We start from the raw sequence: 56,564 nt of genomic DNA, 5'->3' as shown, positions 1-56,564 counted from the left end.
TCTCCACCGCCAGACGGGCATGCAGGGCCGCGGCGGCCAGCAGGTCCGGATCGGCCTTGTCGGCGGCGCGGGCCAGGGAAAAGGCTTCGTCCCTGCGCTCTTCGGCCAGGGCCTTTTCCGCCTTGGCCAGGGTGATCACCGCGCCCTTGTGGTCGGCGTCAGGCTTCGGCAGGGCCTTGATCTTCGCGGCCTGCTTCAAGGCGCCGGCGGCAGCATCGTAGTCGCCGGTGCGCTCGCTCAACTCGAAGAGGTTGGTCACCACCCAGGGCGTCTTGGGCCGGAGCGCATGGGCTTCGCGGACGTATCCCAGGGCGCGCTGGTCGTCGCCGCTGCGCAGCGCCTGCATCAATAAACCGCGCAGACCGAGAAAGCGGGTCTCCGGCTTTTCCAGCATGGCGTTGAAGTATTTCTCCGCCGCCTGTTCGTCGCCGCCGAGCTGGGCCGCCTGGGCGGAGAGCAACAGGGTCAGTGGCGGGTCCTCCAACAGGCTGTCGGCCTTGCGGGCCCAGCGGGCCGCTTCCTGCGCGTCGCCGGCGGCGACCGCCACCATGCCCTGGCTGAGCGCGCGGAAACCCCGCTTGCGCCGGCCCGACGCAAAGGCCCGGCCAATGCTGCCCGGCGTTCCCAGGATCAAGGTAATGATGCGGTAGACGATGATGACGGAAATCGACAGGACAACCCCGGCCAGCACCAGCAGGCCGACCGGCGGCTCCATCCGGTAGCCCAGCCATTCGATGGAGACGCTGCCCGGATGCTCCGCCAGCCAAAAGGCGGCGAGCGCCGCCAGCGCGGCCAGAACCACAAAGACAATGGCGCGGCGCATGATCTAGCCGCCTACCGTCAGACGGAAGCGTTCCGACACCAGGGCCCCCAGGCGGCTGACCGCCTGGTCCGCGGCGATCCGGGCCTCGGCATGGCTGCGCCAGTCGGCGGCGGCTTCCGCCGCGGCCCCGGTGAGGCCGTCCAACTCGGCCAAGGCACCCGCCAGATCGCCGTCGTTCAGCTTGACCTCGGCCCGCGCCGCCACGGCGGTCGGCTGGTCGCCTTCGACCAGGCCCACCGGGCGCAGGTTGACCGCTTCGGAAAGCCGCCGCAGGACCCCGGCCGACCAGCCCTCGCCCTCCTCGCCCAGTTCGATCGCCGCGATCCGCCGCGCGACATCGGGAAAGGCCGCCTGCAGGTCGGCCAGACCGGGCAGGCCGGCCGGCGCCCGCCGCTCCAGCGGGGCAATGGTTTCCGCCAGGGCCGGGTCGTCAGCCGCCAGGTTCTGCAACATGCGCAGCGGTTCGTCATAGGGCCCGGTGCCGCGGATCGCGTCACGCAGCTGCAACATGGCCAGCAGCATCAGCGTTTCCTCGCTGCCCGGTGCCGCTTCGCGGCTGGCGGTCGCACCGGCCAGTTCGTTCTCCGCCGCATCCAGGCGCGCGCCCAGTTCCGACTGGGCGGTGAGCAGCTCATCCAGGCGCGCGGCCTCGCTGCTGAGCCGGTTGTTCAGGGCCTCCGTCGGCGCGCCGATACTGGCCTGGCCATCCTCGATCGATTGCAGGCGGTCGGTCATGCGGGCGAGGCTGGCGCTCAACGATTCAATGGCGGCGCGGGTTTCCGGGTCCTGGCCGGCGCCCTGGGATACCGCCGCCTCCAGCGTCGCCAGGCGTTCGTTGAGGGTCTGAACCGCGGCGCTGTTGTCAGGCGGCAGCGATGCCTGCAGGTCGGCAAGCCGCCCGTCCAGACCGGCCAGGGCATCCGTTACGGCCTGGTTCTGCTGACCGCTTTGCGGATCGATCAGCGGCAACCAGTAGCCGCGGCTGTAAACCGTCGCGACCGCAATCGCCACCGCCAGAAGAACCCCGAGCACCAGACCGCCGACCAGCGGGGTGGCGCTGCGGCGGGCCGCGGCGGCAGGCTTTGCCTTCGCGGCCTGCGACGACGGATCAGCCGCCGTTTGCTTCTGTGAGGACCGTTTTTCCGAGGCGGCAGCCGCGGCGCGCGAGGCCATGGAACCGCCGGCATCCGACTTGGCTTCCGAAGGCTTCTTGTCAGGCTCAGCGGACGTTTTCCCGGGCTGCGGCGGTTTCGATGCCGAAGCCGGGGCGGAGGACTGCACCTCGGCGTCGATCACCGGCGGCGGCGGGACCGCAGAGTCCGGTTGAGCGGAGGCCCGCAGGACGTCCGGATCGAGCGTCAGGCCTTTCTTGCCGGCGGCGGCGCGAATCTGATCATGCCGGTTGGCCGGGATCGATGCCCGCTCTTTCCAACCCTGCACGGTGGAAACCGCCACGCCCAGGTCTTTGGCCATGGGGCGGATACCGCCAAAGGCCTCGATCACCGCGACGGCCGGGGCGATCTTCGCCTCCGCCGGCTTGTTTCGGTCGCCCCTGTTCTCACCGCCGGCGGCCGTTTTGCCGCCCTGCCCTTCGGATTCTGCCATGATCCCCGCCGGGTCCTTCCCGCTAAACGCCACCCCGGTTTATGCCGCGCCGGCAAACGCCATGCGCCCCTTCGCTGCAGCGCAGTATTCGCCCCATTACTCGCCCCTCCCGGCCAAGGCGTCAAGCCGCGCCAGCAGCGCGTCCTGATCCGGACGCCCGGCCACCAGAACCTGCCGCCATGGCAGGTCGGAAATCTGCTCCGCGACGGCATCGCTCAGACAGAGCGCGACCATCGCCCGGCAGGCCCCGTTCAACCCGGCCTCGCCGATCAGGCTAGCAAAGGTCGCCGCCGTCCGGGGCGAGAAAAGTGTGACGGCATCGATCAACCCTGAATTGATATGACCAAGAAACGCCGACGACAGCCGCCGGGCTGCCTGGGCATCATAGAGTACGGCGCGCAAGACTTCGAATCCCGCGGCCTCCAGATCGCCTTTCAGGTCACCGGCCAGCTTGCTGGCCGCCGGCTGCAGGATCGCCCCCGCCGCCGGTTGCAGACTTTCCCGCAGCAATTGCGCCAGATCTTCCACCGTGCCGGCCGCCGAAGCGACCTGCGTAAAACCGGCAGCCCGTGCCGCGGCGGCGGAAGCATCGCCCACCGCAAAGACCGGCAGATCGCGGCGCTTGTCGAGCCGGGCGAAGGCGCGCAGGCCGCTGGCACTGGTGATGGCCAGCGCCTGAACCTTATCGGCACCCGCCGGCCAGTCGACATCGGCGCGCGGCTGGATGGTCAGCAGCGGTTCCAGAACGACGTCATGACCGCGCGCGGCCAGGGCCGCAATCAGGCCTTCGGCATCCTCGCGCGGCCGCGTGACGGCGATCAGCATCGCTTCCGGCCTTCGGCACCCTGCCTTGGCTTAGTGCCCCAAGATCGCTTAGTGCCCCGTAATGGCATCGAAGAAATCCGATCCCCCCGCGGCGCGCAGCTCGCTACCCACCGCCTCGCCCAAGCCGGTGGGATCGCTGACCGAGCCCTGCAGATCGGCCCTGTAGACCTCTGAGCCATCGGGCATGGCGACCAGGCCGCGCACCCTGAGGCTGCCGCCCCCACCCAGTTCCGCCAGACCGGCGATGGGCGTGCGGCAGGACCCCTCAAGCACCGCGAGCAAAGCGCGTTCGGCCGCCACCCGCAGGCCGCTTTCGGTGCAGGCGATGGCATCCAGGATCTCCCGGCTGCGGTTGTCGTCGGCGCGGGTCTCCAATCCGACGGCGCCCTGGGCGACCGCCGGCAACATCTCCTCGGTCGGGATCGCAGCGGTTATCTTATCGGCCTGACCCAGGCGACGCAGACCGGCAACCGCCAGCAGAGTGGCATCGACCTGTCCCTCGGCCAGTTTGCGCAGGCGCGTATCGACATTGCCGCGGATCGGCTCGACCTTCAGGTCCGGACGGGCGATCAGAACCTGGGCCTGCCGGCGCAGAGAAGATGTGCCGACAACGGCCCCTTCCGGCAGGTCCGCCAGGCTGTTGCCGTGCGGTGAGAAATAGGCGTCGCGCGGGTCCTCGCGCGGCAGCACGTGATCCACCACCAAGCCGTCGGGCAGCCAGGTCGGCACGTCCTTCATGGAATGAACCGCGGCATCGATCCGCCCGTCCAGCAGCGCTTCCTCGATCTCCTTGGTGAAGAGACCCTTGCCGCCGATCTCCGACAGGGCGCGGTCCTGCACCAGATCGCCGGTCGTCTTGATGACCACGATCTCGACCGCATCGGCTTCGGCAAGCGCCGGATGGGCCTTGCCCAGGCGTTCGCAGACCTCGCGCGCCTGTGCCAGGGCCAGGGGGCTGCCCCGGGTGCCGAGGCGGAACTGCGGTTTGTCCGTCATGGCGGCAAGCTTTAGGAGCTTTGGCGTAAGCGCGCAAGCAGCAGCGGTAATTTGATCGTGCCGTGTCCTGACACCACCGTCCTGGTCGCAGCGTCCTGGCATCGCCGCAAGCCATGCTCTAAATTCCCGGCCATGATCGAGAACGCCCTGACAGTCCTGGGAATTGAAACCTCTTGCGACGAAACCGCCGCGGCCGTGGTGACCGGCGACGGCCGGATCCTCGCGAACCTGGTCCTCTCCCAGCTCGACGAACACCGCCCCTACGGCGGGGTGGTGCCCGAGATCGCCGCGCGCAGCCACCTCGACCACATCGACCGCCTGGTGGAAGAGGCGATGGCCGAAGCGGGCCTTGAGTTCGGCGCGCTCGACGGTATCGCAGTGACTGCCGGGCCCGGGCTGATCGGCGGTGTTTTCGTCGGCGTCATGACCGCCAAGGCCATCGCGCTGGCCTGGGACCTGCCGTTCCTGGCGGTCAATCATCTGGAAGGTCATGCGCTGACCGCGCGGCTCGGCACCGATCTGGCGTTTCCCTATCTGCTGCTGCTGGTTTCCGGCGGCCACTGCCAGCTTTTGGCGGTGGAGGGGGTCGGCTGCTACAGCCGCCTGGGCGGAACCATCGACGATGCGGTGGGCGAGGCTTTCGACAAGACCGCCAAGCTGCTGGGCCTGGGTTATCCCGGCGGTCCGGCGGTGGAACGCGCGGCGGCCGACGGCGATCCGGCGGCCTTTGCCCTGCCGCGCCCGATGATAGGCCGGCCCGGCCTGGACTTTTCCTTCTCCGGCCTCAAAACCGCGGTGCGCCACGCCGCGCAGGCCGCCGATCTGCTGGACGACCCGCCAGGCGATGCCGGGAACGATGCCGGCAGGAAGGCCGATCTGGCGGCGGCCTTTCAGGAAGCCGTCGGCGACATCCTGGCGGAGCGTTGCGGCAAGGCCCTGGACCTGTTCCGGGAACGCTACGGCAAGGCCGGCCCGCTGGTCGTGGCCGGCGGCGTTGCCGCCAACCGGCACCTGCGAGAGCGTCTGGACGGCGTGGCCCGGGCCGCCGGCAGCGAACTGATGGCGCCACCGCCCGCGCTCTGTACCGACAACGCCGCCATGATCGCCTGGGCCGGGGTCGAGCGCCTGCGCCTCGGCCTTACCGATCCCCTGGACTTCGCCGCCCGGCCGCGCTGGCCGCTGGAAGAACTGCGCGAAACCCCCGCACCGGCAAAAACAGGCTGAGGGCCGCGCCATGGAGCATGTCGCTATCGCCGGCGCGGGTTCCTGGGGCACGGCGCTTGCCGTTGCCTGCCGCCGCGCCGGGCGCCGGGTCACCCTTTGGGGCCGCGATGCCGGGCAGATGGCGGCGCTGGCCGGCAAGCGGGAGAACCCGCGCTATCTGCCGGGCATCGCCCTCGATCCGGAAATCCTGATCAGCGCCGACCCGGATGCGCTTACCGAAGCCGACGCCTGTCTTTTGGTGGTGCCGGCGCAGGTTCTGCGCGCCACCCTGGGGCAGTTGGCGCCGCGACTGAAACCGAGCCTGCCGCTGGTGCTCTGCGCCAAGGGGATCGAACAGCAGAGCGGCCTTTTGATGACCGAGGTCGCGGCGGCCTGCCTGCCGGACAATCCACTGGCCGTCCTTTCCGGGCCGACCTTCGCCGCCGAGGTGGCCCGCGGCCTGCCGACAGCCGTCACCCTGGCCTCGACCGATGCGAACCTGGCGAGGACTCTGGCCCAGGCCATCGGCGGGCGCAGCTTCCGGCCCTATGTCTCCGACGATCCCCTGGGCGCGGAGATCGGCGGGGCCGTAAAGAACGTGCTGGCCATCGCCTGCGGCATCGTCGCCGGGCGCCGGCTGGGCGACAACGCCGGCGCCGCCCTGATCACCCGGGGGCTCGCCGAGATGACCCGCCTCTGTCTGGCGCGCGGCGGCAAGGCCGAGACCATGATGGGGCTGGCCGGCCTGGGCGACCTGACGCTGAGCTGCACCGCCCGGCAGTCGCGCAACTTCAGTCTCGGCCTGGCGCTCGGCGAAGGGCAGGACCTGGACGCCGCCCTCAAGGCCAGCCGCGGTGTGGTCGAGGGGCGCTTTTCCGCCGCCGCCGTGCTGGCCATGGCCGAGGGCCTTGGGATCGAACTGCCGATCTGCCAGGCGGTCGATCAGGTGGTGAACCAGGGCACCGATCTGGCGGCGACCATCGACCGGCTGCTGGCCCGGCCTTTCAAGGCCGAGGGCTTTTCGGCATAGTGCGGCCCGCCATAAGAACACGCCGTCAATCCCAGGGAGCAGACCCATGACCTTCGTTCTCTACTGCGTCGACAAGGCCGAACACGGCCACGTCCGGGCCGAAAACCGGCCGGCCCACCTCGACTACCTGAACAGCAACCTGGATCGCATCGTCATCGCCGGGCCGATGACCAGCGACGACGGCAAGACCGTCAAGGGCAGCGTCATCGTCGTCAACGACGCCGAGCGCGCCGCCGCCGAGGCCTTCGCCGAGAACGATCCCTATGCCAAGGCCGGGCTGTTCGAAAGCGTGACCATCACGGCTTACAAGAAGGTGCTTCCCTGATGGCTTACTGGCTGATGAAGTCGGAGCCCGGAACCTGGTCCTGGGACGATCAGGTGAAGGCCGGCACCGCCGAATGGGACGGGGTGCGCAACTACCAGGCGGCCAACAACATGAAAGCCATGGCGCTGGGCGATCTGGTTTTTTTCTATCACTCGGTAAACGAGAAACAGATCGTCGGCATCTGCGAGGTCGCGAAGCTCTACTACCCCGACCCCAGCGATCCCTCCGGCCGCTTCGGCATGGTCGACGTGAAGGCGGTGAAGCCTTTCGTGCAGCCGGTCACCCTGGCCGATATCAAGGCCGAGCCGCGCCTGCAGGACCTGGCGCTGGTCCGCCAGTCCCGGCTTTCGGTGCTGCCGGTCCAAAAGGCGGAGTGGGCGTTGATCTGCAAAATGGGCAAGACCAAGCTGAAATAGCGCCCAGACCCGCCGGCGGACCCGGCCGGCCTCTTGGCCGGGCCTTGTTTCGCGGGCGCTTTCCGGAAATAATCCCCGGAAATAACTCTTAAGATCAAAAAGAAGACGGCAGCAGGGCTGACAGGCCGTCCGGATGACCCGATCCAAGCAGGGAGGCCGCCTAAGATATGTCCGAAACCTCTGTATTCCCGGTTCGCGCCGAAGTGGCGGAAAACGCCTGGTGCGACGAAGCCGGCTACTTCAAGCTCTATGAGCAGTCCATCGCCGACCCGGAAGCCTTCTGGGCCGAGCACGGCAAGCGGATTCATTGGTTCAAACCCTTCACCCAGGTGAAGGACGTGAACTACGGCCCCGGCGACGTGAGCATCAAGTGGTTCGCCGACGGCACCACCAATGCCTGCTACAACTGCGTCGACCGCCACCTGCCCGCCAAGAAGGACGAGACGGCGATCATCTGGGAAGGCGACAGTCCCAGCGAGCACCTGCACATCACCTACGGCGAGCTCTACGAGAACGTCTGCCGCCTGGCCAACGCGATGAAGGCGCGCGGCGTCAAGCAGGGCGACCGGGTTACCATCTATATGCCGATGATCCCCGAAGCCGCCTACGCCATGCTGGCCTGCGCGCGCATCGGCGCCATTCACTCCGTGGTCTTCGGCGGCTTCTCGCCCGACGCCCTGGCCGGGCGCATCCAGGACTGCGAGTCCGACTGCGTGATCACCGCCGACGAGGGCCTGCGCGGCGGTCGCAAGGTTCCCCTGAAGGCCAACACCGACAAGGCGCTGGAAAGCTGCCCCGGCGTGAAGACCGTCTTCGTGGTCCGGCGCACCGGCGGCCAGATCGGCTGGGCCGACGGCCGCGACGTCTGGTATCACGAGGCCTGCGCCGCGGTTTCCAGCGACTGCCCGGCCGAGGAGCTGGAAGCGGAAACCCCGCTGTTCATTCTCTACACCTCCGGCTCGACCGGTCAGCCCAAGGGTGTGCTGCACACCACCGGCGGCTACATGGTCTATGCCTCCATGACCCATCAGTACGTCTTCGACTATCACGACGGAGAGGTCTACTGGTGCACCGCCGACGTCGGCTGGGTCACCGGTCACAGCTACATCGTCTACGGCCCGCTGGCCAACGGTGCGACCACCTTGATGTTCGAAGGCGTGCCGAACTACCCGGACTCCTCGCGCTTCTGGCAGGTCTGCGACAAGCACAAGGTCAACATCTTCTACACCGCGCCCACCGCCATCCGCGCCCTGATGCGCGAAGGCGAAGCGCCGGTGAAGGCGACCAAGCGGGACTCCCTGCGTCTGCTGGGCACCGTCGGCGAACCGATCAATCCGGAAGCCTGGCTGTGGTATCACCATGTCGTGGGTGAGGAGCGCTGCCCGATCGTCGACACCTGGTGGCAGACCGAGACCGGCGGCATTCTGATCACGCCGCTGCCCGGTGCCACGCCGCTGAAGCCTGGCTCCGCCACCCGGCCGTTCTTCGGTATCCGTCCGGTCATCGTCGACAGCGAAGGCAAGCACCTGGAAGGCGCCACCGAGGGTAACCTCTGCATCGCCGATTCCTGGCCGGGCCAGATGCGCACGGTCTACGGCGATCACGAACGCTTCATCCAAACCTATTTCTCGACCTATCCCGGCAAGTACTTCACCGGCGACGGCTGCCGCCGCGATGCCGACGGCTACTACTGGATCACCGGGCGGGTCGACGACGTGATCAACGTCTCCGGCCACCGCATGGGCACGGCGGAGGTGGAATCCGCCCTGGTCGCCCACGGCAAGGTCGCCGAATCAGCGGTCGTCGGCTATCCCCACGACATCAAGGGCCAGGGCATCTACGCCTATGTCACCCTGAATGCCGGCGAGGAACCGAACGACGAGCTGCGCAAGGAACTGGTGCAGTGGGTGCGCAAGGAGATCGGCCCCATCGCCTCGCCCGACCTCATCCAGTGGGCCCCCGGCCTGCCGAAAACCCGCTCCGGCAAGATCATGCGCCGCATCCTGCGCAAGATCGCCGAGAACGAGTACGGCAGCCTGGGCGATACCTCGACCCTGGCCGATCCCGGCGTGGTCGACGAGCTGATCGAAAACCGCATGAACCGCAGTTGATTCTTGATCGAACGCGACACCGGCGGCCGGCCCTTTGCGGGGCCGGCCGTTTCTTTTTGTGGCTACGGCGACAACCTTGCTAACCTCCAGCCGTAAGAGGTGGGATGGGCGGCAATGGTTGAAACACGAACAAAAAGGCTCTGGAGAGCGGGCTTCGCTCTGGCCACAGGGTTGCTGCTGGCGGCCTGCGCCACGCCCGACGACGGCAACGAGCGCATCGTTGCGCTGCCCGACGTCTGGGACCCCATCGACCTCGCCGAGGCCGACCTCACCCTGCCGCTCAGCTCCCCCTTCGAGATCGACGAACTGCGCGAACGCGTCGGCGCGCACCAGCTCTTCGAAAACCTCTATACCTTTCACGGGCTGAAGGGCTTCATCGTCACCTCGCGGGTTTTCTTCGGCCAGTTCGCCAGGAACCCGACCCGCGATGTGAAGGACCCCGACGAGTTCCTGCGCTATGCCAAGGGCCTGTCGATGGTGGAACGCCGCCGGCTGCGGGTCGGCTCCGCCAAGCCCTTCAAGCAGCCCGATCTGCACGGCGCCGGCTTCTACACCAAGGCCCTTTCAGAGACCCGACACGAGGATTGTTTCATCTTCCGCATCGGCTATCTGCTGGTCGATTCCAGGAACTTCGAGCGAGAGCCGGATGCCATGGACACCATCGTCACCGGATCGCTCTGCGCCGACAAGCTGGACGAAGCCGCCCTGCTGACACTTCTGGCGCAGATCGAGGTGGTGCGCGACCGCGACGATTTCCGCAAGGCCCTGTCGCGGAGCAAGATCGGCACGATCTAAATTCAACCCAATCGCTGAACTCAACACGCCCGGACTCAAGGCAGGCGCCGGCGCAGGGCCTCACCCAGTCGCGCCGCCTGCCGGTTGATCTCGTCCTCCGGCACCGCGGCATAGCCGAGCAGCAGGCCCTGGCGGGCCGGCTTTCCGAAGAAGTAATCCGCCAGCGGGGTTACGCTGATCCCGGCTTCGCCGGCGACCCGCGCTGCCGCTTTGTCGCCCAGGCGCTTGGCCACCTCGGGCTTCAACCAGGCCATGAGATGCAGGCCGGCGTGATCGGGGGCGACGGTCAGTATATCGCCCAGGTGTTTGTCAGCCGCTGCAACCAGGGCGGCCTGGCGTAGCGCATAAAGACGGCGCATGCGCCGGACGTGGGTGGCGAAGTACCCCTCTTCGATAAAAGCGGCGAGAACCGGCTGAACCAAGGCCGAGGGCAGGGCGCCAAGCGCCGCCTGCCCGGACGTCAGCGGCGCGACCAAAGGCTCCGGCGCCACCAGGTAGCCGAGGCGGATGGAGGGGAAGAGCACCTTGGAAAAGGTACCGACGTAGAGAACCCGGCCGGCTTCGCCGCGGTCTGCGGCCAGGCCCTGCAGCGACGCCAGGGGTCGCCCGGCATAGCGATACTCGCTGTCGTAGTCGTCCTCCAGTATCCAGGCATCGGCCTGGCGTGCCCACTCCAGCAGTTCCAGGCGCCGCGCCAGCGACAAAGTGGTCCCGAGCGGGTAGTGGTGCGACGGGGTGACGACGACAGCGCGCGCTTGGGGCGCCAGGTTGCGGCCCCGCGATACCGACATCCCTTCATCGTCCAATGGCACCGGCACCAACTCGGCACCGGCGGCAACCAGCGGACCGCGCAGACCGACATAGCCGGGCTCCTCGATCCAGACCGGGTCGCCGGGCTCCAGCAACATCTGGGTTACCAGGTTGATGGCCGCTTGCGCGCCGGTGGTGACGATGACCTGCTGCCAGCGGCAATGCAGACCGCGGTAGGTGTTCACATAGTCGGCAATGGCTTCACGCAACGGCTGGTATCCGGCCGGATGGCCGAGACGCAGCAGCGATGCAGCCGGGCGTCGCCAGACCCGGGCATGGAGGCGGCCCCAGATGTCGAAGGGAAACTCCGCGGTATCGGGCATGCCCGGCACAAAGGCGCGGCCGTCGCCGTGACGGCGGTCGTGCCAGTGGGAACCGGCGATGCTGCGCCCGCGCGTGGCGAGGCGCGGCGGTTTGTTCGAACCGGGCGGCAGCGGTGCCTCGACGGAAACCGGCATCGCGCCCAGCAATTCCTCCGGCAGAACCCGACAGACGAAGGTTCCCGAGCCCGCATGACCCTCAAGATAGCCTTCGCTCAACAACTGGTCGAAGGCGGTGACCACGGTGTTGCGCGAGCAGCCGAGCTCGGCGGCCAGAGCGCGGCTGGACGCCAAACGGGCGCCTGGCGCCAGGCGACCGGTCAGAATGACCTGACGCAGTTGGTCGCAGAGCTGCTGTTGCAGCGTCAGGCTGGAATCGCGGTCCAGCGCCAGGGCCAGAAGCGGCGTGCGGCGCCCGCTGCCGGGGCTGTTGGTCGCCAAGAGGACTGCTCCGATACCCGAGAACGAAAAAGTGGCCTTTCAGGATATCAGAAAGCGGCCCTTTCTGGAAAACCACATTCTCTCTAGCCTGCGCCCTCGACAGCGACCCGGTCGCGAATAGCGCCTGCTGGAGCGTTTTCGACTTACGTCGAATCGGCACCAGCCCGCTCCCCCTCCCGGCCACCCAATGAGATTGTCCTGGTGGGTGGCCGGGAGGGGGAGCGGGCCGGTGCCGTCAAACTCTGAAAGAGTCTACGAGAGAGAGCCTGCCATGAGCCAGACAGACACCGATTTCACGCCGACGGCGCGCACCAGGGTCAAGCGATCCCACCAGCGCGGCCACTATGACCGCGAGACGGTCTACGGCATTCTGGACGCCGGGCTGATGTGCCACGTCGGCTATGTGATCGAAGGACAGCCCTATGTCACCCCCACCGCTTACTGGCGCGAGGGGGACAAGGTCTATTGGCACGGTTCCTCGGCCAGCAAGATGCTGCGCCACCTGGAGAACGGACCACGGGTCTGCTTCACCGTCGCGCTGATGGACGGGCTGGTGCTGGCCCGCTCCGGCTTTCACACCTCGGTCAACTACCGCAGCGTGATCGCGATGGGTGTCGCCGAGGTGATCGGCGGCGAGGCCGAGAAACGGGCCAGCCTGGAAGCCATGATGGAACGGATCGTCCCCGGCCGCTGGGCGACCCTGCGCCCGGTCACCAAGCAGGAAATCAAGGCCACCACCGTGGTCTCGCTGAAACTGGAAGAGGTCGTGGCCAAGGTGCGCAGCGGCCCGGCCATTGACGATGCCGAGGATATGGACCTGGACGTCTGGGCCGGTGTCGTGCCGACGGCGACCCTTGTCGGCGTGCCTGAAGACAACCCCGATCTCAAGGCCGGCGTAACCCGGCCGCCGAACCTGGCCAAAATCCGCATCGGGTGACATCGCCCGAGACCACAAGGCAGATGGCAGGCATGCCGTAACCGCGTTTGCCGGCGCTGCGGCGGCGCGCTATCAGCAAGTCATGTCTACACCGTCAGCAACGGCCGGAAAGACCTGGGGCCTTGCCGGCCTCTCGGCCGCCGGCCTTTTCGTGCTGCTTTGGAGCACCGGCTTCATCGGCGCCAAGCTGGGCCTGCCCCACGCCGAACCGCTGACCTTTCTGGCCCTGCGCTTTGCCATCGCCGCCGTGCTGCTGTGCCTGCTGGCCGTGGCGACCAGGGCGCCCTGGCCAAAGGGGTGGCGCAGCTTCGCCCATCTCGCCGTCGCCGGGCTGCTGCTGCACGGCCTCTATCTGGGCGGCGTCTTCGCGGGGATCGATGCCGGCGTCGAGGCGGGCGTCGCCGCCCTCATCGTCGGCATCCAGCCGGTGCTGGTCGCGGCCCTGGCCGGGGCCCTGCTGGGCGAGCGCGTCATCCCAAGGCAATGGCTCGGCCTGATCCTGGCGCTCGGCGGCGTCACGCTGGTGGTCTGGCGCAAACTCGGCGCCGGCCTCGGCACGGCGGAGGGGGTCGGCCTCTGCCTGCTGGCGCTGCTCGGCATCACCGCGGCGACGCTCTATCAAAAACGCTTCTGCGCCGAGATGGACCTGCGCAGCGGATCGGTCGTGCAGTATGTGGCCGCGGCCATCGGCTGCGGCGTCTTCTCGCTGATCTTCGAGGAGCAGGTGATCACCTGGAGCGGCGAGTTCATCTTCGCCATGGCCTGGCTGGTGCTGGTGCTCTCCCTCGGGGCCGTGAGCCTGCTCTACTGGCTGATCAAGCGGGGCGAGGCGGCGCGGGTCTCCAGTCTGTTCTTCCTGGCGCCGCCGGTGACGGCCCTGATCGCCTGGCCGCTGTTCGGGGAAACCTTCGGCCTCCTGGCCCTTACCGGCATGCTGATGACCGTGCTCGGCGTCGCCCTGGTGAACCTGGAAAAACGCTAGATCGGATTCACCGGGCTGGGGTCAAGACCCATAAACTGATGGGAAGCGTCAGATGACCGTTTCAAGCCCAAGCTTCATTCAGCCTTCAGCGGTCAGATCCTGTGCGATCATCAATGCGTTTCCATCCGGATCATAGAACGTAGCCGTGCTGACCATTCCTTCGATAGTCTCTGTCGGACCATCGAATTTAACGCCAGCCTCTTCCAGAGCACTTCGGGCCGATGCGATGTCGGCAACGCCGAAAACGGGGACCGTATTCCCGGGCGAAGGTTCCGATTGTTCACCTAAACCAAGCGTCACGCCGACGGTCTTCGTCTGCAACTCGCTCCATCCTGCGTCGTCGGCGTGATACAGGACCTCGAACCCGAGATTGTCCGCATACCATTTTGCGCTGGTGTGTCTGTCTCGCACCGACAGAGCGAGCGTTATCGTGTCTTCAAGTGTGACAACGGGCATAGGGTTTTCTCATTTCCTTAAAAATATATATACTATACTTTATGGACATCGAGATTCTTGTCAAGGTGACGTCGAGAGCGTGGTCGCTGAAGGTCCTTGCACTGATGCATGAAGGGGTGCCGGGACGGCAGGCCCCTTTGCTTGCTGCCTCGGGCGCCAGTCGAACGACTTTCGTGCATTCACTTTGCCACTTGGAAGATTTGTGTCTTCTGGAACGCAACCCAGGGCACGGCCATCCGCCCCGGCCAGAGTTTCGCCTAACGCCGGCGGGGCAGAGATTGGCACCCATCGCTCATCAGATAGAAACAGCCGTGCGCGATGACACCGGAGCAATCCTGCTAAGGAAAATGTGGACCGTTCCGCTGCTGGCCGTGGCGAACAGGCCAAAAGTCTTTTCGGAGTTAAAACGCGAGCTGAACCCAATAACGGATCGCGCGCTATCCAAGTCACTCCGTGAACTCAACAACCAAAATTGGATTGAACGTTCCGTGAATGTGGAGCTGCATCCCCCACGCCCCTACTATCAAGTCGTCAACGAGGGAGCGCAAATCAGTCACGCGATTGGTCTGCCCGGGTGAAGATCGGCCGAACGCAATTTCCAAACAGCCGAGCGGTTCATCAGAACCTTAGAAGTCTACGCAGATGCCCTTGCGTTCCCAATCCCCGTAGCGGGTCGGCTCGGGGCCGCTGGGGCCGCCCAGCTCCTTGGGTGCTTTTTCGCCGGAAGGCTTTTTCCCGGCAGACTCTTCCTGGGCCGAGACTTTCGCGGCGGATTTGTCCTCGTTCGATTTCCCCTGGAGCGCCTTGGGATCGGCAGACTCCGCCGCTTCCGGCGATGCCGTCAGGGGGTCGACGGCTGCCTTCCGGGGCTTCGGCTGGCGCGCTGTGAACTTTAGAGCCATGCCCCTTATATGGCATCGCGGAGGCCCCGCGCCAAGTCTTGACGCGACCCGGCGGGCCCCCCACCTGAAGTTGGGGAAAATCCCCGAAAACCGCCCAAAGCCGACGGCAAAAGGAGGCCGCAACCCTTGGTATCCCCCTTGATATCCTGGCCATGAACAGCCTGCGCACCGGCATTCTGATGGCCGCCATGACCGGCCTGTTCCTGGCTGTCGGCTTTCTGATCGGCGGGACCGGCGGCATGATCATCGCCTTCGTCATCGCGCTGGGCATGAACGCCTTCGCCTACTGGAATTCCGACAAGATGGTGCTGCGCATGTATCGCGCGCGCCAGGTCGACCGGACCACTGCGCCGGGGCTGGTCGGCATCGTCGAGCAGCTGGCCGACAATGCCGAACTGCCGATGCCGCGCGTCTATCTGATCGACGACGACCAGCCCAACGCCTTTGCCACCGGCCGCAACCCGGAAAACGCCGCGGTCGCCGCCACCACCGGCCTGATCAAACGGCTGAGCGCCGAAGAGCTGGCCGGCGTGATGGCCCATGAGCTGGCCCATGTGAAGAACCGCGACACCCTGACCATGACCATTACCGCGACCATCGCGGGGGCGATTTCCATGCTGGCCAACTTCGGCCTGTTCTTCGGCAACAGCCGCAACAACCCGCTGGGGATCGTCGGCGTGATCCTCATCATGGTCCTGGCGCCGATGGCCGCCGCCCTGGTGCAGATGGCGATCTCGCGGACCCGCGAATACGCCGCCGACCGCATGGGCGCGGAGATCTGCGGCCAGCCGCTGTGGCTCGCCTCGGCCCTGCAGAAGATCGACCGCGCCGCCCGCGATATCGACAATGACGTCGCCGAGAGCAACCCGGCGACGGCCCATATGTTCATCATCAATCCCCTGCATGCCCACCGGATGGACGGCCTCTTCACCACCCATCCGCGCACGGCCAACCGCATTCAGCGGCTGCAACAGATGGCCGAGGAAATGAGCCAGACCGTCACCCGCCCCGGCCGTCCCTGGGGTTGAAGTCTTTTCAGTTTAGACGGCGCCAGCCCGCTCCCCCTCCCGGCCACCCAACGCCAGTATCCTATGGATGGCCGGAAGGGGGAGCGGGCCGGAACCGCTTCGACATCAGTCGAAAACGCCCCAGGCAACACTGCCGCGCTCTGCAAAGGCTTGCAGGCAGGGCCGCGGGGCCTTAGAGCCTAGCGCCATGACCGAAAACCCCGAGAGCAAGAACCCGGGCCCCAAAGGCGCCGACGCCCGCAAGACCGCCCTGGCGATCCTGCAACAGGTGATGGACGAAGGCCACCCGTTGGACGAGGCGCTGGCCGGCAATCCCTATCTCGCGAAGATGGCGACCCGCGACCGCGGCTTTACCCGCCTGCTGATCGCCACGGTGCTGCGCCGCCTCGGCCAGATCGATGCCGCCATCGACCACTGCCTGGACCGCCCGCTGAAGGCCAAGGACACCGCCCTGCGGCAGATCCTGCGGCTCGGCGCGGCGCAGCTGCTGTTTCTCGGTACGCCGCCCCATGCCGCCGTCAACGCCACCCTGGAGGTCGCCCGCGGCCCCCGTCTGGCGGGGCAGCGCGGCCTGATGAACGCGGTGCTGCGCCGCCTGTCGCGCGAAGGCGAGGCCCTGGTCGCGGAACAGGATGCCGCGCGCCTCAACACCCCGGACTGGCTTTGGGAAAGCTGGAGCGCGGCCTATGGCGAGGAGACCGCCCGCGCCATCGCCCTGGCCCAGCTTGCCGATCCGCCCCTGGACCTGACCAACAAAACCGAAGCCGAAACCCGCACCTGGGCCATTGCCCTGGGGGCGGAAATCCTGCCCGGCGGCAGCCTGCGCCTTGCCGGCGGACAGGGCGATATCGCCCGCCTGGCAGGCTATGGCGAGGGCGCCTGGTGGGTGCAGGATGCCGCCGCCGCCGTGCCCGCGCGCCTGCTGGGCGATATCGCCGGCAAGGACGTCATCGACCTCTGCGCCGCACCCGGGGGCAAGACCGCGCAGCTCGCCGCCGCAGGCGCCAGAGTGACGGCGGTGGAACGGGCGCGGGGCCGCATCCAGCGGCTGGACGAGAATCTGCGCCGCCTGGATTTGGCGGCGACCACGGTCTGCGCCGACGCCACCCGCTGGCAGCCCGCCGCAGCCGTCGACGCGGTGCTGCTGGACGCCCCCTGTTCAGCCACGGGCACCCTGCGCCGCCACCCGGACATTGCCTATCTGAAGGGCCCGGATCACATCACGACCCTGATCAAGACCCAGGACCGTCTGCTGGACGCGGCGGTGAAGATGCTGAAGCCCGGCGGCCTGCTGGTCTACGCCGTCTGTTCCCTGCAACCCGAAGAAGGGCCTGAGCGCATTGCCGCACTGCTGGCGCGAAACCAGGACGTGGCGCGGATTCCGGTCACGGCATCGGAGCTGCCGGGCATGGAACAGACGATCACGGCGGCGGGCGACTTCCGCAGCCTGCCCTGCCACCTGCCGGAGACCGGCGGCCTGGACGGCTTCTACGCCTGCCGGCTCAGGCTGCGCTAGACTCTTTTAGATTTAGACGGCAGTCGAAAAAGTTCTAAGAACTCTCGTCGCCCATCACGATCGAGGGCCGGAGCATGATCAACAGCGTGTCGTCTTCGCCTTCGTGGGCGGTCCCGACAAACAGACTCTGCAGCAGGGGCATATCACCCATCACCGGCAGCTTGGAATCGGCGGACGGCGTCGTAGTGGCGGTGATACCGGCCAATATCCGGACGACTTCCTTGGCCGCCTGGCCGCGGATCAGCTGTTCCATCGAGGGGATGGTACCGAGCTGCAGCAGGCTGGCCGGTGAAACCTCGGTCAGCCTGGGCCGCTCAACGACCTCATAGTGCCCCTTGCCGTTGAAGAAGACGATCTTCTGGCCGTCCAGCGCGCTGTCGCCGGTCAGCACCACCGCCATGGTGTCATCGCCGCTGCGGAACACGCTGCCGATGCGGTTTTCCTCGGTGAAATCGTCGGCATCGTAGGTCTTGTCGAACAGACCGCCGAGAACCGGCAGACCGCCCAGGCCGACCCGATCATCACTGGTGAAGTCGACGCCCAGGGCCGTGGTCGAGATGTAAGCCACTTCGCGCAACAGCATGACCACCTGAACCATCCGCATAAAATCGTTGTCGCCAAAAACAAGCGGAACGTGATTCAGCGGTCCGCTTTCGTGGCGCGACTGGCCGTCGCGTTCTTCGGAGTCTTTCTTGTTGTCCGGATTGGCCAGCGCAGCACCGGACAGTCCCGCCAACAACAACAATGCCAAAGCAACAGCTGTAACCAATCGTTGAATCATGACCCCACCCTTCCCCCAAGGACATTGAAAACAAAGCGATCATAGCAGATCTGGCGGCCCGCCGAAGCCCACTACCCCCTATGGGGCGGCTTGCGGGTCAGAGGCCGGGCTGATACCTAGAGGGCGCAACGCCAAAACCAGCCGAGTTCGCGATTTCATGCAGCAACCCGTCCGCATTGCCCCCTCTATCCTGGCTGCCGATTTCGCCCGCATGGGCGAAGAGGTCCGCGCCGTCGCCGCGGCCGGGGCCGATTACATCCATATCGATGTGATGGACGGCCACTTCGTGCCCAACATCACCCTGGGCCCGGACATGGTGGCGGCGATCCGCCCGCATTCGGATCTGGTTTTCGATGTCCATCTGATGATCGCACCGGCGGATCTCTTTATCGAGCCCTTCGCCAAGGCCGGTGCGGACATCATCACCGTGCATCCGGAATCCGGACCGCATCTGCACCGCAGCCTGCAGATGATCAAGGGGCTGGGCAAAAAGGCCGGGATCGCCATCAACCCGGCGACACCGCTGGACGTCATCGATCCGGTGATCGGCGACGTTGATCTGATCCTCTGCATGAGCGTGAACCCCGGCTTCGGCGGCCAGAGCTTCATCCCGGGGACTCTCGACAAGCTGAAAGAGCTGCGCCGCAGGATCGACGCCAGCGGCCGCCAGATCGATCTGGAGGTCGACGGCGGCATCAATGCGCAGACCGCACCTCAGGCGGCCACGGCCGGCGCCGACCTGCTGGTCGCCGGAACCGCCGTCTTCAAGGGGGGACCCGAAGCCTATGAAGCCAACATCCGAAACCTGCGCGGCGAGCGCTGATGGCCGTGGACAGCCACGCGGATAACAACGCGAAGGCTGGCATGACGGCGGGCCGAAGAGACGCCGCGGTGCAGAACCGAAACGCGGTCGCCGTCTGGCTCGAGACCTACCGCCAATGGCGCCTGCTGCCGCGGGATCTGGCCTTGGACCGCCTGGCCTATGGCTTGCGCCGGCCGCTCTTTGCCCTGCCCGAGGCACCCTGGCACCGGACCGGCACGCCGCCGGCAAGCGTCATCATGGTGCCGCCGGACCCCTGGCCCGGCAAGGCCGAGCGCGGCGCGGCGATCGTCGAAGACAACTTCCGTTTCCTCGGGCGCAGCCTGCACAAGCCGGCACCGCGCTGGGCCCCCCTGGGCATGGAGCCCGCCTGGCTGAAACGCCTGCACGGTTTCGGCTGGCTGCGCGACCTGCGCGCAGCCGGCGGCGACGCGCCGCGGCGCAAGGCCCGCAGCCTGGTTGCCGATTGGATCGACGCCAACCAGCGTTGGTCGCCCATCGCCTGGCACCCGGTGGTCACCGCCGACCGCCTGGCCCACTGGTTCAGCCAGTACGAGTTCTTCGCCGCCAGCGCCGAGGTTTCGTTCCGCCAGACCCTGCTGGCCAGCGCGGCGCGGCAGGCCCGCCACCTCGCCAGGGTCCTGCCCGCAGGCTTGAGCGGCGCCGATCTGATCACCGCCGCCAAAGGCCTCTGCTATGCCGGGCTCTGCCTGCCGCAGGGCGAGCCCTGGCTCGACCGCGGTCTTGCCCTGCTGGCGCAGGCGCTGGAGGAACAACTGCTGGCCGACGGCGGTCAGTGCGAACGCGCACCTGCCCTGCTGCTGTCGATCCTGCGCGACTGCATCGACCTGCGGGCGGCCCTGCTGGCGGCGGGGCGCGAAGTGCCCGGCGATCTCTCCCTGCGCATCGAGGGCATGGTTGCGGTGCTGCGCCTGCTGCAACACGGTGACGGCGGGCTTGCCCTCTTCAACGGCAGCAACGAAGGCGAAGACCTTCAGATCGATATGATCCTGCAGCGCGGCGGCGGCAAGAAGGTGCAACTGCAGTCTGCGCCGAGCAGCGGCTTTCAGCGCCTGCAGGCCGGCCGCAGCCTGATGCTGGTCGACGCGGGCCGCCCCGCGGCGCCCGGTTACGACCGCGCGGCCCATGCCGGCACCCTGAGCTTTGAGATGTCGGTCGGGCGCGAACGCCTGATCGTCAACTGCGGTGCCCAGGACGGCGAGGGCACCTGGCAGGCGGCGCAGCGGACCACGGCGGCGCATTCCACCCTGGTCCTTGCCGAAACGAACTCGGCGGCGCTTTTCGCCTCCGGCGGCCTCTATCGCCGGGCCGAGACCGTCACCTGCCGCAGAAACGAGGACGAAGGCGCCATCTGGCTGGAAGCCAGCCACGACGGCTATCTGCCGCTGTTCGACCTGACCCACCATCGCCGGCTCTATCTCGCCGCCTCCGGCGAAGACCTGCGCGGTGAAGACTGCCTGAAGGGTCAAGCCAAAGGCGACCCAAGCAAAGACGGCCAGGACCTGGCCTTTGCCATTCGTTTTCACCTGCACCCGGAGGTTCAGGCCATGGCCGCCCAGGATGGGCGCTCCGCTGTGCTGCGCCTGCCCAAGGGCGGCGGCTGGCGGTTGCGCGCAGCCGGCGCCACCGTGGATCTGGAGCCGAGCGTCTATCTGGGCGTGCCCGGCAAGATCCGGCGCAGCCAGCAGATCGTGCTTTCCGGAACCACCGGCGGCCGCAGCCAGACGGCCGAAGGCTGCGTCGTGAAATGGGCGCTGCAGCGCCTTGGCCCCGGCAGCTGACGTGTCCGCCGCCGTCATCCTTGGGATGCTGCTTGTCGTGACCCTTTCAAGCTGGGCGGCCAGCGGCGCCGTGCTGCGCCTGCTGCAGCGCTGGCAGGTCTTCGATCAGCCCAACCACCGCAGCAGCCATGAGATCGCGACGCCGCGCGGCGGCGGCCTGGCGGTGGTGCCGGTCATCGTTCTGGCCTGGATCGGCGGCGGCCTTGCTTTCGGCACCATCCCCACCGGGTTCTGGCCGCTTCTCGGCGGACTGCTGCTGTTGGCCGCGGTATCCTGGCTCGACGACCTGCGCTCGCTGCCGGCCGGCCTGCGCCTGGCCGTCCAGATCACCGCCGTCGCGCTCGGCCTTTGGGGGTCGGGCGGCGATGCGCTGATCTTCGGCGGCATCCTGCCGGCGCTGCTGGATCATCTGATCGTCGGTCTTTTGTGGATATGGTTCATCAACCTGTTCAACTTCATGGATGGAATCGACGGCATCACGGCGGTGGAGAGTGTTGCCGTTGCCGGCGGGATTGCGCTTTGCGCGGCACTGGCGAGCCTGGGATCTGATCTGGTTTTCTGGTCGGCCAGCCTGGCCGCCGCGGCCTTGGGCTTCGTCTGGTGGAACTGGGCGCCGGCGCGGATCTTCCTGGGCGACGTCGGCTCGGTGCCCCTGGGCTACCTGCTGGGCTGGCTGCTGATTCTGCTGGCGGGGACGGGCCAGTGGGCGGCGGCGCTGATCCTGCCGCTCTATTATCTGGCCGACGCAACCTGGACCCTCGGCCGCCGGGCCCTCAGGGGTGAGGCGCTCTGGCGGGCCCACCGTGAACACTTCTATCAGCAGGCCGTGCAGCGCGGCTTCAGCCACGCCGCGGTCTCATCCCGCATCCTGGTCTGCAATATGGTTTTGGCCGGCCTGGCCTTGGCAGCGGTCGCCGGACTGGCCTGGCCGGTCGCCCTTGGCCTTGCCTGTCTTGCGGTTGCCGTTCTTCTGTTTATGCTGGCAAAACAGGATCCGCCGGCGCAGAACAGCCGCGATCGGGGCGAAAACGGATCGCCCTGACCCGCTTCGGCGGCGCAACGGCGCAGACTCGCAGGGGCAAGGGGAAACAAGGAATACCGATGAAGCTGGGCTCGGCCAGATTCCCAAGACAGATTGTTGCCTTCTTCCATGACCTCTTCATGGCGGCGGCAGCCTTTCTGATCGCCCTGGTCCTGCGCTTGGGTGACGCCGCCTGGGACTCTTTCACCAGCGGTCTCTGGCAGCCGATGCTGCTCTTCACCGCCGTCTGCGGCCTGGTATTTCTGACAACGGGTCTCTACCGCGGCGTCTGGCGTTATGCCTCGATGAACGATCTGGTGGCGATCATCCGGGCGGTGTCCCTGGCCCTGGCGATTTTCCTGCCGGTCACCTTCCTGATCACCCGCCTGGATGACCTGCCGCGTTCCTGGCTGGTCATCAGCTGGTTTGTCCTGATCTTCCTGCTCGGCGCCCCACGCATGACCTACCGCGTGTTCAAGGACCAGGGGTTCCGCCATCTTCTGGAGCACGACCGCCATAGCCGCGTGCCGGTGCTGCTGATCGGTGCCGGCGACGCCGCGGAAACCTTCATCCGTGAAATGGCCCGCGACCGTGACGGCCCCTTCGAGGTGCTCGGCGTGATCGACGAGAAGGGCATGCGGACCGGCCGTCATATTCATGGGGTGAGGATTTTCGGCACGTTGGACGACCTGCCGGATGTCGTCGCCCGGCTGGCCAAACGGGAGCGTAAACCCCAGCGCCTTATCCTGACCAAACCCCTGACCCGCGACGAGTTGGAAGCCCTGCTGCACTATGCCGACACCCAGGGCGCAACGGTCGCGCGCCTGCCGCGCCTGACTGACTTCAGCGGCGGCGTCGAAGACCGCCTGCACATCCGGCCGATCGCCATCGAAGATCTGTTGGGCCGCACCCAGACCAAGCTCGACCGCCCGGCAATGGAAGCGCTGATCAAAGGCCGCCGCGTGCTGGTGACGGGGGCCGGCGGGTCCATCGGCGCCGAACTTGTCCGCCAGATCGCAGCCTTCGCACCGGCGCAGCTGACCCTCTTCGATAACTCCGAGTTCAACCTCTACAGCATCGACATGGAGCTGGCCGAGCGGCACGCGGCGTTGGACCGCCTGGCGCTGATCGGCGACGTGCGCGACGCGCAGCGGGTCGACCGGCTGATCAAGGAAGCGGCGCCCGACCTGGTGTTCCACGCCGCGGCGCTGAAACACGTGCCGCTGGTCGAGCACAACCCGCTGGAAGGTGTTCACACCAACGTGCTGGGCACGCGCAACATGGCCGATGCCTGCCGCCGGGCCGGGGTCGCGGCGATGGTGCTGGTGTCCACCGACAAGGCCATCAACCCGCCGAACGTGATGGGCGCCACGAAACGTCTGGCGGAAAGCTATTGCCAGGCCCTGGATCTGCTGCGCCAGTCAAGCGGCAGCGGCACCCGCTTTGTCACCGTGCGTTTCGGCAATGTCCTGGGATCGACCGGCTCGGTGGTGCCGCTGTTTCAGCGCCAGCTCGCAGCGGGGGGCCCGCTGACCGTGACCGACCCGGAGATGACGCGCTACTTCATGACCATCCGCGAAGCCGTGGAGCTGGTGCTGCAGGCCTCTGCGCTCGGCAGTATCAGCCCGGCGGAAGAAGCGGGGCGGATCTACGTACTGGACATGGGCGAGCCGGTGAAAATCGTCGATCTGGCGCGTCAGATGATCCGCCTTTCCGGCCTCAGCCCGGACAAAGACGTCGAGATCACCTTCACCGGCCTCAGGCCCGGCGAGAAGATGCACGAGGAACTCTTTCACGGCGGCGAGGCGTTGATGCCCACCAGCCACCCGGGTTTGCACCAGGCCGCCCCGCGCACCGCGGATGCCGAACTGCTCGGCCGCAGCCTCGACGATCTTGCCCGCCTGGTCGCCCAGGGAAAACGCGTCGAGATTCTGCAGGCGCTGCATCGCCTGGTGCCCGAGTTCTGCGGCGAAGTTGCCGCTGCCCGCAAGGCCGCCGCCGCCGCATCTTGACGCCTCAGGATCTTGACGCTGGGGCCGGGGCCGCATAGAGCATGACCCGATAACCGCTGCCTTCAGATCCGCCGTTCCGCCAACAGCCCAACCGGAGTTGCCTGCCCATGCCGCTCGACACACCGACGCCCGTCAAACGCGCCCTTGTTTCAGTTTCCGACAAGACGGGCCTCGTTGAATTCGGGCGCTTTCTCAGCCAGCAGGGTGTCGAGATCCTGTCGACGGGGGGCTCCGCGCGCGCCCTGTCTGAGGCCGGCATCGCCGTCGTCGAGGTTGCCAGCCATACCGGCTTTCCGGAAATCATGGACGGCCGGGTGAAGACGCTGCACCCGAAGATTCACGGCGGCATTCTGGCCCGCCGCGATCTGCCCGAACACCTGGCGGCGATGGAGGAACACCAGATCGCCGGCATCGATATGGTCGTCTCCAACCTCTATCCCTTCGAAGCGACCCTGGCATCGAATGCCGACTTCGACACCTGCATCGAGAACATCGACATCGGCGGTCCCGCCATGGTGCGGGCCTCCGCCAAGAACCACGACTTCGTCACCATCGTCACCGACCCGGCGGACTATGCGGCCGTCCAGGCGGAGATGGCCGCCCAGGGCGGCGCCGTCGGGGCGGCGCTGCGCCGGCGCCTGGCGATGACTGCCTTCGCCCATACCGCCGCCTATGACGCGATGATCGCGCGCTGGCTGGCCGGCGAAGTGGGCGAGACCTTCCCCAAGCGCATGACCGCAAGCGGCAGCCTGCAGCAGACCCTGCGGTACGGCGAGAACCCCCATCAGGAAGCCGCCGTCTACCTGCAGGGCCCGGCCCGGCCCGGTGTCGCCACCGCCGCGCAGCTGCAAGGCAAGGAACTGAGCTACAACAATCTGAACGACACCAATGCGGCCTTCGAACTGGTCAGCGAGTTCGATGCCCCGACAGTCGCCATCATCAAGCACGCCAACCCCTGCGGCGTCGCAAGCCGGGGCGACCTCTTGGCCGCCTATGCCGAGGCGCTGGCCTGCGATCCGGTCTCTGCCTTCGGCGGCATTATCGCAATCAACCGCGCCCTGGATGCCGAAACCGCCGAAGAGATCTCAAAGCTCTTTGCCGAAGTGGTGATCGCCCCCGCCGTCGACGATGCCGCGCGCGCCGCCCTGGCGACGAAAAAGAATCTGAGGGTCCTGGTGACCGGGGCGATGGCCGATCCGGCGGCGGCCGGATTGGTGATGACCCCCCTGGCCGGCGGCTTCCTGGCCCAGAGCCGCGACAACGGAAGGATCACGCGCGAGGCCCTGAAGGTGGTCACCCGCCGGTCGCCCAGCGATCAGGAACTGGACGACATGATCTTCGCTTTCCGGGTCGCCAAACACGTGAAGTCGAATGCCATCGTCTATGCGCGCGACGGTGCCACCGTGGGCGTCGGGGCCGGCCAGATGAGCCGTATCGACTCCTCGCGGATTGCCGCCTGGAAAGCCCGTGAGGCGGCCGGCGAAGGTGTCGCCCCCAAGACCGAAGGCTCGGTGGTTGCCTCCGACGCGTTCTTCCCCTTTGCCGACGGTCTGCTCGCCGCGGCCGAGGCCGGCGCCACCGCGGTCATCCAGCCCGGCGGCTCCATGCGTGATGCGGAGGTAATCAAAGCGGCCGATGACGCGGGACTAGCAATGGTCTTCACTGGTTTGCGTCACTTTCGGCATTAGGGCGCGGTAAAGCTGGGTTCCTCCAACCGGCGCTCTTAGATTGTAGGCAATTTTTCATAAATTGCCTTTAGGTTTCGTGCTGGACGAAACCAGAGATTGCAATCAAACCGTGCAGTTGTCACAAATCAAATCAAGCGATGCTGGCAAGCGGCATCGGGGCGAGACCTGCGGCCCATGCTACAGCTGAACTGGGACAACATCACCATCATGGTGGTCGACGACAATTCCTTTATGCGGAACTTGATCGTGACCACGCTGCGCGCCCTGGGGATCGGCAATATCGCTACGCAGTCGAGTGCGCGCAGCGCGATCGAGACTTTGCAGGTGAGCCGGAAGAATCCGATCAAGGCAGGCATCGGCAGCATCGATATCGTGCTTTCCGATTTCGTGATGTCAGAGGTCGACGGCGCGCTTTTTCTGCGCTGGGTCCGCACCAGCCGGCAGGCGCCGGACCGTTTCGTTCCTTTTGTCATGGTCTCCGGCGCGGCGGACAAGGCAGTGGTCGAAAAGGCGCGCGACGCCGGTGTGACGGACTTCCTGGCCAAACCGTTTTCGGCCCGCTCCATGGCCGACCGCCTGCTGGAGGTAATCAAGAACCCCCGGCAGTTCGTTCTGGCGCCGAATTACTTCGGGCCGGACCGCCGGCGCCAGGACCGCATGGTGGATTGGCGCACCCTCTATGACGACGACACCAGGCTGCAGGCCGACCGCCGCATCACCCAGGCCTCGGACATCCAGGTCATCCACGCGCAATCGAACATCCGCAGCCTGCGTGATGACGTTCGCGCCATCTACTTCCGGCCGGCCAACAAACTGCGCGACAAGCTGGGGCCGAACGCCCTGCGCGGCCAGATCGATTTTGACCCGCTGGTGATCCAGGCGGCGGAAGAACGCATTCAGGAACTGGTCGGCGACTATTCGACCTGGGTGCGCAACTACCTGGACTCGATGACCGATTCCCACAACGCCCTGCGCCAGGGCGCGAAAGAAACCAAGCATCACGTCCTCAACATCAATCAGATCGCCCATGAGCTGCGCGGCCAGGGCGGGATTTTCGACTACCCCCTGATCACCGCCTTCGGCAAGTCGCTCTACGAAGCAACCATCGATACCAACGCGAAGATCACCGAGAACCGGCTGATGCTGGTCGAGGCCCACATCGATGCCATCCGGCTGGTCTTCACGGAAAAGGTCCGGGGCAAGGGCGGCGAGGTCGGCGGCGCCTTGCTGAAAGACATCGAAAAGGCGGTGAAGAAATACAGCGAACCGCCCAAGGTCTCCGCAGCCTCCTGATCCGCCTCTAATCGGCAAAGCGCTCCACCAGGAAGTCGACGAAGCAGCGGACCCGGGCCGAAAGGTGGCGGCCGGGCGGATAGACCACATTAATGGCGCTGTCCGGCCCGTGATACCGGGGCAGCACCTGCACCAGGCGGCCGGCCTTCAGATCTGGCCCGATCAGCCAGAGCGGCAGCAGCACCAGACCAACACCCGCCAGCGCCGAGGCCCGCAGTATGGTCGGATTGTTGGTCTCGACATTGCCGCTGACCGTCACCACGAACTCGGCGCCGGTCTCGTCCACAAGGTGCCAATCGTGGCGCTGCGCCCTGTAGGTGTAGACCAGGCAGTTGTGATCGGCGACTTCGCCGATCCGCCGCGGCGCGCCGTGTGCGTGCAGATAGCCGGGTGCCGCGGCCAGAACCCGATGATTGGCCGAGAGGCGGCGGCTGATGAGGCTGGAATCCTGCAGCTCGCCGATGCGCAGCGCCACATCGAAACCCTCGTCGACCATGTCCACGAAACGGTCGTTCACATCGATATCCAGATCCAGTTCCGGATAGCGGGCCAGAAAGTCCGGCAAAACCGGCAGAAAATGAAGCAGACCGAATCCGCTGGGCATGGTCACCCGCAGCCGCCCCTGCGGCGTCGCCCGCAGGCTGGAGACCGCCGCCGCCGCATCCTCCAGGTCGGTGAGGATCCGGCTGGCCCGCTCGTAAAAGGCCGCGCCCTCCTCGGTCAGGCTGAGACGCCGGGTGGTGCGGTTGAACAGCCGTACCGAAAGCCGGTCTTCCAGCCGCCCGATCTGCTTGCTGACCGCGGAGGGGGTGAGATCCAGGGCCCGGGCGGCGGCTGAAAAACTGCCCTCGCGCACGGTTCGCACAAAGACCGGAAGGCCTTCCAGGCTGTCCATCTTCGCCTCATTTGTGATTTTCAGGCACAAATCATATGCCAAAAAACAGAATTATCAATTAATTGGAACAGATCTATCCTTCAGGCTCGACAGGCATAAGGGCGCTTCGCTTAAAGGCGCCTCCCCCCAAAAAGCACCCTGTGGCGAGGAGAAACGATCATGACCCGAAGCCGGACACGTCAGGCGGCCGCTTCACACCCGAACCCACTGGCCTTCCCGGTCAAGGTTTCCACCGCAGAGGTGGAACGCGCCGTCGCCCGCGGCCGACGACTGCAGCACGAAGCACTGCGGGCGGCATTCGCCAGGGCTTTTGCGTTCTTGAAGGCGTCGCCCCGGCAGCGCGGCAGTGGCTTTTACCGCAAGCATCAGACCCACTGAAACCCCGCCGGAAAGATTGCCGGCCAGCGCGTCCGCAAATCAGCGCGCCTGGGGATCGCGGATCGGCCACAGCAGAACGAGGCCGAGCAGGAAAAAGACCAGGATGGTTGCCATGCCGGCGCGCTGGCTGTCGGCCATGACCGTCACCCAGCCGACCAGGGCGGGGCCCAGGAAAGCCGTCGCCTTGCCCGAAAGGGCGTAGAGACCGAAGAACTCGGCCCGCAGCTCCGCCGGCGCGACGCGGGCCATGAACGAGCGGCTGGCGGTCTGCGCCGGGCCGATAAAGACCCCGATGGCGCAGCCCAGCAGATAGAACCAAAGCTGGCTTTCGATCACCAGAATGGCGCCGCCCAGCAGCGTCAGCGCGGCGACCGAAACCAGGATCGTCGTCTTTGCCCCCACCAGGTCGTCCAACCAGGCGAAGGCGAAGGCGCCGAGGCCGGCGGTGACATTCAGCAGGATGCCGAAGATCAGAATATCCTCGAAACTCATCCCGAAGGTGCCGGCGGCATAGATGCCGCCGAAAGCAAAGAGCGTGTTCAGGCCGTCGGTGTAGAACATCCGGGCCAGCAGAAAGCGGCCGATCTGGCCGTGCTGCGGCAGCGCCCGCAAGGTCTGCCAGAGGCTTGCCAAACCGGCCCGCACCGCCCCGGCCGGCTTGAAAGGGCGCGGCTTTTCCCGCGCAAAAAGAAACAGCGGCACGGCAAAGACGGCAAACCACAGGCCGACAAACGGCCCGGTGATCCGCACCTCTTCGGCCATGGCCTTGTCCAGGCCGAAGAGCGGCACCTCCGGCATCACAAAGAGCACCAGGCAGAGGCCGAGACAAATCAGCCCGCCCAGGTAGCCCAGGGCCCCGGCCCAACCCGACAGGCGGCCGAGGTGGCTGTGCGGCGCCATGTCCGGCAGCATGGCGTTGTAGAAGACATGGCCGAATTCAAAGGCGGCATTGCCGAGCGCCACCAGCAGCAGGGCCGGCAGAATGAAGCGTGGGTCCGGCTCGATCCACCAGAGGCCCAGGGCCGCGCCGACGGAAAGCAGCGTGAAAAAACCGATCCAGGGTTTGCGCCCGCCACCCTGGTCGGCGATGGCACCGAGGATCGGCGCCAGCAGCGCCAGCACCAGACCGGAGATACTGAGTGCCATCCCCCACTGACCGGTGCCGAGCTCCGGCGTTTCGGCGACGCCGCGGGTGAAGTAGGCGGCAAAGACGAAGGTAACAATGACCGTGGGGTAGGAGGAATTCGCCCAGTCGTAAAAGCACCAGGCAATCGCGGCGCCGCGGCGTCCGCGCCAGGGAGGAACGGCACCGATGCCGGGTTCTGCTGAATCGCTGGCCATCGATAGCCTCCTTGCTTCACAGCGCTCTAGCAGCTTTCCGCTGCCCGCTCAAGCCGTGTAGGCTGCCGGCTGCAACGCCTTGGACAAGGAGCTACTGGGGAATGCTGATCGTTACCACCGACGCCATCGAGGGCAGAAAAGTTGTCGAGTATCTGGGTATCGTCTCGGGCGACGCCATCGTCGGCGCCAACATCTTTCGCGATGTTTTCGCCAGAGTGCGCGATGTTGTCGGCGGACGCGCCGGCGGCTACGAGAAAGCCCTGAAAGGCGCCAAGGAACACGCCCTGGAAGACATGGTGGAAGAAGCCCGGGCGCGTGGCGCCGACGCCGTGGTCGCCGTCGACCTGGACTATGAGGTGATCGGCGATTCGATGCTGATGGTTTCCGCCAACGGCACCGCCGTCAAGCTGGGCTAGCAAGCAGCTCAAGAAGGACTATGGCGCCTCTGGTCATCCTTCGAGACAGCCCCTAACGGGGCTTCCTCAGGATGAGGTTTCCTGTACTACAATTCGGTAGCCCCATGCTGAGGAGGCGCGAAGCGCCGTCTCGAAGCATGTCTGCGCCGAGCTCTCAATTTTTTCAGCGGCCTGCCAGAAGCTTGCCGGCTTCCCTCGAAACAGTTCAGCCGGAGACCATCGACTTCAGTTGCCGGTTGGCCACCGCCAGCATGGCGAAGTCAGGCGCGGCGGAAGCCTTCAGCTCTTCCAGCAGCTGCTCGGTGCGGTTGACCAGCGGCGCGCGCTTGGCCGACCAGCTGGCGATGACCTTTTCGGTTGCCGCGGCTTTCCCGTTGGCGCCCAGTACCCGGGTGGTCAGTTCGCTCTGGTGGCCGTAGAAATCGTCGATGATCGCGGTGACCGCCAACTTGTCCCAGGCCGTATCGGTCGGCAGGCCGCCGGCGGAGCGGCGCAGCCAGTCGAAGCCGAAGCGATCGCCGATGGTGAAGTAAGCCTCCGCCACCTTCTCGACCGGCCGCTTCAGAGAGCTCGCGATCCTCACGATATCGCAGACCGGGGCCAGGAAGGACAGGCTGGCGATGCGCTGCGCCAGGGCCTTGGGGGCACCCTGTTCGACCAGCTGCCGGCTGCGCTCCGCCAGATAGGTGCGGTCGGTCGGCGAGAGCAGGCTTTCGATGCGCTCCACCAGGGTGGCCACGCCGGCGCCGTAGTTGGCAATCTCTGTCGCGATGTCCAAAGACGGGCCGACCTCGCGCAGGAACCAGACCGTCTCCCGCTCGATCAACCGGCCGGTCTCGACCAGCATGCGCGATTGCAGCAAAGCAGGCACCTTGTTGTCCAAGGCCTCGATCTGTTCCCACAGCTTGCGCATGCCGAAGATCTCGCGCGTCACCAGATAGGCACGCACCACATCCTGCGGTGCCATGCCGGTCTTCTCGCGCACCTCGTGAACGAAATTGATGCCGACACGATTGACCAGGTCGTTGCTGACCACGGTCACGACGATCTCGCGCTGCAGGCGGTGGCGCGCGATCTCCTCGGCATAGGGCGCGCGCAGCGGCTTGGGGAAATAGTCGGTCAGATCGTCGGCGAAGTAGGGATCGTCCGGCAGGTTGGAGCCGAGAAGCTCGTCATAGAGCACCAGTTTGGAATAGGACAGCAGCACCGCGACCTCGGGCCGGGTCAAGCCCTCGCCGCGTTTCATCCGTTCCAGCACCGCCTCGTCGTCGGGCAGGAATTCGATGTCGCGGTCCAGCAGGCCGTCTTTTTCCAGGGCCCGCATGAAGCGCGCGAAGCGGTCGAGCAGATGCCCACCCAGTTCGTGGGTCACGGTGATCGCCTGGCTCTGCAGATAGTTGTCGCGCAGGCACTGCTCGCCGACCTCATCGGTCATCTTTTCCAGCAGGCGGTCGCGTTGCTTGCGGGTCATGCTGCCGGCCGCTTCGACCCCGCCGAGCAGGATCTTGATGTTCACCTCGTGATCGGAACAGTCGACGCCGGCCGAATTGTCGATGAAGTCGGTGTTGCTGCGCCCGCCGGCCATGCCGTATTCGATGCGGCCAAGCTGGGTGACACCCAGGTTCGCCCCCTCGCCGATCACCTTGGCACCGACCCGGCTGCCGTTGATGCGGATGGCATCGTTGGCGCGGTCGCCGACGTCGAGATCGCTCTCGCTCGCCGCCTTCACATAGGTGCCGATACCCCCGAACCAGAGCAGCTCCATATCCGCCAGCAGCATGGCCTTGATCAGCTCGTTGGGCGTCACGCTGTCCTTGGAGACAGCAAAGAGTTTTTTCATCGCCGCCGAGACAGCAATCGACTTGGCGCTGCGCTCAAAGATGCCGCCGCCTTTGGAGATCAGTTCCTCATTGTAATCGGCCCAGCCGGAGCGCGGCAGATCGAAGAGGCGCTTGCGTTCCTGCCAGCTGCGCGCCGCATCCGGATCGGGATCGACGAAGATGTGCATGTGATTGAAAGCGCCGACCAGTTTGATGTGCTTTGACAGCAGCATGCCGTTGCCGAAGACGTCGCCTGACATGTCGCCGCAGCCGACACAGGTGAAGTCCTCGTTCTGGATATCCTTGCCGAGTTCGCGGAAGTGCCGCTTCACCGATTCCCAGCCGCCGCGCGCGGTGATGCCCATCTTCTTGTGGTCGTAGCCGGCCGAGCCGCCGGACGCAAAAGCATCGTCGAGCCAGAAGCCGTAGTCGGCGGACACGCCGTTGGCGATGTCGGAGAAGGTCGCCGTGCCCTTGTCCGCCGCCACCACCAGATAGGGGTCGTCCCCATCGTAGCGGGTGACCTGCTTCGGCGGTATCACGCGATTGCTCTTCAGGTTGTCGGTGATGTCCAGCAGACCGCGGATGAATGTCTTGTAGCATTCGATACCGGCCGCCAGGAAAGCGTCGCGCCCGGCGTCGGGCGGCGGTGGCTGTTTCATCACGAAACCGCCCTTGGAGCCGACCGGCACGATGACCGTGTTCTTCACCTGCTGCGCCTTCACCAGGCCCAGGACCTCGGTGCGGAAATCCTCCTGCCTGTCGGACCAGCGCAGGCCGCCGCGGGCAACCATGCCGAAGCGCAGATGCACCCCTTCGACGGCGGGGCTGTAGACAAAGATCTCCCGCAGCGGCTGCGGCTGCGGCAGTTCCTCAATGGCCCGGGAATCGAACTTGAAGGAACAATAGATCTTCTCGCCGCCGCCGGCCGCCGGCTGGAAGAAGTTGGTCCTGAGGGTGGAGAGGATAAGGTTCAGATAGCGGCGGATGATCCGGTCTTCGTCCAGGTTCGAAACCTGATCGAGCAGGCCTTGAATCCTGGTGACGATCTTCTTGCTCTGCCGCTCCGCCGACTTCGCATTGGAGGGCTCGAAACGTGCCAGGAAGAGATCCACCAACAACCGCGTCAGCTTCGGATTGCGCACGAGCGTCGCTTCCATATAGGCTTGGCTGAAGGGTATCCGCGCCTGGCGCAGATATTTGCAGTAAGCCCGCAGGATGATCACTTCGCGCGCCGTGAGGCCGGCATGGAGGACGAGCTTGTTGAAGCCGTCGTTCTCCATCTCGCCGTGCCAGACCCGGGCGAAGGCATCGTGGAAGGCATCGCGCACCGCATCCAGATCGATGGCCGCCGCACCCTCGGCGATCATGTCGAAGTCGTGCATCCAGATCGGTTCCCTACGGTCCGGAATCTCGATGTCGAAAGGAATTTCGCCGATGACCCTCAAGCCCATGTTCTCCAGCATCGGCAGGATGTCGGACAGCGGCACCGGGTTGTCGAGAATATAGATCTTGAAATGCAGCAGCTCCTCCGGGCCGTCATCGGGCCGGTAGAGGTTCATCGCCAGGTCGTTGGAGTTCAGGGCCTCTTCGATCCGCTCGATATCGAAGACCGCCGTCGTCGAATCGAAATGACGCTGATAGCTCGGCGGGAAGGCGCGCTCGTAGCGCACGCGCCGGCGCAGACCCCGCTGTTCGCCAAGCTCGGCGACCAGTGCCTCCTCCAGCAGGTCGCTCCACGACCGCGAGGCCTGGACCAGGTCCTGCTCCAGTTTGGTCATGTTGACCGGCGGGATCTTGCCGGGCTTGGTCTTGATGATCAGGTGCAGGCGGGCCAGCACCTCGTCGCTCATCTGGGTCGAAAAGGCCGCGCAGTGGCCGTCATAAGCATCGGAGAGAATGTCTTGAAGCTTGCGGCGCAGGCTGGTGTCGTAGCGGTCGCGCGGCACGTAGACCATGCAGGAGACGAAGCGCTCGAAGGGGTCGCGGCGCACGAAAAGCGCGGTGCGCTGGCGTTCCTGCAGGTGCAGCACGCCGGTGGCGATCTGGCTCAGTTCCTCGACGGGAATCTGAAACAGCTCGTCGCGCGGATAGGTTTCCAGGATGTGGGTCAGGGCCTTGCCGTCGTGGCTGCGCTCCTCAAAGCCGGAGAGCTTCATCGCCGCGTCGATCTTCTGGCGCAGCAACGGAATGGAGGAGGGTGAGCGCGAATAGGCGATCGAGGTGAAAAGCCCGACGAACAGCCGCTCGCCGGTGACATCGCCCTTCTTGTCGAAGGTCTTGACCGCCACGGTATCCAGATGGACCGAGCGATGCACCGTGCTGCGCCGGTTGCCCTTGGTGACGCGGAGCAGCTGGGGCTTGCGCACGAAGTCCCGCACTTCCGGCGGCAGCTTGCCCAGGTCACGCAGGCCGTCGAAGACCCGCACGTCATTGCTGCGCAGAACACCCAGCCCGCTGTGCTTTTTGATCTTGGTGACGGCATTGCCGCCGCGGCCGTGGAAGCTGAAGTCGCGATAGCCCAGGAACGTGAAGTGGTCGTCGTTCATCCACTTCAGGAACTCCAGACCCTCCGAGATCTCCCCCACCGGCAGCATCGGCGGCGAGGTCTCGAGCTCGGCAATCACCTCCGCACAGCGTTCGCGCATCGTCGGCCAGTCTTCGACCGAGGCCCTGACGTCGCTGAGCACGGCTTTGACCCCGGCGGTGATCTTGGCAAGGCGGTCCGCCGGCTGTTCGCTGATCTGGATCTGCATGACCGACTCGCGGGTCGGTGCCACCGCCCCGGGGACGGTGCTGGCCTTGGCCTCGATAAGCTTCAGCAGCTTGCCCTGTTCGTTCCGCCGCAGGGTCATGATCGGGTGAATCACCAGATGCACCTCGGCATCGTGGCGATTGATCTCGGCGGTGACCGAATCGACCAGGAACGGCATATCGTCGTTGATGATCTCAATAACACTGTGGGCGGTTTCCCAGCCGTCGGCCTTGAGATCCGGGTTGTAACCCCTGACCGAAGCCTTGCGGGGGACCCGGGTTTGGAGGCGGTCCCAGAGCGCCAGCGCACCGCCGGCCAGGTTCGCCGCGGTTTCCCCGCGCAGATCGCTGGGCGGCACGTTGGCAAAGAACTGACGCACAAAACCTTCGGCATTCTTGGATTTGGCTGCACTGAGGCGCTTGCGGACCCCCTGCAAGACCTGACTGATCAGTCGCGATCGCGCCTGTGCGCTGTTGCCTGCCATAGCGATTTCCCCCTACCGCGGAACCCTGTGATGAGACTCTTCGTTTTGGCCTTGAAGTCGCGAAACCCCGTCCGCCACCCGCCGCGAAATACTCCACGGCTTCTGAGCGAGCTGACTAGAGGCTAAACCATTATACCGGTAAAGGTGAACGAAGGATTTGTTTGGGCACGAAGCTTTGTTCACTGGCGGGGGCACCAGGGTCATCGCGCGCCGCAATTCGCAACTGACAAACGGCAACAATCAATCCACGCGACAGAACTCAGAGCCGCCGGAAAAGCGAAACCGCCATGACGTCATCGATGCGCGAAGAGATAGCGGCCGGTATCGGGGTTTCCACGGCGCCACATCACATTGTCGAGGCAATAATGATGGATGTTGATAAAAAGCCAACAGAGGAAGAGAAACAGCGTCGGCCCGAATACCGCTTCGTCGACCGCAACGGCAGCACTGAGAAGGTCCGGAAGACCCCAGAATCCGAGATATCCGAGCACAATGCCAACGGCCAGGAAACCTGAGAAACGCAAGGCAGGGCGCGTTGCGAACCAGCCAAAAGCTCTCTCCGTGCCGGGCGCCCCTGCGGTTTTTGCCCGTTCTGCGCGATCGCGATCCGCATTCAGCTGATAGCGCCAAACCACGACCAGATACTGCAGGGAATGACAGGCGGGGATCACCAGCAGAAACAGCGGATCGACGTTCAACAACAGCCAGGCATAGAGCGTGGTCAGATAGGCGATGGTCCCGTTGATCGGCAGCCGCCGGCCCTCACCCCACCATTTGCGCGCCAGCATCCACAGCATGGCGGCGGTGCTGCCGACACCGACCGCCATCGCCAGGATCACAAGCTGCTCCGGCAACTCAAAGGTATAGTAGGCCAAACCCCATATGTCATGCGCGCGAACCGCCCAGTTGGCGACCATCCAATCCGCCAGCCAGACAGCATAGGCGTTGATCAACAACACTTTCTTCTCTGCCTCGCTGAAGAACTGGCGTTTGAGGACCGAACACACGACCAGCATGCCGTAACCCTGTTTCACGTAATGCCAGCCGACGAGGAAGAGCATAAGATTTACGGCGAAACCGAGCCCCTGCAGATCCTGCAGCAGGACAGCCCCCAGGAAATAGACAAACAAGGCCAGCGGCACCAGGATGCCCGCAAAGACATAGCGCAGTCGCAACACCGGGTCGTAGTGCTGGCCGAAGGCCTTCTCCCGGAAACCCCGATAGAAGATCTGATAGGAGTGGGCGAAGTGAGGATGATTGATGATATTGGCCAGGGCCAGCATCACAACAGCCACCACGGGATAGCTGCTGACCGGCGGGCGACAGACCGCCAGAAGGGCGAAAAGAATCAGAGAGCCGCCGCCGAGACAGAGAAAATCGACGATCGGATGGAACAGGCAACCACGGCCTTCATCCTGCCTGATCTCTGCGGGCGCAGCAGAAGCGCGCGCCACCAGCATCGTCTCTTGCATCGCCATAGCATCACTTTCCCAGGTGTCTCCGCCCCGGGATTATGGCTGATACAGCCTCAGGAAATTATTAAGCCAGGATATCGAAGTCCCCCGGATTTCAACCGATTATCGGCCAAATAAAGAGGATTTGGCGCTCCTGGTCAGGCACTCCAGCCGGTAGATACCCCCGGCGGCCCGCCTAATCCGAATCGACGCTGCGGGGCCTTAGTCGTCTGCGACGACCCGGGGGTCGAAGGGCAGATCGCCGAGGTCGCGCTGCGACATCGCCTGCAAGGCCGGGTGCGAGAGCGGGTCGCGCCGCCAGGCGATCCGCCGCGCCGCGGCTTCGCCGTCCAGCCCGGGCGCCCGAAAGCGCTGCAGCAAGCCGGATAACGGATTGCGCCAGCGCTGCCAGATAAAATCCAAATGCCATACCATAGCTATAGATATGAAAGGCCTATGACTCTAATACACTGGCGTTTTTCGGGATCAGACTATAGATAAACTATATGAATGAACTGGCACGCCTGCATCTGAACGGGCTCCGGGCGCTGGAAGCCGCGGGGCGCCTGGGCAGCCTGACCGCCGCCGCCGCGGAGCTCGGCGTTTCCCTCGGCGCGGTCAGCCAGCAGGTTCTCAAGGCCGAAGCCCAGCTCGGCCAGGCGGTCTTCGTCCGCTCGTCGAAGGGCCTGCAGCCGACGGCTTTCGGCCATCAGGTTCTGCCCCATCTGAACGAAGGGTTCCGCCATCTCGCGGCGGCGGCGGCGCTGAGCCGCGCGGCGGAACAGAACAGCCTCACGGTCTCTGTTGCACCGGTCCTGGCGGCCAAATGGCTGGTGCCGCGGCTGAACCGTTTCACCGCGCGGGAACCGGATCTGAAGCTGCGTATTGAAGCCTCGATCGACCTGGCCGACCTGGACCACTCCGACGTCGATGTGGCCGTGCGCATCGGCAAGGGCGGTTGGCCCGGCGTGACCGCGGCGCACCTGCTGGACCACAAGGTCTTTCCGGTCTGCAGCCCGGCCCTGGCCGAGAAACTGACAAAACCGGAAGACCTCGCCGGCATTCCCGTCATTCGCGACAACGGGGCCATGTTCACCTGGGATGCCTGGCTGGCACCCGAAGGCCATCAGGGCCTCCACCTGAGCGAGGGCCCGGTCTACTCCGACGCCGCCTTGTGCCTGCAGGCCGCCATTGCCGGGCAAGGGGTGTTCCTCGCCTGGCCGACGCTGGCCCACTACGCCATCGCAAGCCGCCAGCTCGTCGCCCCCTTCCCCGGCCGCCACAGGACCGGTTTCGCCTATTGGCTGGTGACCTCCGCCCAACGCCCCAAGAGCGCCAAGCTGCGCGCCTTCGAGGCCTGGCTGCGCGAGGAGTTCGCCGCCTTCGCCGATGAAGAGGAAAGCCCGGCGGCAGGCTGAGTGAATGAGTCTGGCCGGCAAGACAGAGCGGGAAACCCGCCGAAACGAAAAAAGCGTCCCCTTTTATGAAGGAGACGCTTTGACGTCGCGAAGATCGCGAGAAACTGGAGCGGGCGATGAGATTCGAACTCACGACCCCAACCTTGGCAAGGTTGTGCTCTACCCCTGAGCTACGCCCGCATCGGCGAAGCGCGGAGATACCGCCTTTCGCCGTGCTTTGCAAGTCCTGCTTTTAACCGCCGGGACGGTCGTGGTTGCCGAATTCCCGCTTGCCCGACCTGCGGGCCCAAGGCTATTAGCCAATTGCTACTCAAGACTTAACACCGCCGTTTACCAGCACCGCGGGACAGGAGACAGGGACGATGGCCGAGACCGGCGCTTCACCAGAAACAGAAGAGGCCCTGCCGACGGCGCCGGAGACCCTGCTGGCCCGGCTCGAAAGCCTGGGCATCGCGGCCGAAACCGTCTCCCACCCGCCGGTTTTCACGGTGGAGCAGGCCAAGGCCCTGCGCGGCGAGCTGCCCGGCGCCCATATCAAGAATCTCTTCCTGCGCAACAAAAAGGGCAGGATGTGGCTGGTGACCTGCCTGGAGGACCGCGACATCGACCTGAAAGCCCTGGGCCAGCGGCTGGAGGCCGGCCGTTTTTCCTTCGGCAGCGCCGAGCGCCTGATGACCTATCTGGGCATCCGGCCGGGCTCGGTCACGCCCTTTGCGGTGATCAACGACAAGGACCAGGCGGTGACCATGGTGCTGGACAGCGGCGTCATGGCCCATGCGCTGGTCAACTGCCATCCGCTGATGAACGACCGGACCACGGCCATCAGCCCGCCGGACCTGATCCGCTTCCTGGAAGCCGAGGATCATGCGCCGCAAATGATCGACCTGGGATAGCCGACCTGGGCCATCGACGGGGGCAATAGCGGCCCGCGACATCGGGTGCACTTGCCTATTAGAGGCAAAGCAGCCATTTATGATAAGGGGATCGGGATTTCGGACGCCGGACAGCGGTGCCCCAGGGGCATCCGGAGGTTTCCTTGGGGTCATATGACCTTTGCCCCGACCAACCAAAAAGCAACACAACAGCAGTTGAACGGAAGACGTGAGATGGAACCGATAATCGGCGGCGGTGCTTCAGCCCCGGACATGGCAGGCGAAGCGCCCGCCGACCTTGTCAAGGAGAGCTCCCAGCAGGCTTTTGCGCAGGATGTCATCGAAGCGTCGATGAGCGTGCCTGTAATCGTCGATTTCTGGGCCCCCTGGTGCGGACCCTGCAAGCAGCTGGGGCCAATGCTTGAAACCGCCGTCAAGGCGGCACGCGGCGCCGTGCGCATGGTGAAGATCAACATCGACGAGAACCAGCAGCTCGCCGGACAGCTGCGCATCCAATCGATCCCCACGGTCTATGCCTTTTTCCAGGGACAGCCGGTGGACGGGTTCCAGGGCGCCCAGCCGGAAAGCGAAGTGAAGGCCTTTGTCGAGCGGCTGCGCCAGGCCGGCGAAGCCGGCAACGGGCCGAGCCCGGTCCAACAGGCGGTGGAGCAGGCCCAGGCGGCCCTGGAGGCCGGCGATACCGCCGCCGCCGCCGCTCTGTTTTCCCAGGTGTTGCAGCATGAGCCGGAAAACCCGGAAGCGCTTGCCGGATTGCTGGGCTGCTATCTGGCCAACGGCGATCTGGAAACCGCGCAGGAGATGTTCGACGGCCTGACCGACGAGCTAAAGAAAAACCCGGCATTTGCCTCCATCGGCGCGCAGCTCGACCTGCAGGCCCAGGCCGGCGATGCCGGAGAGATCCCCAAGCTGATGGAGCAGGTCGCCGCCAATCACAACGACCATCAGGCGCGCTTCGATCTGGCCATGGCGCTGCACGGCAACGGCCAGCAGCAGGCCGCCGCCGATGCGCTGCTGGAAATCATGCGCCGCGACCGAACATGGAACGACGATGGCGCGCGCAAGCAGCTCCTGACCTTTTTCGAGGCCTGGGGCCCGACCGACCCCCTGACCATCGAGACAAGGCGGCAGCTTTCGTCGCTGCTGTTTTCCTGATCCCCGCCGCTGCTGTTATCCGGACGCCATGAGCCGAACCGCCTTTGACCCTGACTTCGACGACCTGCCGCAGGTCCTGCCGGTGTTTCCGCTTGGCGGCGTGCTGCTGCTGCCGGGCGGGCGACTGCCGCTCAACATCTTCGAGCCGCGCTATCTGGCGATGTTCGACGACGCCATGGCCAGCAACCGGCTGATCGGCATGATCCAACCGGTCGAGGACGGCGAGGAAAGTGACGTGCCGAAGATCTACGAGACCGGCTGTGCCGGCCGCATCACCTCGTTCAACGAAACCGACGACGGACGCTATCTGGTGACGCTCTCCGGCCTCATCCGCTTCGACCTGCAGCGTGAGCTGCCCGGCGAAAGCTACCGCATGGTGGAGCCGAACTACGAGCGCTTCCGCGGCGACATGGAGGAGGACACGGCGGCCATCGACCGCGAGCGGCTGGTGAAAGTACTGGGCGACTACTTCGAGGCCAATTCCATCGAAGGCGACTGGGAAGCCATCGAGCAGACCGGCGACGAGCGGCTGGTCACCTCCCTCGCCATGATCTGCCCTCTGGCCGCACCGGAAAAGCAGGCCCTGCTGGAAGCCATGGGCCTGACCGAACGCGCCGAAACCCTGACCGCCATCATGGAGATGGCAACCCACGGCGGCGACGGCGAGAGCGAAGCCAAACACCACTGACCGGTCACCCCCGGCCGGTCATCAGCGTCCGGCCCCAACCATCAAGCGGACCCGAGCGAGAGCCATGCCAGAGAACACCACCCCCGCAAGCCCGCCCCCCGCGGCCCACAGCGCCGTCGATCCGAAGTTGCTGGAAATCCTGGTCTGCCCCTTGACCAAGGGGCCGCTGGACTACGACGCCGAAGCGCAGGAGCTGATCAGCCGCCAGGCCCGCTTGGCCTATCCGATCCGCGACGGCATTCCGATCATGCTGGTCGACGAAGCCCGCCGGCTGGACGACTGATGTTTGTTCGACTGACGTCGAAGCGGTTCCGGCCCGCTCCCCCTCCCGGCCGCCCAATGCGTTTATCCTGGTGGGGGGCCGGGTGGGGGAGCGGGCCGGCGCCGTCTAAAACGAAAAGAACCTGAGATGACCATCCAGGAAGAAAACCAGCAGAGCTTCGGCACCGAGCATTGGCCCGAGGAGATCCGCTATGTCTCCGAGGACAAGGCGCTGGTGATCCGCTTCGACAGCGGCGAAACCTTTACTTACCCGGCCGAGTTCCTGCGGGTCGAGAGCCCCTCCGCCGAGGTTCAGGGCCACGGGCCGGGGCAGAAAACAACCGTCCCCGGGCGCCGCCACGTCGGCATCATGGCGGTCGAGCCGGTCGGCAATTATGCCGTGCGCCTGAAGTTCGACGACCTGCACGACACCGGCATCTTCTCCTGGCAGTACCTGCACAAGCTGGGCCGCGAGCAGGACGGTCTCTGGCAGGCCTATCTCGACAGCCTCGCGGCAAAGGGCCTCAGCCGCGACCCCTAACGGGCTGCTGAAGAAGGACTGTTGAACCCTTGGCCATCCTTCGAGACAGCCCCTAACGGGGCTTCCTCAGGATGAGGTCTCCTGTAATTGACTAGAGCAGATCCTGGTCGGATGGAATCGCCGGAGGCGATCCATCGACCGGGTGAATCTGCTCTCACTGTTTGATGGCGATCGGATTCACATGTTTTGGCGCAACCACGAAGTGGTTCCGTCAAAACATGATCCGATCTAGTGAACCTCATGCTGAGGAGACCGCATAGCGGTCGTCTCGAAGCATGCCCGCGGCAAGTTCTCGGTTTTTCCAGCAGTTTGCTGGAGAAAACTCATCGCGCCGCCGCCTCGATCAGGTCCTCGAGATGCAGCAGTGCGCAGTCGACGGCCTTGAAACCCGGGTCGCGGCCGTCGAAGGCGAGGAAGAGATCGGTGCCCGCCAGCAGCACCGCCTCGGCACCGGCGCCTTCACAGAGATCGCGTCCGCAGTCGAAGAACACCTGACGCTGCGCCTCGGTGACGACACCCGCCGTCGCCATGTCGACATAGCTCTGGTGGACCGCATCCAGAAAGCCGTCGCGCGGCGGGAGAACTCGCAGCATCGGAAGGCAGCCGTACATCGCCGACTGCATCACCGTCCTGGTGCCCAGGATACCGACGGTCCTGTAGCCGGCTTTCTGAAGCCGGTCCGGCACAGAGGACAGCAGGTCGATCACCGGCAGCGGCGAGACCGCCTTGAAATCTTCGATACAGAAGTGGCCGCCAATGGAGGTCACCGCCACAACCTGTGCCCCGGCGGCGGCCAGGCGCCGGGTGAGCCCCAGGAAGATCGCCGCCTGCGCCGCCGTGTCATTCGTTGAAAGATGCGCCAGCAGGGTCGCGGCGTCCGCATGGGCGATGGTCAGGTCAAGGGTCTCCGCCCGTCCGGCGAAGGCCTTGATGAGCCGGCGATAGTAATGGTCGGTCGCCGCCGGGCCGATGCCGCCGATCAAACCTATGTGCATGGTCTCGTCTCCGCGATGTCATTCAGGCGGCATACCGCAGGTTAGAGGCCCACCCGGCGGTTCGGCAATGGCGGAGAAGTATCGAGACAAAGACCAAATGATACCTTTCCCATCCCCGCCATAGGGGGCGTCGCAGGCGGACAAGACGATGATTGTAGCGCTGGCAAGCTGGAGCGGAAAACCGAGAGGGAGCGATTGCCATGGCGCCTGACGGAACACCGCTAACGCAAGCCCCGCCGACCGGCCTGGGAAGCGCCGACAAAAACGGCGTCGATAAAGCGGCGCTGCGCGCCTGGCGCCTGGAGCGGCTGCGTGCCGAACTGCGGCGTCGCGACTATGCCGGCATCCTGCTCTACGATCCGATCAACGTCCGCTACGCCACCGACAGCCGCAACATGGCGGTCTGGTGCCTGCACAACGCGGTGCGCTACTGCTTCGTCGCCACCGAGGGGCCGGTGGTGGTCTTCGACTTCCACAACTGCGAACACCTCTCCGAGGGCATCGAAGTCATCGACGAGATCAGGCCGGGCACATCCTGGTTTTACTTCGAGGCCGGACCGCGCTCGGCCGAACAGGCCGGGGTCTGGGCGGCGGAGATCGCCGAGCTGGTGATCCGCCACGGCGGCGGCAACCGCCGCCTCGCCGTCGACAAGTGCGAGCCCCTGGGCGTCGCGGCGCTGCAGGCGCTTGGTATCACCATCCATGACGGCCAGGAGGTGACCGAGCTGGCCCGGGTGATCAAGGGCCCGCAGGAGCTGGCCTGCATGCGCGCCTCCATCGCCGTCTGCCAGGAAGCCATGGCGCAGATGCGCCGCCAGCTGACGCCCGGCATGACCGAGAACCAGCTCTGGGCGGTCATGAACCAGGTGAACGCGGCCAACGGCGGCGAGTGGATCGAGACCCGCCTGCTGTCGGCGGGCGGACGCACCAATCCCTGGTTCCGCGAATGCAGCGACGCGGTGATCGAGGCCGGCGACATCGTCAGCTTCGATACGGACCTGATCGGCCCCTACGGATACTGCGCCGACCTTTCACGGACCTTCTTCTGCGGCGATGGCAGGCCCAGCGACGACCAGCGCCGCCTCTTCGGGCTGGCCCGGGAACAGATCCAGGCCAACACGGCGCTGTTGAAGCCGGGCCTGGGTTTCCGCGAGCTGTCGGAGAAAGCCTGGAACCTGCCGGCCTCCTGCGCCGCCAACCGTTACTCGGTGGTGGTCCACGGCGTCGGGCTCTGCGATGAGTATCCGGCGGTGAAGTATGCCGCCGATTTCGCAAGGTCCGGCTACGACGGCGTCTTTGAGGCCGGCATGACGGTCTGCGTCGAAAGCTATATGGGCGAGGAGGGCGGCCACGAGGGGGTGAAGCTGGAACAGCAGATCCTGATCACCGAAACCGGCCCGGAGCTGCTGTCGGATTTCCCTTTCGAGGAAGCGTTACTGAGCCGGGAGGTCTGAAACTCTTCCCGACACCATGACCGGCCGTCACCACCGGGGTCAGCGCGTTTATCCATACTTCGGCCAACCCCGAATTATCGCCGATACGTCTGTGTGGCGGGCACTATGGAACCAGAAACAAAAGCCCCCTCACCCTCCCGCTACGCGGGCCCCTCCCTCTCCCACAAGGGGAGAGGGATTTGCGCGGCCCCGTTTCTGCCTTCTGTCCAAAGAGGCGGGGCATTCGTGACAGCTTCAATACTACCCCCCTCTCCCCTTGTGGGAGAGGGTCGGGGTGAGGGGGCTTTGTTTCTGATTCTATCGCTTGCAATCACATCTCGTCCGAAGGCGTAGCGTGGTTTCGCGCCCTGGGGCGACATCGGCGGGTGCGACGGCCTTTCGAAACCGCTAAAGCGTTTCGCCCTTCACCAGACGCGGCAGGTCGCCGACCAGGCCCATGGCGTGGCGCATGAAAAAGCGCTTCAGCGGCGGCATGCGATTGACCGCCGCAAGACCCAGGTCGCGCAGCAATCGCACCGGCGGCAGGTCGGTGGAGAACAGCCGGTTCAGGGAATCCGTCGCGGCGATCAGCGCCATGTTGTCGAAGCGGCGCCAGCGCTGGTAGCGCTGCAGGACGGTCGCCGAACCGATGTCGAGGCCGAGGCGGCGGGCATCGACGACGGCCTCCGCCAGCGCCGCCACATCGCGCAGGCCGAGGTTCAGGCCCTGGCCGGCGATCGGGTGAATGCCATGGGCCGCATCGCCCACCAGGGCGAACCGCCGGTCGATGTAACGCTCGGCATGGAGCAGCGACAGCGGATAGGACCAGCGCCTGTGGGACCAGAGGCTGAGCCGGCCCAGGGAGTCGCCGAAACGGCGCTGCAGTTCGCCGGCAAAGCCGTCATCGTCCAGCGCCAGCATGGCCGGCACCAGCGCGGACCGCTCGGTCCAGACCAGGGAGGATCTATGGACCGGGCGACCCTCACCGTCTTGCGCGTCGGTCATCGGCAGCAGCGCAAAGGGCCCGGACGGCAGGAAGTGTTCATGGGCGACGCCGTGGTGGGGAAACTCGTGCGCCACCGTGGCGACGATGCCGGTCTGGCCGTATCCCACCTCGGTCACCGCGATGCCGGCGGCCTGGCGCTGGGCCGAGGCGCGCCCGTCGGCGGCGACCAGCAGCCGCGCGGTAACCGCCGTTCCGTCATCCAGCCGCGCCGCCACGCCGGCGGCGCCGCGCGTCACCGAAACCAGTTCGCCCGGCGCCCGCAGATCGAGGCCGGGCAGGGCCGCGGCGCGCGCCAGACAGGCCCGGCGGATCGCCGTGTTTTCGACGATATGGCCAAGCGGCCCCCCATCCCCCGGCACATTATCCGGCACATCACTGTGGCTGAAATGCAGATACAGCGGCGAGGCGCCGCCGCGCCGCGCCGCGCCCGGCAAGCCGTCGGAGATCCGGATATCCAGGATGGGCGAAGCCGCATCCGCCATGCCGTCCCAGAGGCCGAGCACCGTGAGCGCCTGCCGGGAACCGCGGGCGATTGCCGAGGACCGCCCGTCGAAGGCCTCTTCGCGCATCGCCGAGGGGTCCAGGCGGTCGACCACCATGACCGACAGTCCGGCATCGGCAAGGGCCACCGCCAGGCTCAGCCCGACCATGCCGCCGCCGGCAATCAGTACTTCGGTTTCAATTCGATCCGCCATCGGGTCCCTCGCATCAGCCTGAACCAGCTATCGCGCGGCGTCGCGGCTTTGTCCAGACGCCGCTTGTCGCAGGGCCCGCTTGCCGCCGGGATCACCGGAGATCCGGGGGCCCGGCCAGGCTATACATTATCTGTATACTGCCTAAAATTTAATCTCCCGATATCGATTGCGCAAAAAAGCGGCAATACTACGCCGGAGTGGAGCGCCCATGCTGTCGCCACGCCCTTGCCCGCAGCGACGGGATTCCGGCTTTTTTTGCGATGCAGCATCATTTGGCACGGTTCTTGACTCTCCCCCGTCAGAGATCGCCTGACACCGGGTAACGCAAGAGCCCGGCCGGAGGACCGGCGGTCAGCCCCTTCGTGCACCCTTGGGGCTCTTGTTTTTGTGGTGCTGCTGATGAGGAGAGGGGAAAGCCTGATCATGAAAATGGTGATGGCCATCATCAAGCCGTTCAAGCTGGATGATGTGCGCGAAGCGCTCACAGGGATTGGCATCGAAGGCCTGACGGTCAGCGAGGTCAAAGGCTACGGCCGGCAGAAGGGGCAGACCGAGATCTACCGCGGGGCGGAGTACTCGGTGAACTTTCTTCCCAAGGTGAAAATCGAAGTCGCGGTTTCCGACGACCTGGTCGGCCAGGTTGTCGAGACGATTCAAAGCTCCGCCAATACGGCGCGCATCGGCGACGGAAAAATCTTTGTTTTGGACATCGGTCACGCCGTGCGCATCCGCACCGGCGAAACCAATGCCGAGGCGCTCTAGGAAGGGGATCTGAACACATGAGAGTTACGGGAAAAACCATGAAGCGGACGGCCGGCCTGACGGGCCTTGCCGGTGCCGTTCTGCTGCTGGCGACGACGCCGGCGCGCGCGGCGGTCTCCGAGGAGACCGCCTTCGTCTTCAACACCTTTGCGTTCCTGGTGAGCGGCTTCCTGGTCATGTGGATGGCCGCCGGCTTCGCGATGCTGGAATCGGGCCTGGTGCGCACCAAGAACACCGCGGCGATCTGTCTGAAGAACATCGCGCTCTATTCCGTCGCCGGCATCATGTACTACGTCGTCGGCTATAACCTGATGTACGTCGACGTGGTCAAATACTTCGGCTCGCTCAGCTTCCTCTACAACACCAGCGATGCGGAAATCGCCCTGCTGGCGGCGGAAGAGGCAACGCCGGAGCTGATCGCCGCCGTCACCGGCAACGGCTATTCGGTGATGTCCGACTGGTTCTTCCAAATGGTCTTCGTCGCCACCGCGGCCTCTATCGTCTCCGGCACCCTGGCCGAGCGCATCAAGTTCTGGCCCTTCATGATCTTCGTGGTGATCCTGACCGGCGTGCTCTATCCGATCCAGGGTTCCTGGACCTGGGGCCAGGGCTGGCTCACCCAGATGGGCTTCTCCGACTTCGCCGGCTCCACCATCGTTCACTCCGTGGGCGGCTGGGCGGCCCTGGTCGGCGCCATCATCCTGGGCCCGCGCAAGGGCAAGTACGGGGCCGACGGCTCGGTCCACCCGATGCCCGGCGCCAACCTGCCGCTGGCGACGCTGGGCACCTTCATCCTCTGGCTCGGCTGGTTCGGCTTCAACGGCGGCTCGCAGCTCGCGCTCGGCTCGGCGGCGGACGCCTCGGCCATGGCGATCGTTTACGTGAACACCAACCTGGCCGCGGCAGGCGGCGTGGTGGCGGCGATCTTCCTGACCCAGATCGTCTACAAGAAGATCGACCTGACCATGGCCCTGAACGGCGCCATCGCCGGTCTGGTGGCGATCACCGCCGGCCCGGACCTGCAGAACCACTTCATGTCGATCGTCATCGGCGCGATCGGCGGCGGCCTGGTGGTCTTCGCCATCCCGCTGCTCGACAAGCTGAAGATCGACGACGTGGTCGGCGCGGTTTCCGCCCACCTGGTGGCCGGTATCTGGGGCACCCTGGCCGTCGGCATCTTCGGCGGCGCCGACCTTGTCGTGCAGGTCGTCGGCATCGTTGCCATCGGGGCCTTCATGGTGGTCACCAGCGCCATCGTCTGGATGGCCCTGAAGTTCTCCACCGGCCTCAGGGTCGACGAGGAAGCCGAGGAAATGGGGCTCGACAAGGCGGAACTGGGAATGGAGGCCTATCCCGAGTTCGGCCATGGCTCGCAATCTCTGTAAGGGCCCCGGAAGAGCCTGAGTGAGGCAACAAGCACGTTTTTCCGATGATTGCGTCTGATCGATAAAGGGTCCCCAGGGGCCGTCGTACCAGGCAAGTGCAATTATCCTCTGCCAAACTGGCCCGGAAGCATCGCTTCCGGGCCCTTTTTTTGCCCAAATTGCAAGGCAGGCTTTCTGCTATTGAAACCCGCTTTGGCGCTGTAGGGCCCGGTAAGCGGGTCCTGTGACGCCGCAGTACTTGTGACCTGGGGGCCAGGCCGTTAGAATCGTTTGCGTTTTGTACCGCCCCCGGGTAGGCCGCCCGGACCGGAGCATGACCCGGGCGCGGCAGCAGTCCGTGACATCCGAACCCTGAGGATTCAAAGCACCTTGGCCGACCGCCGTTCCCTGCAAGCTTTTCATCCTTTCGCGAGGCTGAGCCGTCTGCTCGACCGCAACCGGCCGGGCGGCGCCGGCGATCCGATCCTGCTGTCGATCGGCGAGCCGAAGAACCAGCCGCCGGGTTTCGTCGCCGAGGAGATCGCCGCCCAGGCCGCAAGCTGGTCGCGCTATCCCCTGCCGCGCGGCACCGATGGCTACCGCGAGGCCTGCACCGACTGGCTGAACCGGCGCTACGCCCTGCCCGAGGGTCTGCTGTCGCCGGCGCGCTCCGTCCTGCCGCTGCCGGGCAGCCGCGAAGGCCTGTTCTTCTCCCTGCTGGCGGCGGCGCAGGATCACCAGGGGGCCGAGCCGCCGGTGGTCCTGATGCCCAATCCCTTTTATCATGTCTATGCCGGGGCGGCGGTCGCGGTGGGCGCTGAGCCGGTCCTCGTGCCCTGCACGGCGGAGAACGGCTTTCTGCCCGACTATGCGGCCCTCGACCGCGATATCCTGGACCGGGCGATCTTCTGCTTCCTCTGCTCCCCCGCCAATCCGCACGGCGCCGCCGCCGACCTGGAACAACTCGGCAATCTGATTGCGCTGGCGCGGCGCCACGACTTCATCGTCGCCTTCGACGAGTGCTATGCCGAGATCTACGACGACCAACCACCGGCCGGCGCGTTGCAAGCGGCAGCGCTGAGCGGCAGCGGCGAGGACGCGCTGGACCGGGTGCTGGTGTTCCACTCGCTTTCCAAGCGGTCCTCCGCCCCCGGCCTGCGCTGCGGCTTCGTCGCCGGGCCGGCAAAACTGATCGACGGCATCGACATGGCGCTGCGCGTCGGCGGGGCCGGCGTGCCGCACCCGGTGCTGGCCGCCGGCACCCGCCTGTGGCGCGAAGAGAGCCATGTCGAGGCCAACCGCGCCTACTACCGGGAAAACTTCGCCCTGGCCGAACACCTGCTGGGCAACCGCTTCGGCTTTCGCAAACCCGACGGCGGTTTCTTCCTCTGGCTCGACGTGGGCGACGGTGAAGCCGCCGCCTTGAAGCTGTGGCGCGAAGCCGGTGTCAGGGTGGTGCCGGGGGCCTATATGAGTGAGGCCGACGCGAACGGCCATAATCCGGGGCAGCGCTACATCCGCGTCGCCCTGGTTTACGATGCGGCCACGACCGAGGAAGGCCTGAGGCGGATCGTCCAGGTCCTGGCAAGCGACAGCGAAACGCCACCGCCCGCTTCGGTGATGGCCGCAGCAACGGGGGATTAGACCCATGGCTATGCGAACGAGCAACGCCGGCACCCGCGAAGGGCGCCCGCCGCTGCTGCCCAGCGGCACCGGCGCGTTCTTCAGGAAACGCGCGATCGAACTGGCCGGCGCCCTGCTGGCGTTCTTTGCTTTCGCGGTTTTCGTGGCCTGCCTGACCTACAACCCGCAAGACCCGTCGTGGAACGATGCGGTCGGCGGTATCGACAATACGCCGGTCAGCAATCCGCTGGGCCTGTTCGGCTCCCACACCGCCGACATCATGATGCAGTCGCTCGGCGTCGCCGCCCTGCTGGCGCCCCTGGTGCTCTTTGCCTGGGGCTGGCGCCTGCTGCGCGAACGGCAACTGCCGAGCCGCTGGTGGTGGCGCCTGGCGGCCTTCCCGACCGGCCTGATCCTGCTGGCCATGGCGCTGGAGTCCATCCCGAAGCCGGATTCCTGGCCGCTGGACAACAAGCTGGGCGGTTTCGTCGGCGATCTGGCGCTGACCGAGCTTGGCCTGTTTCTGGGCGTTCCGTTCTGGATTCTGGCCTTCGTGGCCTTTCTGGCCGGCTTTGCCGGGCTGTTGTTCTCGCTGGGCCTGACCCGGCCGGAGTGGCAGATGCTGCGCGGCGGCCTTGCCTGGGTCTTCGGCGGCGCGCGGCGCGGCATTCGCATGGCCGTGCAACGCCAGAGCCAGGAGGAGCCGGGCGAAGCCAGGGCGGCGCGGCGCGCGGCACGCCGCCAGCGCATCGAACCGAAGCTGGACGGGGACGACCCGGGGTATGGCCCAGGCTACGATGGGGAGCCGGCCGCCGCCTTTGCCATCGAAGAGGACGACGAACCGGCGGAGGCCGCCGCCCTGGTCGCCACCAAACCGCGCAACGCCAAGCCCGGCAAGCGCGCCCGGACCGCCGCCCAGGGCCGGCTGGACCTGGGGGCCACCGGCGCCTACGAGACCCCGCCGCTGACCCTGCTGGACCTGCCCAAGGGCGCCGGCAAGAGCCAGGGCCTCAACCGCGATTCCCTGGAAAAAAACGCCCGCATCCTGGAAACCGTGCTGGAAGACTTCGGCGTGCGCGGCGAAATCGTGAAGGTGCGGCCGGGCCCGGTCGTCACCCGCTACGACCTGGAGCCGGCGCCGGGCACCAAGACCAGCCGGGTGGTGGGCCTGGCCGACGATATCGCCAGATCGATGAGCGCCGTTTCGGTGCGCGTCGCCGTGGTGCCGGGCGACTCGGTCATCGGCATCGAGCTGCCCAACGCCAAGCGCGACACGGTCTATCTGCGCGAACTGCTGGCCGCCGAGGACTACGAGAAGAACGGCGGTAAGCTGCCCCTGGTCCTGGGCAAGGATATCGGCGGCCTGCCGAGCCTGGTGGACCTGGCCCGGATGCCCCACGTGCTGGTCGCCGGCACCACCGGGTCGGGCAAGTCGGTGGCGATCAACGCCATGATCCTCTCGCTGCTCTACCGCCTGGGCCCGGACCGCTGCAAATTCATCATGGTCGACCCGAAGATGCTGGAGCTTTCCGTCTATGACGGCATCCCCCATCTTCTGGCGCCGGTGGTGACCGAACCGAAGAAGGCCGTGGTCGCCATGAAATGGGCGGTGCGCGAGATGGAGGAGCGCTACCGCGCCATGTCGCGCATGGGCGTGCGCAACGTCGAGGGCTACAACGACCGCGTCCAGGAGGCACAGCGCAAGGGCGAGGTGCTGACCCGCAAGGTGCAGACCGGATTCGACCCGGAGACCGGCCAGCCGATCTTCGAGGAGCAGCCCTTCGATCTGGAGCCCCTGCCGCTGATCGTGATCATCGTCGACGAACTGGCCGACCTGATGCTGGTCGCCGGCAAGGACGTGGAGGCGGCGATCCAGCGTCTGGCACAGATGGCGCGGGCCGCCGGCATCCACCTGATCGTCGCCACCCAGCGTCCTTCGGTGGATGTCATCACCGGCACCATCAAGGCGAACTTCCCGACCCGGATTTCCTTTCACGTCACCTCCAAGATCGACAGCCGCACGATCCTGGGCGAACAGGGCGCCGAGCAGCTGCTGGGCCAGGGCGACATGCTCTATATGGCCCAGGGCGGGCGCATTACCCGCGTGCACGGCCCCCTGGTGACCGACCAGGAGGTCGAAGACGTCGTCGCCTTCTTGAAACGACAGGGGGAGCCTTCCTACATCGAGTCCATCACCGAAGACGCCGAAAGCGATATGGACGGCGGCGGTGCGGTGGGCATGGGCGAAAGCAGCGGCGACGACCTTTACGACCGCGCCGTGGCGGTGGTGCTGCAGAATCGCAAGGCCTCGACCTCCTTCGTCCAGCGCCACCTGCAGATCGGTTACAACCGCGCCGCGCGGATCATCGAGCGGATGGAGAACGAAGGCTTGATTTCAGCAGCAAACCACGTCGGCAAACGCGAAGTGATCCCGCCGGGCGGCGGCGACGTATGACCAGTCGCTTAATTCTACCGCGCCGCAAACTGCTGAGGCTGGGGCTGGCCGCCGGGATCGCGGCCGCCGGCGGCTTCACCGCCGCAACCGGCGTTGCCGCGCAAAGCCAGGAAGCCTTGGGCGCCCTCTCGCCGGACCAGGTTTCGGCCCTGTCGCGGATCGAGCGCTTTTTGAACGACATCAGCACCCTGCAGGCGCGCTTCGTGCAGGTGTCCAGCAACGGCGGCTATGCCGAGGGCGACGTCTTCGTCGACCGGCCGGGCCAGATGCGCTTCGACTATGACGCGCCGACCCCGGTGCTGCTGATCGCCAACGGCCTGACCCTGCTGTACTACGACAAGCAGTTGAAAGAGGCGACCTTCCTGCCGCTTTGGGAAACGCCGCTGTGGTTCCTGATCCGCGAAGAGGTGCGCTTCGACGAGAATGTCGAGATCGTCGGGATCGAGGAGGCCCTGGGCACCCTGCGGGTATCGCTGCGCGACCCGGACACGCCCGACGGCGGCACCATCACCCTGGTCTTCACCGACCGGCCGCTGACCCTGCGCAAGTGGGAACTGACCGACCCGCAGGGCATCAAAACCCAGGTGTCCCTGGTCAATCCCGTCTACGGCGAGGCGATCGACGGCGATCTCTTCAAGTACGGCGACCTGGAAGTCCACAACAAGCGCAACCGCGACCGCTAGACCTGCAGTCTTTTTCGGCGCAGACAAAAGAACGGCATCCCCAGGGATGCCGTTCTGTTTTTCCTGATGAACGCCGGGCCGCCTGTCGGCAAGGCCCGCGCCGGAAGCAGCCTTAGAAGTTGAAGGCGTACTTGTTGTTGTTTTCCTTGGTCTCGGCGACCGCGTTGTTGTGGTCGGCAAACAGGATGATGCGGTCGCCTTTTCGCGCCGGCTTGTTCAGAACGACCTTCACCCAGATGAACTGTCCGGCCTTGATGTGAATGAAGGGCGTGGTCGCGGCACCGCTGTTGCCGGGCGCCATGTTGTTGGCCTGAAGCAGGGCGCCGGGGCTGTTGACCGTGCCGGCATTCTTGATCTGCACCATCAGCTCGTTGCTGGTGCCGCCGACAGAACCGGCATGCAGGATCACGAAGTCCGGCTTCGCGGCTTTTTTCTGATAGGTCAGGCCCGGCGGCGTCGGCTGGCCCGGCTTGGCACGGTCGGCGGCGGTTGCGCTGTGGATGGAACCGAAGGCCAGAGCGGCCAGGAGGGCAAAGGTAAGGGTCTTCATGTCTAACTCCCCAAGAGTTATTGAGTAAAAGAAAAGCAATGAAAACGGCGAAGCAGCGCCGTTCAGGGGATCAGTCGCGGGGAGCAGACAGGTGGTTCACGGAATTCGGGGAGTACCCCCTTTGAGGCAGGCCGTCAGTCCGGGCTGCGGCTTTTCGCAGACGGCAGGACGGCCGGAGCGGCGCGCAGCGGATGGACCAGCAGCGAAACGAAACCTTCCTCCGCCCGCCCCTCGACGCCGATGGGCATGGCGAGGTCGCGCGGCTGCGCGCTGCGCGATCCGAAAAGCCGGTCCCAGAAGCTGAACAGGGTGCCGTAGTTGGAATCGGTATCGCGGCGCAGGGCGTGGTGGTGAACCCAGTGGATCGAAGGGGTAATGATCAGGCGCGCCAGAACCTGTTCCAGGGTCGCCGGCAGACGCAGGTTGGAGTGATGGAAGATCGCGCCCAGCAGCACCAGAACCTCGAAGACCAGCACCGAGGTAAAAGGAAAGCCGAGCAGCAGGACGACCGCGGCGCGGGCCAGGGCCGAGAGCACCACCTCGCCGAAATGAAAGCGCAACGCCGAGGTGGTATCGAGGAAGCGGTCGAGATGGTGGACCTCGTGGAACCGCCAGAGGAACGGCACCTCATGGTTGGCCCGGTGCCACCAGTAGATCAGCAGGTCGAGCAGCAGGATATCCAGGGCGAGGCCCGGCAGGCCCTGCCACCAGTCGGGCCGCCAGGAAAGGGCATGGGTCGCGGCCCAGAAGGTCAGCGGCAGGATCAGCAACGGCGAGAGTGCGGCATTGAGCAGCCAGAGCCCCAGATTGCGCCCCAGGCGCCACCAACCGCCCGCCGGTTTGCGGTTATCCCCGGGGGCAGGCAGGGGCCGGGCCGCCGGCAGCAAGCGCTCAGCCACGAAGAACGCCAGAACCCAAAGCCCCACCGCCAGCGACTTCCAACCCAGAAGCGTTTCAAGCTCTGCCACCATGACTGCTGATATGGCAGGCGCCGGGCGCCGCCGCAAGTAACGCCGCCGCGATGGGGCCCCCTGTCCCCGGGCAAGGCCCCTTGTCAGGGCCCGGGACGGAGCGTACCTAGAAAGACATGAGCAATGGCCCTTCCTTCACGGCTGCCGCCCTGGTCGGCGTGCCGGCCTGTATCCACGACAAAGACGGTCAGCCGTTCCATGCCGTGGGCGACAAGTACGTGCGTGCCCTGGCGGTCTGCGCCGGGGCCGTGCCCCTGATGATCCCCTCGCTGGGCGAGGACCTGCTGGACCTGCGCGCCCTGCTGCGGCGCCTCGACGGCCTGATGATGACCGGCAGCCCGTCGAACGTGCATCCGGACCACTATGACCAAGCGGAAACCCCGGAAGCAGAGCCTTTCGACCGGGCACGCGATGCCACCAGCCTGGCGCTGATCCGCCTGGCCCTGGAGGAGGGTGTGCCGCTGCTGGCCATCTGCCGGGGATTTCAGGAACTGAACGTGGCCCTGGGCGGCACCCTTCATCCCCGCGTGCATGAGATCGACGGCCGCATGGACCACCGCCGCCCGCAGCACCCGGAGTTTGACGTTCAGTACGGCCCCAAGCATCCGGTCCGGCTGCGCCCGGACGGCCCCTTTGCCACCATGGCGAGCGCCGAGAGCCTGATGGTCAACTCGCTGCATTGGCAGGCCCTCGACCGGATCGCCGACGGCCTGACGGAGGAAGCCTGGGCCGAAGACGGCACGGTGGAGGCGGTGAGCGTCAGCGGCGCTGATGCTTTTGCCCTGGGAGTTCAATGGCATCCGGAATACAAGGCCTGGGAAAACCCCTTTTCCGCCCGCCTGTTTGCCGATTTCGGGACGGCCGTGCAAAACCGGGCAGCGCTGCGAAGAAACCCGGAAAAGCCGACTCTTACCGCTGTCTTCTGACAAAACGGCCGGCGCTAACAGGTTGATATTAAAATACTTCTTGTGCGATGCTGTCGACGGTAGCGGCGCGCCGGCAAATAATCGTGCGGCGCACGCAGATGTGAGATTGCAAAGCCGGCGATCGATCCTAAATTAAATATTAACAGCCGGTGCCGCAAAGGCCGCCGGCACAAGGCGGAAGAATGCATTCCCCTGCCTTTCTTCCGCTTCTCCGCGGAGAAATGGAACGCCCGGATCCCCCCCGACCGGGCGTTCCTTCTTTTCCGGGCCCGGCTTCTCAAAAACGCCGATGCAGCCCGCCGTCCAAATCCGGCTCCGTCAGTTCACCTGTCAGGAGAGTCGCAACTTCGGCGCCGCCGCACTTGAAACCACGGGGCGGAGCGCGATAGCTTCGCCGGAGCGCCGACTTTATTCGTTTCGCCTTCGAAACAATAGAAATTCCACCGTTCCGCTTCCGGAACAACACCCCCGTCTGCCACTTTGGAGCGCCCATGCCCCTCAGGATCGCCACCTGGAACGTCAACTCCCTGCGCCAACGGATCGACCACCTGGCGCGCTTTGCCAAGGACCATGAACCCGACGTCATCTGCCTGCAGGAGATCAAGATGACGACCGAGAGTTTTCCGGCGGAAGCCCTGGCGGAAATCGGTTATCCGCACGCCCAGGTGCACGGCCAGAAAGGCTACAACGGGGTGGCCATCATCTCGCGCCGGCGCTTCACGAAACCCGACCGGCGGGTCTGGTGCGGACGCGACGACTGCCGCCATGTGGCGGTCAATGTCGGCGGTGTCGAGCTGCATAACTTCTACGTGCCCGCCGGCGGCGATATTCCGGACCCGGAACGAAATGACAAGTTCGCCCACAAGCTCCAGTTTCTGACCGAGATGGCGAAATGGGCCCGCAAGGACAAGCTGGCGGAGCGCAAAGCGGTGCTGGTGGGCGATCTGAACGTCGCGCCGCTGGAGAACGATGTGTGGAATCACAAGCGCTTACGGCGCAACGTCGGCCACACCCCGGTGGAGGCCGAACACATGGCCAAGCTCTGGGCAGCCGGTGGGCTGATCGATGCGCCGCGCCACTTTATTCCGGAACCGGAACAGCTTTTCACCTGGTGGGGTTATCGCTTTCCCCAAGCCTTCGCCAAGAACTACGGCTGGCGGCTGGACCACGTCCTGGTGACCGAGGCCCTGCGTAAGAGCATGAAAAAGCTGACAATCGCCCGCGAGACCCGGACCTGGGAGAAGCCCTCCGACCACGTGCCGGTCGTTCTGGACCTGAAATGAAATAGCGCGCGGCCGGGGAAGACGCAGAGCCCGCGGCAATCCTTCGAGATGCGTCCCTGCATTTGCAGGGGCGCCGTCTCGGGGCATTCTGGCCCTAAAGGCCGCACCGGCTTACTCGCTGCCCTCACCCTTGTCCATCAACGTCACCCTCGGACTTGTTCCGCCTTATGGATTACATGGGGGTCCATCGGGCCGCTCGCTGGAGCCCTTGTCGGATCGGTTCGGTTTTGCCGCCACCATGGATGCTCGGGACAAGCCCACTGGTGTCCGGTTTAGATTTGGTGGACTGAGCGCACGGTGTTGATTCTACTGGTGTCCAAGCGTTTGGCGACGTCCTGGGACACGAGAAAGGAACAACACCGTGCGCCACCACAATAGCGTTTT

50 protein-coding genes and 1 tRNA gene (1 of these 51 running past the window's edge) are annotated in these 56,564 nt (G+C 65.6%); 33 read left to right on the top strand and 18 right to left on the bottom strand.

Going from position 1 to position 56,564, the window contains the following annotated elements; genetic code table 11:
* The 4 genes from HBA54_RS20840 to hemC form a co-directional block, all read right to left on the bottom strand.
* On the bottom strand, positions 1–823 hold the 5' portion of the coding sequence (locus tag HBA54_RS20840; RefSeq protein WP_167228279.1) for a heme biosynthesis protein HemY. The gene continues 833 nt to the left of window position 1, outside the view; the window shows 823 of its 1,656 coding nt (coding positions 1–823); the start codon lies at positions 821–823; the stop codon falls past the left edge of the window.
* Positions 824–826: 3 nt separating this feature from the next.
* Complete coding sequence (locus HBA54_RS20835; RefSeq protein ID WP_167228277.1) at positions 827–2,428, bottom strand: COG4223 family protein; 1,602 nt, start codon at positions 2,426–2,428, stop codon at positions 827–829.
* A gap of 96 nt (positions 2,429–2,524) precedes the next feature.
* Positions 2,525–3,253, bottom strand: coding sequence for a uroporphyrinogen-III synthase (locus tag HBA54_RS20830; RefSeq protein WP_167228275.1), 729 nt, complete (start codon positions 3,251–3,253; stop codon positions 2,525–2,527).
* A 48-nt stretch (positions 3,254–3,301) separates the two neighbouring features.
* A complete protein-coding gene (hemC, locus tag HBA54_RS20825) occupies positions 3,302–4,249 on the bottom strand; it encodes a hydroxymethylbilane synthase (RefSeq protein WP_167228273.1) in 948 nt (315 codons plus the stop codon).
* Between the two features lie 147 nt (positions 4,250–4,396).
* Between hemC and tsaD the strand changes: the two genes are divergently transcribed.
* The 6 genes from tsaD to HBA54_RS20795 all read left to right on the top strand — a co-directional run bounded on the left by tsaD (position 4,397) and on the right by HBA54_RS20795 (position 10,129).
* Positions 4,397–5,473: a tRNA (adenosine(37)-N6)-threonylcarbamoyltransferase complex transferase subunit TsaD gene (gene tsaD / locus HBA54_RS20820; protein ID WP_167228396.1), complete on the top strand. Its 1,077-nt coding sequence runs from the start codon at positions 4,397–4,399 to the stop codon at positions 5,471–5,473.
* A gap of 10 nt (positions 5,474–5,483) precedes the next feature.
* Positions 5,484–6,482, top strand: a complete 999-nt coding sequence (locus HBA54_RS20815) for an NAD(P)H-dependent glycerol-3-phosphate dehydrogenase (protein ID WP_167228271.1) — start codon at positions 5,484–5,486, stop codon at positions 6,480–6,482.
* Between the two features lie 46 nt (positions 6,483–6,528).
* The gene (locus HBA54_RS20810; protein ID WP_167228269.1) at positions 6,529–6,807 is read left to right on the top strand and encodes a YciI family protein; all 279 of its coding nucleotides are present in this window, start codon (positions 6,529–6,531) and stop codon (positions 6,805–6,807) included.
* A complete protein-coding gene (locus tag HBA54_RS20805) occupies positions 6,807–7,223 on the top strand; it encodes an EVE domain-containing protein (RefSeq protein WP_167228267.1) in 417 nt (138 codons plus the stop codon). The genes HBA54_RS20810 and HBA54_RS20805 overlap by 1 nt, the downstream gene beginning before the upstream one ends.
* 167 nt (positions 7,224–7,390) lie before the next feature.
* Entirely contained in the window at positions 7,391–9,334 is a 1,944-nt protein-coding gene (gene acs, locus HBA54_RS20800; RefSeq protein ID WP_167228265.1) for an acetate--CoA ligase, read from the top strand.
* A gap of 114 nt (positions 9,335–9,448) precedes the next feature.
* Positions 9,449–10,129, top strand: coding sequence for a hypothetical protein (locus tag HBA54_RS20795; RefSeq protein WP_167228263.1), 681 nt, complete (start codon positions 9,449–9,451; stop codon positions 10,127–10,129).
* A gap of 35 nt (positions 10,130–10,164) precedes the next feature.
* Here HBA54_RS20795 and pdxR read toward each other — a convergent pair whose 3' ends face one another.
* Positions 10,165–11,700 (bottom strand): MocR-like pyridoxine biosynthesis transcription factor PdxR, encoded by a 1,536-nt coding sequence (pdxR, locus tag HBA54_RS20790; RefSeq protein ID WP_167228261.1) that lies wholly within the window; start codon positions 11,698–11,700, stop codon positions 10,165–10,167.
* Between the two features lie 271 nt (positions 11,701–11,971).
* Here pdxR and HBA54_RS20785 point away from each other — a divergent pair, with 271 nt between their 5' ends.
* On the top strand, positions 11,972–12,637 hold the full coding sequence (locus tag HBA54_RS20785) for a pyridoxamine 5'-phosphate oxidase family protein (protein WP_167228259.1): 666 nt from the start codon (positions 11,972–11,974) through the stop codon (positions 12,635–12,637).
* A gap of 82 nt (positions 12,638–12,719) precedes the next feature.
* Positions 12,720–13,619, top strand: coding sequence for a DMT family transporter (locus HBA54_RS20780; protein ID WP_167228256.1), 900 nt, complete (start codon positions 12,720–12,722; stop codon positions 13,617–13,619).
* A gap of 78 nt (positions 13,620–13,697) precedes the next feature.
* On the opposite strand, the gene HBA54_RS20775 is transcribed toward HBA54_RS20780, so the two are convergent.
* Complete coding sequence (locus HBA54_RS20775) at positions 13,698–14,075, bottom strand: VOC family protein (RefSeq protein WP_167228254.1); 378 nt, start codon at positions 14,073–14,075, stop codon at positions 13,698–13,700.
* A gap of 41 nt (positions 14,076–14,116) precedes the next feature.
* Between HBA54_RS20775 and HBA54_RS20770 the strand changes: the two genes are divergently transcribed.
* Positions 14,117–14,653 (top strand): winged helix-turn-helix transcriptional regulator, encoded by a 537-nt coding sequence (locus HBA54_RS20770; protein ID WP_167228252.1) that lies wholly within the window; start codon positions 14,117–14,119, stop codon positions 14,651–14,653.
* 48 nt (positions 14,654–14,701) lie between these two features.
* Here the strand turns inward: HBA54_RS20770 and HBA54_RS20765 are convergent, their stop codons facing one another.
* On the bottom strand, positions 14,702–14,977 hold the full coding sequence (locus tag HBA54_RS20765; protein ID WP_167228249.1) for a DUF1674 domain-containing protein: 276 nt from the start codon (positions 14,975–14,977) through the stop codon (positions 14,702–14,704).
* A gap of 152 nt (positions 14,978–15,129) precedes the next feature.
* Between HBA54_RS20765 and htpX the strand changes: the two genes are divergently transcribed.
* On the top strand, positions 15,130–16,005 hold the full coding sequence (htpX, locus tag HBA54_RS20760) for a zinc metalloprotease HtpX (RefSeq protein WP_167228247.1): 876 nt from the start codon (positions 15,130–15,132) through the stop codon (positions 16,003–16,005).
* Positions 16,006–16,192: 187 nt separating this feature from the next.
* Positions 16,193–17,521, top strand: a complete 1,329-nt coding sequence (locus HBA54_RS20755) for an RsmB/NOP family class I SAM-dependent RNA methyltransferase (protein ID WP_167228245.1) — start codon at positions 16,193–16,195, stop codon at positions 17,519–17,521.
* A 34-nt stretch (positions 17,522–17,555) separates the two neighbouring features.
* Here HBA54_RS20755 and HBA54_RS20750 read toward each other — a convergent pair whose 3' ends face one another.
* Positions 17,556–18,302: a secretin GspD/PilQ domain-containing protein gene (locus HBA54_RS20750; RefSeq protein WP_167228243.1), complete on the bottom strand. Its 747-nt coding sequence runs from the start codon at positions 18,300–18,302 to the stop codon at positions 17,556–17,558.
* A 157-nt stretch (positions 18,303–18,459) separates the two neighbouring features.
* Between HBA54_RS20750 and rpe the strand changes: the two genes are divergently transcribed.
* From rpe to HBA54_RS20720, 6 genes are all read left to right on the top strand, one after another.
* Positions 18,460–19,125 (top strand): ribulose-phosphate 3-epimerase, encoded by a 666-nt coding sequence (gene rpe, locus HBA54_RS20745; RefSeq protein ID WP_167228241.1) that lies wholly within the window; start codon positions 18,460–18,462, stop codon positions 19,123–19,125.
* The gene (locus HBA54_RS20740) at positions 19,125–20,924 is read left to right on the top strand and encodes a heparinase II/III family protein (RefSeq protein ID WP_167228239.1); all 1,800 of its coding nucleotides are present in this window, start codon (positions 19,125–19,127) and stop codon (positions 20,922–20,924) included. The genes rpe and HBA54_RS20740 overlap by 1 nt, the downstream gene beginning before the upstream one ends.
* Positions 20,908–21,966, top strand: a complete 1,059-nt coding sequence (locus HBA54_RS20735; protein ID WP_240932799.1) for an MraY family glycosyltransferase — start codon at positions 20,908–20,910, stop codon at positions 21,964–21,966. The genes HBA54_RS20740 and HBA54_RS20735 overlap by 17 nt, the downstream gene beginning before the upstream one ends.
* A 59-nt stretch (positions 21,967–22,025) precedes the next feature.
* On the top strand, positions 22,026–23,957 hold the full coding sequence (locus tag HBA54_RS20730; RefSeq protein ID WP_167228237.1) for a polysaccharide biosynthesis protein: 1,932 nt from the start codon (positions 22,026–22,028) through the stop codon (positions 23,955–23,957).
* Between the two features lie 107 nt (positions 23,958–24,064).
* Entirely contained in the window at positions 24,065–25,645 is a 1,581-nt protein-coding gene (gene purH / locus HBA54_RS20725) for a bifunctional phosphoribosylaminoimidazolecarboxamide formyltransferase/IMP cyclohydrolase (protein ID WP_167228235.1), read from the top strand.
* 174 nt (positions 25,646–25,819) lie between these two features.
* Complete coding sequence (locus HBA54_RS20720; RefSeq protein ID WP_167228233.1) at positions 25,820–26,938, top strand: response regulator; 1,119 nt, start codon at positions 25,820–25,822, stop codon at positions 26,936–26,938.
* A gap of 7 nt (positions 26,939–26,945) precedes the next feature.
* On the opposite strand, the gene HBA54_RS20715 is transcribed toward HBA54_RS20720, so the two are convergent.
* Complete coding sequence (locus HBA54_RS20715) at positions 26,946–27,833, bottom strand: LysR family transcriptional regulator (RefSeq protein WP_167228231.1); 888 nt, start codon at positions 27,831–27,833, stop codon at positions 26,946–26,948.
* Between the two features lie 159 nt (positions 27,834–27,992).
* Here HBA54_RS20715 and HBA54_RS20710 point away from each other — a divergent pair, with 159 nt between their 5' ends.
* Positions 27,993–28,211: a hypothetical protein gene (locus tag HBA54_RS20710; RefSeq protein WP_167228229.1), complete on the top strand. Its 219-nt coding sequence runs from the start codon at positions 27,993–27,995 to the stop codon at positions 28,209–28,211.
* Between the two features lie 39 nt (positions 28,212–28,250).
* Here HBA54_RS20710 and HBA54_RS20705 read toward each other — a convergent pair whose 3' ends face one another.
* Positions 28,251–29,552: an MFS transporter gene (locus HBA54_RS20705; protein WP_167228227.1), complete on the bottom strand. Its 1,302-nt coding sequence runs from the start codon at positions 29,550–29,552 to the stop codon at positions 28,251–28,253.
* Positions 29,553–29,653: 101 nt separating this feature from the next.
* On the opposite strand from HBA54_RS20705, the gene HBA54_RS20700 reads away from it, so the two are divergent.
* A complete protein-coding gene (locus HBA54_RS20700) occupies positions 29,654–29,968 on the top strand; it encodes a YbjQ family protein (protein WP_167228225.1) in 315 nt (104 codons plus the stop codon).
* Positions 29,969–30,173: 205 nt separating this feature from the next.
* Here the strand turns inward: HBA54_RS20700 and HBA54_RS20695 are convergent, their stop codons facing one another.
* From HBA54_RS20695 to HBA54_RS20685, 3 genes are all read right to left on the bottom strand, one after another.
* Positions 30,174–35,027, bottom strand: a complete 4,854-nt coding sequence (locus tag HBA54_RS20695) for an NAD-glutamate dehydrogenase (protein ID WP_167228223.1) — start codon at positions 35,025–35,027, stop codon at positions 30,174–30,176.
* A 293-nt stretch (positions 35,028–35,320) separates the two neighbouring features.
* Positions 35,321–36,505: a hypothetical protein gene (locus tag HBA54_RS20690; protein ID WP_167228221.1), complete on the bottom strand. Its 1,185-nt coding sequence runs from the start codon at positions 36,503–36,505 to the stop codon at positions 35,321–35,323.
* A 198-nt stretch (positions 36,506–36,703) separates the two neighbouring features.
* Positions 36,704–36,904: a hypothetical protein gene (locus HBA54_RS20685; RefSeq protein WP_167228183.1), complete on the bottom strand. Its 201-nt coding sequence runs from the start codon at positions 36,902–36,904 to the stop codon at positions 36,704–36,706.
* Between the two features lie 83 nt (positions 36,905–36,987).
* On the opposite strand from HBA54_RS20685, the gene HBA54_RS20680 reads away from it, so the two are divergent.
* Complete coding sequence (locus HBA54_RS20680; protein ID WP_167228219.1) at positions 36,988–37,899, top strand: LysR substrate-binding domain-containing protein; 912 nt, start codon at positions 36,988–36,990, stop codon at positions 37,897–37,899.
* A 105-nt stretch (positions 37,900–38,004) separates the two neighbouring features.
* Here HBA54_RS20680 and HBA54_RS20675 read toward each other — a convergent pair.
* Positions 38,005–38,079 (bottom strand) — tRNA-Gly (locus HBA54_RS20675).
* A gap of 182 nt (positions 38,080–38,261) precedes the next feature.
* On the opposite strand from HBA54_RS20675, the gene HBA54_RS20670 reads away from it, so the two are divergent.
* The 5 genes from HBA54_RS20670 (at position 38,262) to HBA54_RS20650 (ending at position 41,434) form a co-directional block, all read left to right on the top strand.
* A complete protein-coding gene (locus tag HBA54_RS20670; protein ID WP_167228217.1) occupies positions 38,262–38,792 on the top strand; it encodes a prolyl-tRNA synthetase associated domain-containing protein in 531 nt (176 codons plus the stop codon).
* 213 nt (positions 38,793–39,005) lie between these two features.
* Positions 39,006–39,944, top strand: a complete 939-nt coding sequence (gene trxA, locus HBA54_RS20665) for a thioredoxin (RefSeq protein WP_167228215.1) — start codon at positions 39,006–39,008, stop codon at positions 39,942–39,944.
* Positions 39,945–39,972: 28 nt separating this feature from the next.
* Positions 39,973–40,632: an LON peptidase substrate-binding domain-containing protein gene (locus HBA54_RS20660; protein WP_167228213.1), complete on the top strand. Its 660-nt coding sequence runs from the start codon at positions 39,973–39,975 to the stop codon at positions 40,630–40,632.
* A gap of 64 nt (positions 40,633–40,696) precedes the next feature.
* Positions 40,697–40,915, top strand: coding sequence for a Trm112 family protein (locus HBA54_RS20655; RefSeq protein ID WP_167228211.1), 219 nt, complete (start codon positions 40,697–40,699; stop codon positions 40,913–40,915).
* 126 nt (positions 40,916–41,041) lie between these two features.
* Positions 41,042–41,434: a gamma-butyrobetaine hydroxylase family protein gene (locus tag HBA54_RS20650; RefSeq protein ID WP_167228209.1), complete on the top strand. Its 393-nt coding sequence runs from the start codon at positions 41,042–41,044 to the stop codon at positions 41,432–41,434.
* Between the two features lie 323 nt (positions 41,435–41,757).
* Here HBA54_RS20650 and HBA54_RS20645 read toward each other — a convergent pair whose 3' ends face one another.
* Positions 41,758–42,429: an aspartate/glutamate racemase family protein gene (locus HBA54_RS20645; RefSeq protein ID WP_167228207.1), complete on the bottom strand. Its 672-nt coding sequence runs from the start codon at positions 42,427–42,429 to the stop codon at positions 41,758–41,760.
* Between the two features lie 200 nt (positions 42,430–42,629).
* Here HBA54_RS20645 and HBA54_RS20640 point away from each other — a divergent pair, with 200 nt between their 5' ends.
* A complete protein-coding gene (locus tag HBA54_RS20640) occupies positions 42,630–43,883 on the top strand; it encodes a M24 family metallopeptidase (protein WP_167228205.1) in 1,254 nt (417 codons plus the stop codon).
* A gap of 387 nt (positions 43,884–44,270) precedes the next feature.
* Here the strand turns inward: HBA54_RS20640 and HBA54_RS20635 are convergent, their stop codons facing one another.
* Complete coding sequence (locus HBA54_RS20635; protein WP_167228203.1) at positions 44,271–45,563, bottom strand: UbiH/UbiF/VisC/COQ6 family ubiquinone biosynthesis hydroxylase; 1,293 nt, start codon at positions 45,561–45,563, stop codon at positions 44,271–44,273.
* A gap of 423 nt (positions 45,564–45,986) precedes the next feature.
* On the opposite strand from HBA54_RS20635, the gene HBA54_RS20630 reads away from it, so the two are divergent.
* The 5 genes from HBA54_RS20630 to HBA54_RS20610 all read left to right on the top strand — a co-directional run bounded on the left by HBA54_RS20630 (position 45,987) and on the right by HBA54_RS20610 (position 52,450).
* On the top strand, positions 45,987–46,325 hold the full coding sequence (locus HBA54_RS20630) for a P-II family nitrogen regulator (RefSeq protein WP_167228201.1): 339 nt from the start codon (positions 45,987–45,989) through the stop codon (positions 46,323–46,325).
* A gap of 38 nt (positions 46,326–46,363) precedes the next feature.
* Complete coding sequence (gene amt / locus HBA54_RS20625; protein ID WP_167228199.1) at positions 46,364–47,710, top strand: ammonium transporter; 1,347 nt, start codon at positions 46,364–46,366, stop codon at positions 47,708–47,710.
* 369 nt (positions 47,711–48,079) lie between these two features.
* On the top strand, positions 48,080–49,333 hold the full coding sequence (locus HBA54_RS20620; RefSeq protein WP_167228197.1) for an aminotransferase class I/II-fold pyridoxal phosphate-dependent enzyme: 1,254 nt from the start codon (positions 48,080–48,082) through the stop codon (positions 49,331–49,333).
* Positions 49,334–49,343: 10 nt separating this feature from the next.
* Positions 49,344–51,767: a DNA translocase FtsK gene (locus tag HBA54_RS20615; RefSeq protein WP_205944808.1), complete on the top strand. Its 2,424-nt coding sequence runs from the start codon at positions 49,344–49,346 to the stop codon at positions 51,765–51,767.
* The gene (locus HBA54_RS20610; protein ID WP_167228193.1) at positions 51,764–52,450 is read left to right on the top strand and encodes a LolA family protein; all 687 of its coding nucleotides are present in this window, start codon (positions 51,764–51,766) and stop codon (positions 52,448–52,450) included. The genes HBA54_RS20615 and HBA54_RS20610 overlap by 4 nt, the downstream gene beginning before the upstream one ends.
* A 112-nt stretch (positions 52,451–52,562) precedes the next feature.
* Here HBA54_RS20610 and HBA54_RS20605 read toward each other — a convergent pair whose 3' ends face one another.
* Positions 52,563–53,000, bottom strand: a complete 438-nt coding sequence (locus tag HBA54_RS20605; protein ID WP_167228191.1) for a CARDB domain-containing protein — start codon at positions 52,998–53,000, stop codon at positions 52,563–52,565.
* 134 nt (positions 53,001–53,134) lie between these two features.
* Positions 53,135–53,971, bottom strand: a complete 837-nt coding sequence (locus HBA54_RS20600; protein WP_167228189.1) for a sterol desaturase family protein — start codon at positions 53,969–53,971, stop codon at positions 53,135–53,137.
* A 116-nt stretch (positions 53,972–54,087) separates the two neighbouring features.
* On the opposite strand from HBA54_RS20600, the gene HBA54_RS20595 reads away from it, so the two are divergent.
* Positions 54,088–54,897 carry a gamma-glutamyl-gamma-aminobutyrate hydrolase family protein gene (locus HBA54_RS20595; protein ID WP_167228187.1) on the top strand — a complete coding sequence of 270 codons (810 nt, stop codon included), beginning with the start codon at positions 54,088–54,090 and terminating at the stop codon, positions 54,895–54,897.
* 491 nt (positions 54,898–55,388) lie between these two features.
* Positions 55,389–56,180: an exodeoxyribonuclease III gene (xth, locus tag HBA54_RS20590; RefSeq protein ID WP_167228185.1), complete on the top strand. Its 792-nt coding sequence runs from the start codon at positions 55,389–55,391 to the stop codon at positions 56,178–56,180.
* The last annotated feature ends 384 nt before the right edge of the window (positions 56,181–56,564 follow it).

The organism is Pelagibius litoralis, assembly GCF_011683915.1.
In the GTDB taxonomy this organism is placed as follows: Bacteria; Pseudomonadota; Alphaproteobacteria; order Kiloniellales; family Kiloniellaceae; genus Pelagibius; species Pelagibius litoralis.
This window is presented reverse-complemented; position numbering and strand designations above follow the sequence as displayed.

Excerpts from the sequence above, each read along its gene's own strand:
- amt (WP_167228199.1), top strand. The coding sequence starts at position 46,364 with ATGAAGCGGACGGCCGGCCTGACGGGCCTTGCCGGTGCCGTTCTGCTG.
- HBA54_RS20650 (WP_167228209.1), top strand. The coding sequence starts at position 41,042 with ATGACCATCCAGGAAGAAAACCAGCAGAGCTTCGGCACCGAGCATTGG.
- HBA54_RS20785 (WP_167228259.1), top strand. The coding sequence starts at position 11,972 with ATGAGCCAGACAGACACCGATTTCACGCCGACGGCGCGCACCAGGGTC.
- HBA54_RS20810 (WP_167228269.1), top strand. The coding sequence starts at position 6,529 with ATGACCTTCGTTCTCTACTGCGTCGACAAGGCCGAACACGGCCACGTC.
- HBA54_RS20805 (WP_167228267.1), top strand. The coding sequence starts at position 6,807 with ATGGCTTACTGGCTGATGAAGTCGGAGCCCGGAACCTGGTCCTGGGAC.
- htpX (WP_167228247.1), top strand. The coding sequence starts at position 15,130 with ATGAACAGCCTGCGCACCGGCATTCTGATGGCCGCCATGACCGGCCTG.
- HBA54_RS20630 (WP_167228201.1), top strand. The coding sequence starts at position 45,987 with ATGAAAATGGTGATGGCCATCATCAAGCCGTTCAAGCTGGATGATGTG.
- trxA (WP_167228215.1), top strand. The coding sequence starts at position 39,006 with ATGGAACCGATAATCGGCGGCGGTGCTTCAGCCCCGGACATGGCAGGC.
- HBA54_RS20595 (WP_167228187.1), top strand. The coding sequence starts at position 54,088 with ATGAGCAATGGCCCTTCCTTCACGGCTGCCGCCCTGGTCGGCGTGCCG.
- HBA54_RS20635 (WP_167228203.1), bottom strand. The coding sequence starts at position 45,563 with ATGGCGGATCGAATTGAAACCGAAGTACTGATTGCCGGCGGCGGCATG.
- xth (WP_167228185.1), top strand. The coding sequence starts at position 55,389 with ATGCCCCTCAGGATCGCCACCTGGAACGTCAACTCCCTGCGCCAACGG.
- HBA54_RS20795 (WP_167228263.1), top strand. The coding sequence starts at position 9,449 with ATGGTTGAAACACGAACAAAAAGGCTCTGGAGAGCGGGCTTCGCTCTG.
- HBA54_RS20705 (WP_167228227.1), bottom strand. The coding sequence starts at position 29,552 with ATGGCCAGCGATTCAGCAGAACCCGGCATCGGTGCCGTTCCTCCCTGG.
- HBA54_RS20720 (WP_167228233.1), top strand. The coding sequence starts at position 25,820 with ATGCTACAGCTGAACTGGGACAACATCACCATCATGGTGGTCGACGAC.
- HBA54_RS20700 (WP_167228225.1), top strand. The coding sequence starts at position 29,654 with ATGCTGATCGTTACCACCGACGCCATCGAGGGCAGAAAAGTTGTCGAG.
- hemC (WP_167228273.1), bottom strand. The coding sequence starts at position 4,249 with ATGACGGACAAACCGCAGTTCCGCCTCGGCACCCGGGGCAGCCCCCTG.
- acs (WP_167228265.1), top strand. The coding sequence starts at position 7,391 with ATGTCCGAAACCTCTGTATTCCCGGTTCGCGCCGAAGTGGCGGAAAAC.
- rpe (WP_167228241.1), top strand. The coding sequence starts at position 18,460 with ATGCAGCAACCCGTCCGCATTGCCCCCTCTATCCTGGCTGCCGATTTC.
- HBA54_RS20680 (WP_167228219.1), top strand. The coding sequence starts at position 36,988 with ATGAATGAACTGGCACGCCTGCATCTGAACGGGCTCCGGGCGCTGGAA.
- HBA54_RS20695 (WP_167228223.1), bottom strand. The coding sequence starts at position 35,027 with ATGGCAGGCAACAGCGCACAGGCGCGATCGCGACTGATCAGTCAGGTC.
- HBA54_RS20715 (WP_167228231.1), bottom strand. The coding sequence starts at position 27,833 with ATGGACAGCCTGGAAGGCCTTCCGGTCTTTGTGCGAACCGTGCGCGAG.
- HBA54_RS20655 (WP_167228211.1), top strand. The coding sequence starts at position 40,697 with ATGCCAGAGAACACCACCCCCGCAAGCCCGCCCCCCGCGGCCCACAGC.
- HBA54_RS20640 (WP_167228205.1), top strand. The coding sequence starts at position 42,630 with ATGGCGCCTGACGGAACACCGCTAACGCAAGCCCCGCCGACCGGCCTG.
- HBA54_RS20710 (WP_167228229.1), top strand. The coding sequence starts at position 27,993 with ATGACCCGAAGCCGGACACGTCAGGCGGCCGCTTCACACCCGAACCCA.
- HBA54_RS20835 (WP_167228277.1), bottom strand. The coding sequence starts at position 2,428 with ATGGCAGAATCCGAAGGGCAGGGCGGCAAAACGGCCGCCGGCGGTGAG.
- HBA54_RS20755 (WP_167228245.1), top strand. The coding sequence starts at position 16,193 with ATGACCGAAAACCCCGAGAGCAAGAACCCGGGCCCCAAAGGCGCCGAC.
- HBA54_RS20645 (WP_167228207.1), bottom strand. The coding sequence starts at position 42,429 with ATGCACATAGGTTTGATCGGCGGCATCGGCCCGGCGGCGACCGACCAT.
- HBA54_RS20775 (WP_167228254.1), bottom strand. The coding sequence starts at position 14,075 with ATGCCCGTTGTCACACTTGAAGACACGATAACGCTCGCTCTGTCGGTG.
- purH (WP_167228235.1), top strand. The coding sequence starts at position 24,065 with ATGCCGCTCGACACACCGACGCCCGTCAAACGCGCCCTTGTTTCAGTT.
- HBA54_RS20830 (WP_167228275.1), bottom strand. The coding sequence starts at position 3,253 with ATGCTGATCGCCGTCACGCGGCCGCGCGAGGATGCCGAAGGCCTGATT.
- HBA54_RS20770 (WP_167228252.1), top strand. The coding sequence starts at position 14,117 with ATGGACATCGAGATTCTTGTCAAGGTGACGTCGAGAGCGTGGTCGCTG.
- HBA54_RS20750 (WP_167228243.1), bottom strand. The coding sequence starts at position 18,302 with ATGATTCAACGATTGGTTACAGCTGTTGCTTTGGCATTGTTGTTGTTG.
- HBA54_RS20615 (WP_205944808.1), top strand. The coding sequence starts at position 49,344 with ATGCGAACGAGCAACGCCGGCACCCGCGAAGGGCGCCCGCCGCTGCTG.
- HBA54_RS20660 (WP_167228213.1), top strand. The coding sequence starts at position 39,973 with ATGAGCCGAACCGCCTTTGACCCTGACTTCGACGACCTGCCGCAGGTC.
- HBA54_RS20605 (WP_167228191.1), bottom strand. The coding sequence starts at position 53,000 with ATGAAGACCCTTACCTTTGCCCTCCTGGCCGCTCTGGCCTTCGGTTCC.
- HBA54_RS20780 (WP_167228256.1), top strand. The coding sequence starts at position 12,720 with ATGTCTACACCGTCAGCAACGGCCGGAAAGACCTGGGGCCTTGCCGGC.
- HBA54_RS20815 (WP_167228271.1), top strand. The coding sequence starts at position 5,484 with ATGGAGCATGTCGCTATCGCCGGCGCGGGTTCCTGGGGCACGGCGCTT.
- HBA54_RS20610 (WP_167228193.1), top strand. The coding sequence starts at position 51,764 with ATGACCAGTCGCTTAATTCTACCGCGCCGCAAACTGCTGAGGCTGGGG.
- HBA54_RS20600 (WP_167228189.1), bottom strand. The coding sequence starts at position 53,971 with ATGGTGGCAGAGCTTGAAACGCTTCTGGGTTGGAAGTCGCTGGCGGTG.
- HBA54_RS20730 (WP_167228237.1), top strand. The coding sequence starts at position 22,026 with ATGAAGCTGGGCTCGGCCAGATTCCCAAGACAGATTGTTGCCTTCTTC.
- HBA54_RS20765 (WP_167228249.1), bottom strand. The coding sequence starts at position 14,977 with ATGGCTCTAAAGTTCACAGCGCGCCAGCCGAAGCCCCGGAAGGCAGCC.
- HBA54_RS20740 (WP_167228239.1), top strand. The coding sequence starts at position 19,125 with ATGGCCGTGGACAGCCACGCGGATAACAACGCGAAGGCTGGCATGACG.
- HBA54_RS20670 (WP_167228217.1), top strand. The coding sequence starts at position 38,262 with ATGGCCGAGACCGGCGCTTCACCAGAAACAGAAGAGGCCCTGCCGACG.
- HBA54_RS20690 (WP_167228221.1), bottom strand. The coding sequence starts at position 36,505 with ATGGCGATGCAAGAGACGATGCTGGTGGCGCGCGCTTCTGCTGCGCCC.